At 34.6% G+C, this 57671-nt stretch carries 44 protein-coding genes, 1 tRNA gene, 1 pseudogene and 1 riboswitch (2 of these 47 running past the window's edge); of the genes and pseudogenes, 5 read left to right on the top strand and 41 right to left on the bottom strand.

The window, feature by feature from the left end:
- The 15 genes and pseudogenes from C1Y58_RS20640 to wecB form a co-directional block, all read right to left on the bottom strand.
- Positions 1 to 130: the 5' portion of an ROK family protein gene (locus tag C1Y58_RS20640; RefSeq protein ID WP_105618359.1), read on the bottom strand. It extends 824 nt beyond the left edge of the window; only the first 130 of its 954 coding nucleotides appear in the window; it begins with the start codon at positions 128 to 130; the stop codon falls past the left edge of the window.
- Between the two features lies 1 nt (position 131).
- Positions 132 to 1085: an HPr(Ser) kinase/phosphatase gene (gene hprK, locus C1Y58_RS20645; RefSeq protein ID WP_105618361.1), complete on the bottom strand. Its 954-nt coding sequence runs from the start codon at positions 1083 to 1085 to the stop codon at positions 132 to 134.
- A 155-nt stretch (positions 1086 to 1240) separates the two neighbouring features.
- Positions 1241 to 1654 carry an ATP synthase F1 subunit epsilon gene (gene atpC / locus C1Y58_RS20650; protein ID WP_157950223.1) on the bottom strand — a complete coding sequence of 138 codons (414 nt, stop codon included), beginning with the start codon at positions 1652 to 1654 and terminating at the stop codon, positions 1241 to 1243.
- A 9-nt stretch (positions 1655 to 1663) separates the two neighbouring features.
- Positions 1664 to 3061, bottom strand: coding sequence for a F0F1 ATP synthase subunit beta (gene atpD / locus C1Y58_RS20655; protein WP_105618365.1), 1398 nt, complete (start codon positions 3059 to 3061; stop codon positions 1664 to 1666).
- Positions 3062 to 3099: 38 nt separating this feature from the next.
- Entirely contained in the window at positions 3100 to 3960 is an 861-nt protein-coding gene (atpG, locus tag C1Y58_RS20660) for an ATP synthase F1 subunit gamma (RefSeq protein ID WP_105618368.1), read from the bottom strand.
- 26 nt (positions 3961 to 3986) lie between these two features.
- On the bottom strand, positions 3987 to 5492 hold the full coding sequence (gene atpA / locus C1Y58_RS20665; RefSeq protein WP_105618370.1) for a F0F1 ATP synthase subunit alpha: 1506 nt from the start codon (positions 5490 to 5492) through the stop codon (positions 3987 to 3989).
- Positions 5493 to 5540: 48 nt separating this feature from the next.
- Positions 5541 to 6086 carry an ATP synthase F1 subunit delta gene (gene atpH / locus C1Y58_RS20670; RefSeq protein ID WP_105618372.1) on the bottom strand — a complete coding sequence of 182 codons (546 nt, stop codon included), beginning with the start codon at positions 6084 to 6086 and terminating at the stop codon, positions 5541 to 5543.
- Positions 6074 to 6661, bottom strand: coding sequence for a F0F1 ATP synthase subunit B (gene atpF / locus C1Y58_RS20675; RefSeq protein WP_105618374.1), 588 nt, complete (start codon positions 6659 to 6661; stop codon positions 6074 to 6076). Before atpF ends, atpH begins: the two co-directional genes overlap by 13 nt.
- A 177-nt stretch (positions 6662 to 6838) precedes the next feature.
- Complete coding sequence (atpE, locus tag C1Y58_RS20680; protein WP_105618376.1) at positions 6839 to 7120, bottom strand: ATP synthase F0 subunit C; 282 nt, start codon at positions 7118 to 7120, stop codon at positions 6839 to 6841.
- A gap of 39 nt (positions 7121 to 7159) precedes the next feature.
- Positions 7160 to 7405: an ATP synthase F0 subunit C gene (gene atpE, locus C1Y58_RS27185; RefSeq protein ID WP_408646609.1), complete on the bottom strand. Its 246-nt coding sequence runs from the start codon at positions 7403 to 7405 to the stop codon at positions 7160 to 7162.
- Positions 7406 to 7411: 6 nt separating this feature from the next.
- Positions 7412 to 7675, bottom strand: a pseudogene (gene atpE / locus C1Y58_RS27190) (ATP synthase F0 subunit C); the annotation flags it as partial.
- A 64-nt stretch (positions 7676 to 7739) separates the two neighbouring features.
- The gene (atpB, locus tag C1Y58_RS20690; protein ID WP_105618380.1) at positions 7740 to 8474 is read right to left on the bottom strand and encodes a F0F1 ATP synthase subunit A; all 735 of its coding nucleotides are present in this window, start codon (positions 8472 to 8474) and stop codon (positions 7740 to 7742) included.
- Positions 8475 to 8653: 179 nt separating this feature from the next.
- A complete protein-coding gene (locus C1Y58_RS20695; RefSeq protein ID WP_105618382.1) occupies positions 8654 to 9097 on the bottom strand; it encodes an ATP synthase subunit I in 444 nt (147 codons plus the stop codon).
- Complete coding sequence (locus C1Y58_RS27195) at positions 9094 to 9309, bottom strand: AtpZ/AtpI family protein (protein ID WP_105618564.1); 216 nt, start codon at positions 9307 to 9309, stop codon at positions 9094 to 9096. The genes C1Y58_RS20695 and C1Y58_RS27195 overlap by 4 nt, the downstream gene beginning before the upstream one ends.
- 221 nt (positions 9310 to 9530) lie before the next feature.
- Entirely contained in the window at positions 9531 to 10679 is a 1149-nt protein-coding gene (gene wecB / locus C1Y58_RS20705) for a non-hydrolyzing UDP-N-acetylglucosamine 2-epimerase (RefSeq protein WP_105618384.1), read from the bottom strand.
- Positions 10680 to 11328: 649 nt separating this feature from the next.
- Between wecB and C1Y58_RS20710 the strand changes: the two genes are divergently transcribed.
- Positions 11329 to 11679 carry a hypothetical protein gene (locus tag C1Y58_RS20710; RefSeq protein ID WP_105618386.1) on the top strand — a complete coding sequence of 117 codons (351 nt, stop codon included), beginning with the start codon at positions 11329 to 11331 and terminating at the stop codon, positions 11677 to 11679.
- A 374-nt stretch (positions 11680 to 12053) separates the two neighbouring features.
- On the top strand, positions 12054 to 12539 hold the full coding sequence (locus C1Y58_RS20715) for an ACT domain-containing protein (protein ID WP_105618388.1): 486 nt from the start codon (positions 12054 to 12056) through the stop codon (positions 12537 to 12539).
- Between the two features lie 135 nt (positions 12540 to 12674).
- Here C1Y58_RS20715 and C1Y58_RS20720 read toward each other — a convergent pair.
- The 15 genes from C1Y58_RS20720 to C1Y58_RS20790 all read right to left on the bottom strand — a co-directional run bounded on the left by C1Y58_RS20720 (position 12675) and on the right by C1Y58_RS20790 (position 31166).
- Positions 12675 to 12758 (bottom strand) — tRNA-Leu (locus tag C1Y58_RS20720).
- Between the two features lie 158 nt (positions 12759 to 12916).
- Complete coding sequence (thiT, locus tag C1Y58_RS20725; protein ID WP_242985448.1) at positions 12917 to 13561, bottom strand: energy-coupled thiamine transporter ThiT; 645 nt, start codon at positions 13559 to 13561, stop codon at positions 12917 to 12919.
- Positions 13562 to 13653: 92 nt separating this feature from the next.
- Positions 13654 to 13751, bottom strand: a riboswitch (TPP riboswitch).
- A 319-nt stretch (positions 13752 to 14070) separates the two neighbouring features.
- A complete protein-coding gene (locus C1Y58_RS20730; RefSeq protein WP_105618390.1) occupies positions 14071 to 14835 on the bottom strand; it encodes a TSUP family transporter in 765 nt (254 codons plus the stop codon).
- A 120-nt stretch (positions 14836 to 14955) separates the two neighbouring features.
- Positions 14956 to 15765, bottom strand: a complete 810-nt coding sequence (locus C1Y58_RS20735) for a carbohydrate ABC transporter permease (RefSeq protein ID WP_334293845.1) — start codon at positions 15763 to 15765, stop codon at positions 14956 to 14958.
- 37 nt (positions 15766 to 15802) lie between these two features.
- Positions 15803 to 16714: a carbohydrate ABC transporter permease gene (locus tag C1Y58_RS20740; RefSeq protein WP_242985449.1), complete on the bottom strand. Its 912-nt coding sequence runs from the start codon at positions 16712 to 16714 to the stop codon at positions 15803 to 15805.
- Positions 16715 to 16779: 65 nt separating this feature from the next.
- On the bottom strand, positions 16780 to 18129 hold the full coding sequence (locus tag C1Y58_RS20745; RefSeq protein WP_105618393.1) for an ABC transporter substrate-binding protein: 1350 nt from the start codon (positions 18127 to 18129) through the stop codon (positions 16780 to 16782).
- A gap of 130 nt (positions 18130 to 18259) precedes the next feature.
- Complete coding sequence (locus tag C1Y58_RS20750) at positions 18260 to 19036, bottom strand: response regulator transcription factor (RefSeq protein WP_105618395.1); 777 nt, start codon at positions 19034 to 19036, stop codon at positions 18260 to 18262.
- Between the two features lie 27 nt (positions 19037 to 19063).
- The gene (locus C1Y58_RS20755) at positions 19064 to 20824 is read right to left on the bottom strand and encodes a cache domain-containing sensor histidine kinase (RefSeq protein WP_105618397.1); all 1761 of its coding nucleotides are present in this window, start codon (positions 20822 to 20824) and stop codon (positions 19064 to 19066) included.
- A gap of 129 nt (positions 20825 to 20953) precedes the next feature.
- Complete coding sequence (locus C1Y58_RS20760; protein WP_105618399.1) at positions 20954 to 21139, bottom strand: hypothetical protein; 186 nt, start codon at positions 21137 to 21139, stop codon at positions 20954 to 20956.
- Positions 21140 to 21167: 28 nt separating this feature from the next.
- Entirely contained in the window at positions 21168 to 24218 is a 3051-nt protein-coding gene (locus C1Y58_RS20765) for an efflux RND transporter permease subunit (RefSeq protein WP_105618401.1), read from the bottom strand.
- A gap of 19 nt (positions 24219 to 24237) precedes the next feature.
- Positions 24238 to 25431 carry an HlyD family secretion protein gene (locus C1Y58_RS20770; protein ID WP_105618403.1) on the bottom strand — a complete coding sequence of 398 codons (1194 nt, stop codon included), beginning with the start codon at positions 25429 to 25431 and terminating at the stop codon, positions 24238 to 24240.
- On the bottom strand, positions 25428 to 26309 hold the full coding sequence (locus tag C1Y58_RS20775) for a Rossmann-fold NAD(P)-binding domain-containing protein (RefSeq protein WP_105618405.1): 882 nt from the start codon (positions 26307 to 26309) through the stop codon (positions 25428 to 25430). The genes C1Y58_RS20770 and C1Y58_RS20775 overlap by 4 nt, the downstream gene beginning before the upstream one ends.
- 162 nt (positions 26310 to 26471) lie before the next feature.
- Complete coding sequence (locus C1Y58_RS20780) at positions 26472 to 28250, bottom strand: sensor histidine kinase (RefSeq protein WP_105618407.1); 1779 nt, start codon at positions 28248 to 28250, stop codon at positions 26472 to 26474.
- The gene (locus C1Y58_RS20785) at positions 28250 to 29650 is read right to left on the bottom strand and encodes a response regulator transcription factor (RefSeq protein WP_105618409.1); all 1401 of its coding nucleotides are present in this window, start codon (positions 29648 to 29650) and stop codon (positions 28250 to 28252) included. The genes C1Y58_RS20780 and C1Y58_RS20785 overlap by 1 nt, the downstream gene beginning before the upstream one ends.
- Positions 29651 to 30050: 400 nt before the next feature.
- On the bottom strand, positions 30051 to 31166 hold the full coding sequence (locus tag C1Y58_RS20790; RefSeq protein WP_105618411.1) for an aminopeptidase: 1116 nt from the start codon (positions 31164 to 31166) through the stop codon (positions 30051 to 30053).
- Positions 31167 to 31442: 276 nt separating this feature from the next.
- On the opposite strand from C1Y58_RS20790, the gene asnS reads away from it, so the two are divergent.
- Positions 31443 to 32837 carry an asparagine--tRNA ligase gene (asnS, locus tag C1Y58_RS20795; RefSeq protein WP_105618412.1) on the top strand — a complete coding sequence of 465 codons (1395 nt, stop codon included), beginning with the start codon at positions 31443 to 31445 and terminating at the stop codon, positions 32835 to 32837.
- A gap of 49 nt (positions 32838 to 32886) precedes the next feature.
- On the opposite strand, the gene C1Y58_RS20800 is transcribed toward asnS, so the two are convergent.
- The 3 genes from C1Y58_RS20800 to C1Y58_RS20810 all read right to left on the bottom strand — a co-directional run bounded on the left by C1Y58_RS20800 (position 32887) and on the right by C1Y58_RS20810 (position 37595).
- Positions 32887 to 34152 carry a TolC family protein gene (locus C1Y58_RS20800; protein ID WP_105618414.1) on the bottom strand — a complete coding sequence of 422 codons (1266 nt, stop codon included), beginning with the start codon at positions 34150 to 34152 and terminating at the stop codon, positions 32887 to 32889.
- A gap of 11 nt (positions 34153 to 34163) precedes the next feature.
- On the bottom strand, positions 34164 to 35351 hold the full coding sequence (locus C1Y58_RS20805) for a TolC family protein (RefSeq protein ID WP_105618416.1): 1188 nt from the start codon (positions 35349 to 35351) through the stop codon (positions 34164 to 34166).
- Positions 35352 to 35618: 267 nt separating this feature from the next.
- Entirely contained in the window at positions 35619 to 37595 is a 1977-nt protein-coding gene (locus C1Y58_RS20810) for an S-layer homology domain-containing protein (RefSeq protein ID WP_105618418.1), read from the bottom strand.
- A gap of 502 nt (positions 37596 to 38097) precedes the next feature.
- On the opposite strand from C1Y58_RS20810, the gene C1Y58_RS20815 reads away from it, so the two are divergent.
- Positions 38098 to 40950, top strand: coding sequence for an Ig-like domain-containing protein (locus C1Y58_RS20815; protein WP_105618420.1), 2853 nt, complete (start codon positions 38098 to 38100; stop codon positions 40948 to 40950).
- 388 nt (positions 40951 to 41338) lie between these two features.
- A complete protein-coding gene (locus C1Y58_RS20820; RefSeq protein ID WP_105618422.1) occupies positions 41339 to 42007 on the top strand; it encodes a metallophosphoesterase family protein in 669 nt (222 codons plus the stop codon).
- A gap of 85 nt (positions 42008 to 42092) precedes the next feature.
- On the opposite strand, the gene C1Y58_RS20825 is transcribed toward C1Y58_RS20820, so the two are convergent.
- The 8 genes from C1Y58_RS20825 to C1Y58_RS20860 all read right to left on the bottom strand — a co-directional run.
- Positions 42093 to 44057 (bottom strand): BMP family ABC transporter substrate-binding protein, encoded by a 1965-nt coding sequence (locus tag C1Y58_RS20825; RefSeq protein ID WP_105618424.1) that lies wholly within the window; start codon positions 44055 to 44057, stop codon positions 42093 to 42095.
- A 76-nt stretch (positions 44058 to 44133) separates the two neighbouring features.
- On the bottom strand, positions 44134 to 44574 hold the full coding sequence (locus tag C1Y58_RS20830) for a peptidoglycan recognition protein family protein (RefSeq protein ID WP_105618426.1): 441 nt from the start codon (positions 44572 to 44574) through the stop codon (positions 44134 to 44136).
- Positions 44575 to 44769: 195 nt separating this feature from the next.
- Positions 44770 to 49941, bottom strand: a complete 5172-nt coding sequence (locus tag C1Y58_RS20835) for a hypothetical protein (protein ID WP_105618428.1) — start codon at positions 49939 to 49941, stop codon at positions 44770 to 44772.
- Positions 49942 to 50138: 197 nt separating this feature from the next.
- Positions 50139 to 53555 carry an Ig-like domain-containing domain gene (locus tag C1Y58_RS20840; RefSeq protein WP_105618430.1) on the bottom strand — a complete coding sequence of 1139 codons (3417 nt, stop codon included), beginning with the start codon at positions 53553 to 53555 and terminating at the stop codon, positions 50139 to 50141.
- 311 nt (positions 53556 to 53866) lie between these two features.
- Positions 53867 to 54568: a peptidylprolyl isomerase gene (locus tag C1Y58_RS20845; RefSeq protein WP_105618432.1), complete on the bottom strand. Its 702-nt coding sequence runs from the start codon at positions 54566 to 54568 to the stop codon at positions 53867 to 53869.
- A 55-nt stretch (positions 54569 to 54623) separates the two neighbouring features.
- Entirely contained in the window at positions 54624 to 55220 is a 597-nt protein-coding gene (locus tag C1Y58_RS20850) for a peptidylprolyl isomerase (protein WP_105618435.1), read from the bottom strand.
- A gap of 353 nt (positions 55221 to 55573) precedes the next feature.
- Positions 55574 to 57103: an extracellular solute-binding protein gene (locus tag C1Y58_RS20855; protein ID WP_157950224.1), complete on the bottom strand. Its 1530-nt coding sequence runs from the start codon at positions 57101 to 57103 to the stop codon at positions 55574 to 55576.
- Between the two features lie 125 nt (positions 57104 to 57228).
- On the bottom strand, positions 57229 to 57671 hold the 3' portion of the coding sequence (locus C1Y58_RS20860) for a carbohydrate ABC transporter permease (protein ID WP_105618439.1). 424 nt of this gene lie beyond the right edge of the window; 443 of the gene's 867 nt are visible here — the last part of the coding sequence; its start codon lies off the right edge, out of view — the gene reads right to left on this strand; the stop codon is at positions 57229 to 57231.

Below are 57671 nucleotides of genomic sequence, written 5' to 3' on the forward strand. Positions count from 1 at the left end.
CTTTTAAGATCTCACCACTTGATCGCTCTGCATAAGTTGGTACACTATCTTTAACGAGAATTTTCCCCTCTTCTGATACAATGGCAGCTTTGATGCTTGTGCCGCCTAAATCAACACCTACATAATACATCTTATTTACCTCCACTATTTTCTTGGTTATCTTTTCTACGCTTTATATTGCCCATAACCCTCTTATTGAGTTCTTTGGCTGCATTATAACCCATGTTCTTTTGGCGATGGTTAATAGCAGCAGATTCTGCAATAATAGCTATGTTTCTACCAGGACGGATAGGAATGGAGTGACAGACTACTTTATTCCCTAATATCTCAATGTATTCTTCATTGAGACCTAAACGGTCATATTCTTTATCATCACGCCATAATTCTAATTTCACTACTAAGTCAATGGATTGCACTTCCTTAACAGATTCTACACCAAAAAGCTCTTTAACGTCAATAATTCCAATACCTCTTAATTCAATAAAGTGACGAATGACTTCTGGACTGGTACCAATTAATTCTTTATCCGATATTTTTTTAATCTCAACCACATCGTCTGCTACTAACCGGTGACCTCGTTTAACTAACTCTAATGCTGTTTCACTCTTACCAATACCACTTTCACCCATGATAAGAATTCCTTCACCATAGATATCAACCAATACTCCGTGAATAGATATTCTTGGAGCTAGCTCAAACTTTAACAAGCGTATAAGCTCTGCATTAAAATATGAGGTTGATTTCTTGGATTGCAAAAGCGGAACTTTAAAATCATTTGCATACTCGATCATTTCTGGGTAGGGCTCTTGGTCTCGTGTTATAATAATACAAGGTAAATCATAGGTAAAGAGTGTTTTTATGACTTTCTTACGCTCATTCTCTTCTAATCCTTCTAAATAAGCATGCTCCACTTTACCAATAATCTGAACTCTCTCAGCATCAAAATGCTTATAAAAGCCTGCTAACTGTAGTGCCGGTCGATTGGTTTCACCATGACTAATGAGACGGTTTGATAAATCTATATCTGGTGTTAAGTTAACTAACTCCATCTCTTGCAAAATCTTTTCTAAGGTTACATGATACATATCAAAACCTCCTATAGGGTTCATTGATTAACTATATCAATTTCACTTCACGTGTTTGATTAATATGCTACTTTTAATATTCTATCATACTTATTTTTTAGAGTTCAAGGAATAAATATACAAAACACACAGGAAAACCTGTGTGTTTTTTTAAACTATCTACCTTTATCAAACTCAGCAACTTCTATACGTGTTAAAGCTCTCTTAAGAGAAACTTCTGCACGAATAAGGTCAATATCATCTTTTAGATCCTGAGCTAATCGTTCTTCTGCACGTTTAACAGCTGCTTTAGCACGATCAACATCTAACTCGTATGGCCATTCTGCAGAATCTGTGAGAACAGTCAAGCGATCATCTCGAGATTCAAAATAACCACCATGAACAGCAATAACCTTTTCTTCGTCTCCTTGAATGATTGTAAAAGAAGATGAATCAATTAATGCTGTGATAGGAATATGATCATAAAGTATAGCCAATTCCCCTTCTGTACTTTTAAAAACAGCTTTATCTACTTGCCCATCAAAGAAGATGCGGTCAGGTGTAATTATTTTTAAGTTTAATTGATCCATAGCCATCACCTACAGTTCTTTAGCTCTTTGAATGACATCCTCAATTGAACCCATCATTAAGAAAGCCGCCTCAGGAACATTATCATGTTTACCATCAAGAATTTCTTTGAAACTACGAATAGTTTCTGATAATGGTACATATTTACCATTCAAACCAGTGAAGTTCTCTGCAACGTGGAAAGGTTGAGATAAGAATCTTTGTACCTTTCTAGCACGGGTTACGATAATCTTATCTTCTTCAGATAATTCATCCATACCTAAGATATTGATAATATCTTGAAGCTCTTTATAACGTTGTAAAATCTCTTGAACACCACGAGCTACTTGATAATGTTCATCACCAACGATACGTGGATCAAGGACACGTGAAGAAGAGTCAAGTGGATCTACTGCAGGATAAATACCTAGCTCAACGATAGCACGTGATAATACAGTCTTTGCATCTAAGTGAGCAAAAGTTGTTGCTGGAGCAGGGTCAGTTAAGTCATCGGCTGGTACATAAACCGCTTGAACAGAAGTGATTGATCCCTGTTTTGTGGATGTTATACGCTCTTGTAATGCACCCATCTCTGTTGCTAATGTTGGCTGGTAACCAACGGCTGATGGTACACGACCTAAAAGGGCTGATACCTCAGAACCCGCTTGTACAAAACGGAAAATATTATCAATGAATAATAATACGTCTTGGTTAAGTTCATCACGGAAATACTCGGCCATTGTAAGACCAGTAAGACCAATACGCATTCTCGCCCCAGGCGGCTCATTCATCTGACCAAACACTAATGTTGTTTTGTCAATAACCCCTGATTCGCACATTTCATGATAAAGGTCATTACCTTCTCTCGATCTCTCACCTACGCCTGTAAATACAGAGAATCCACCATGCTCTGTAGCAATATTACGGATTAACTCTTGGATAAGTACTGTTTTACCAACACCGGCACCACCGAATAAACCGATTTTACCACCTTTTGCATAAGGACAAAGTAAGTCAATTACTTTGATACCTGTTTCCAAAATTTCTGTTTCTGTAGCTTGTTCTTCAAATGAAGGTGCTTGACGGTGAATTGGCCACGTACTGGCACCTTCCGGTTCTGGCTTATTATCAATAGGAGCACCTGTTACGTTAAAGATACGACCTAACGTAGCTTTACCAACTGGTACTGAGATTGGACCTCCTGTATCAACAGCTTCCATTCCTCTAACAAGTCCATCTGTAGCATCCATAGAGATACATCTAACGATATCATCACCAGGATGCTGAGCAACCTCTACGATTAATGCTTTGCCATCTTTTTTCTTAATTTCAATGGCATTATATAACTCTGGTAAATGTCCTTCTTCGAACTTTATGTCCAATACAGCACCGATAATCTGTATGATTCTACCTACATTTTTTTCAGCCATTTTTTCATCACACTCCTTTACCCTAGGGGATAGCTACGCTACTTAAGTGCTTCGGCTCCACCTACGATTTCTGAAAGCTCTTGGGTAATACTACCTTGTCTAGCTCTATTTTTAGCAAGGGTTAGTTGATCAATCATATCATCTGCATTATTGGTTGCAGAGTCCATTGCCGTCATTCTTGCCCCTTGTTCACTTGCTGATGATTCTACTAAAGCACCATATAAAATACTTTCCACATATTTAGGAATGATTTGTCCTAAAACATACTCTGGACTAGGCTCATAAGTCATCTTTTCAGTGACATCTTCCTGACCATACTCCTTAAAATCATCCATATTAAGCGGGAAAAGCTTCATGGTCATAGGTACTTGATTGATAGTAGATTCAAATTTTGTATACGCTAAATGGATCTCATCAATGACCCCTTCTTCATAAAGCTTTAACATTTCATCAGCTAAAGCTTTTGCTTGGCGGAAATTAGGTCGTTCTGAATAGCCAATATAGGATTTAAGAATTTCATAATCGTTTCTTTTAAAGTAATCTCTGGCTTTCTTACCAACAGCAACGATTACAGAACTCTCTTTATCTTTAATCTCGGTTGATACTAGCTTACAGACTCCCATGTTATAACTTCCAGCCAAGCCACGGTCAGAAGTGATCACGATATAGGCTCTCTTTTTAACTTCACGGTCCGTTTGAAAAGGCATATCAATATCATCGGTTGTTGATAAAATGGCACCGATGGTTTCACGGGTCTTTTCAAAATAAGGTCTTGTTAAAGAAACCTGACTCTTTGCTTTTTGTAGCTTTACCGTAGAAACTAATTTCATTGCCTTTGTTATTTGCTTCGTACCTTCAACACTCTTTATACGAAGCTCTATATCTCTAACGGATGCCATAGCATCACTCCTAGCACATGATCATATTATTTAAATTCTTTCTTGAAACTACCGATAGCTTCTACAAGTACTTTTTCATTCTCTTCAGAAAGAACTTTTTCTGCTTTGATTGCTTTAGTTATTTCTGGATACTTTTTATCAATGAAAGCGAATAAACCGTCTTGGAATTCACCAATACGCTCCACATCAACATCCATTAAGTATTTATTCGTCACAGCGTAAAGAATAACAACTTGATATTCTACACCCATTGGTTGGTATTGTGGTTGTTTTAATATTTCCATGATACGCTTACCTTGCTCAAGACGTTCTTTTGTAGATTTATCTAAATCAGAACCAAATTGAGAGAAAGCAGCCAGCTCACGATATTGGGCTAATTCCACACGAATTGGACTTGCAATCTTCTTCATTCCTTTAATCTGTGCAGAACCACCAACCCTTGATACAGACAATCCAGGGTTAATCGCTGGACGCATACCTGCATTAAATAATTCTGTTTCAAGGAAAATCTGTCCATCTGTAATGGAAATAACATTGGTTGGTATATAAGCAGAAATGTCACCTGCTTGTGTTTCGATAATTGGTAACGCAGTTATTGAACCACCGCCGTATTCATCACTTAATTTCGCTGCCCTCTCAAGCAATCTTGAATGTAAGTAGAATACGTCCCCAGGATAAGCTTCACGTCCTGGTGGTCTTCTAAGAAGTAATGACATGGCACGGTAAGCTACCGCATGCTTGGATAAATCATCATAGATGATTAATACGTCTTTACCGTCTTCCATCCACTCTTCACCGATGGCACACCCTGCATATGGTGCGATATATTGTAATGGAGCTAATTCAGAAGCTGTAGCAGCAACGATTGTTGTGTAATCCATTGCGCCATGCTCTTCTAAAGTTGTAACGATATTAGCAACTGTTGATGCCTTTTGGCCAATTGCTACGTATATACAAAGTACGTTTTCATGCTTTTGATTAATAATCGTATCAATCGCAATAGCTGTTTTACCAGTTTCACGGTCTCCGATAATTAATTCCCTTTGACCTCGTCCGATTGGAACCATAGAGTCAATGGATTTAATACCTGTTTGTAATGGTGTATCAACGGATTGTCTTGTGATAACCCCTGGAGCTACACGTTCAACAGGTCTTGTTTTATTTGTATTAATAGGTCCTTTGCCATCAATAGCTTGACCTAAGGCATTAACAACACGGCCTAACATAGCGTCCCCAACTGGAACCTCAGCTACTCTTCCTGTAGCTTTAACTAAGTCACCCTCTTTAATCCCCTGATCAGAACCTAATAAAACGGCACCTACGTTATCTTCTTCTAAGTTAAGTACCATACCGTATACATCGCCAGGGAATTCTAATAACTCACCTGACATGGCTTCTTCCAAACCATGAATACGAGCAATACCGTCACCAACCTGGATAACCGTACCCACGTTTGTTGTTTCTAATTGTGTATCATAATTTTTGATTTGCTCTTTCAAAATCTTACTTATTTCTTCTGGTCTAAGATTCATGGTCTATTAACACCGCCTTTCTATATATCTCTAAAAGGTAAGGTCGGTTTAGCTAAGTTGAACCTGCTTTAATGATTTAGTCAGTCCGTTTAGCTTACCTTTAATACTGTTATCAATGACGTTATCACCAACACGAAGGATGAGCCCTCCAATTAACTCTGGATTAACTTCAAAAACCATGTCGATGTTATCTTTTAATTTATCTTCTAAGGTTGCTTTTAATTTGTTCTTTTGCTCATCAGATAGTTCCACAGCAGAGCTGATGGAAGCTGTTACTAACTTCTTATAGCGTTTGTATTCTTCTAAATAATACTCAAGAATAGCTATAATGTGATCTTGACGAGCTTTCTTTAATACAAGAATTAAAAGTCCTAATAAATCTTTTTGGATGTTACCTTTAAAGATCTTCTCTAATGTGTTTTGTTTCTCATCCACATTAATTTTAGGATGATCTAGGAAGTGAAGCATATCTTCATCTTGTCGAAGAACACTTAATAACTCTTCCACATCTTTTTTAATTTCTTCAACTAAATTCTTTTCTAGTGCTACCGCAAATAAGGCCTCACCGTATCTTCTAGCAACTATTCCTTCCATAGGCTATCCCCTATCTCATCAATGGATTCCTCAAGTAATTTACTTTGAAGAGCTGGGTCCATTGAAGAAGCAATAAACTTGCTGGCCATAAGTGAAGCAACTTGGATAACTTCTTGCTTAATTTCATCACGTGCTTTTTCTTCTTCACGTTTTATCTCTAATTTCGCTCGCTTAATGATACGTTCTGCTTCTTCTTTCGCCTCATTAATCATATCTTTTTGCTGATCAAGAGCTTTTTTATGAGCTTCGCCTAAAATGCGATCTGCTTCTTCTTCGATATGAGCGATTTTATGTTCATATTTTTCACGTAATTCCTTGACTTCCTGCTTACCTTCGGTAATGTCATTAAAGTCATTCTCAATGCCTTCTTGTCTCTTTTTCAGTGCTTCTCTAATCGGATTAAAGAGAATTTTCCCTAATAGATAAAAGAGGACGAGAATCATAATTAAATGCAATGCACCTCTGATTAAGAGATCAAGGTCAAAGTTAACAACTTCTCCCTCTCCAGCAGTCTTACCTGCAGATAACATCGCAATATTCATTGCTTTCGTTGTGAAGGCAGATATTATTGACACGTCTTATTCCTCCCTTCGGTCTGTACATACCCGAATATCAACTCAACACATTAACATCAGCCTCTACTATACTGGCACATCATAGTGATCATGATACGGACCATGATGCACCAGCCTGATTATATATGTTCGTTGTTTTCTTGGCTACATCTAAGTTTATTTTACTTTGCAGTATGATTATTGCATTGATGCATATGTTGAAATTAATGGGTTAGCGAATAATAAGATGATGGCGATAATAAGACCGTAGATACCTGTTGTTTCGGCTACCGCTGCACCTAATAACATTGTACGGATAATATCTGATTGAGCGTTTGGTTGACGACCAACTGCTTCAGCACCTTTACCAGCTGCGAATCCCTGACCAATACCAGGTCCAATACCTGCTATCATAGCTAAACCTGCGCCAATTGCTGAACATGCAAGAATCAGAGCGTTTCCATCAATATTGTTTTCCATAATGAATTCCTCCTTATTGAACAATAAATAATTTTAATTTTAGATACCCGCAAATACATTTACGAATAGTAATAACAATGAAATTATTAATGCATAAATACCAGTTGTCTGAGCAACTGCCTGTCCTAACAACATAGCTCTAACAATAGCACTTTGATGTTTTGGACGTTTACCGACAGCCTCAGCACTTTTACCTGCTGCATATCCTTGACCAATACCTGGTCCAATACCTGCTACCATGGATAAACCTGCACCTAAAGCACTTGCTGCTAATACGATACCCACACCATCTTGGTTAATGAGTGGATTAGCAAATAACAAGATGATAGCTATTACTAATGAGAAGATCCCCGATGTTTCTGCTACTGCTGCACCTAGTAACATGACAATGGTTGCAGGTCTTCCTCCATGCTCCGGATTTTTACCAACTGCTTCTGCTGCTTTACCAGCCGCAAAGCCTTGACCAATCCCTGGACCAATACCTGCTATCATGGCAATACCTGCACCAATAGCAGAGAAAGCAAGGACAAGGGCTAATGGATCAACATTCTCCATCCAACCGATTAGAAGCTCTATAATATCCATTTATTCACCTCACCTTCTTAGGTATAAACAATACCTAATCATCCATTGCATTCGATACAAATGTCATACTTAACATAACGAAAATAAACGCTTGCAGTACTCCTGCAAATACATCAAAATAACCATGTAGTGCTATTGGTATACCTATTAATGCTAATACAGGAAGCATTGCATAATATAAACCAATAATAATGGTTCCACCTAACACGTTACCGAACAAACGGAAACCAAGAGATATAGGTGTTGAAATCTCACCAATAAGGTTAATAGGTGTTAATAACCACATGGGCTCTGTGAAACCTTTTAACCAGTTTCCTACACCCTTCGAACGAATGGCAAAATAATGAATCATAAAGAATGTTAGCATTGCCAAACTGAAAGTTACAGCTAAATCTGCTGTTGGGGGACGCATGAATCCTATCGTAACGTCTCCATTGGAATTTACAACTGGTCCTAAGAATAGACCTGCAAGGTTACTTACGATGATGTAAATAAACATTGAGCCATAGAAGGAAGAAAAGCCAATGCATTTTTCTCCCATTGATGAAACGGTGAAATTATCCAGCATTTCAACGATAAATTCCATGACGTTTTGAACACCAGCAGGGATTTTTTTCGGCTTACCAATAAAGTATCGGATAACAAGGGCTATAAGTACTAACATCGTACATATGAAGAAAGAGACAATGAGTGATTCAGTGACCCAAAATTCATAATTACCTAACTTTACCGGAAAGACGTAATGGTTATTAAAATCAAATCCTCCCATCCATTTCTCAACTCCTTTCTATACATTCCTAACTGATGATTATTATATGTAACATAACAATATTACAGTCAAAAACATATTACTTTAAATCAAACTTTCGTGCTTCGTGCCTATACAATATATTGTATACGCGAAAAAATAATATATGTAGACATAAGATAATGAATCCATAAGAAACTCTAAAAATCAGAAGCTTCTTCCTCATCATCCTCCCATTCTACAAATTGTACGCTGCCATCTTTAGGTACAGACTTTTCAGAATATCCTTGAAGATAAGCAGCTAATTTAAGTGATAGTATACCAATAATGGCACCAAAGATACCAATGCTTGGTTCCAAAGCTGCAACCACTAAAACAAGACCTGTTAGTAAATAGCGCATGAAGTAGTGAAGACTTGCATAGGATTGCGCCTTAACAGGATCCTTTTTTACAGCTTTTTTCATTGTTGACTCCATAAGTTTAACTTTTAATATTGAAAAGAGTCCACCAAATAAAAGTCCTTTGGCGAACACCCATGGATCGTAGGGATCATTTATTAAAATAAGACCTAGGCCAAAAACTATTCCTAGTATGCCAATTATTTTTATAGATAGTTGTATAAAGATTGAAGGTTTTTTATTCATTTATTAGAATCCTTTCCTTTCTTCTTGGAATATTTCATTCCAGTGATATACATATTACGGAAAGCGGCTAATACACCTAAAATTGTAAAGATGATGAGAAATAATACTTGTGTACCCAAAAGTTTGTCTAAGAAACTACCTACTAAAATACAAATAAATATAGGTATCGCCATCAAAAGACCAAATTGGGTGACTAACGACAAACCTTTCATCACTTTAGAGTCAAATTTCAATCAAAAAACCCACTTTCTACACTAAAAGACTATTCTAATTATACTCGCAAAATGAACGTGTGTCTAGTAAAGAACAAAATTTTTAGTTATAAATTAGTACACATTGTATAACATTTTATTTTTATTTTTAGCATATTGAATAAACACTTCATAGCATTCTATAAAAACTATCTATATTTTTATAATAAAACTCTGCATTACTACCCAAACATTTTTATCGTTTCTTCTTGAATACCAAAATATTTTAAGATAGAAGATACTATTCTAGCTGAGGCTTCCCCATCGCCAAATGGATTGTTGGATGTTGCCATTTTTTCATACTCACTTCTATTTTCCAACAATTCTTTCGCTAAGTTATAGATGTTTTCTTCATTAACACCTGCTAGTTTCAATGTTCCAGCATCAACACCTTCAGGGCGTTCTGTTACATTACGTAAAACAAGAACTGGTTTATTGAAGGAAGGTACTTCTTCTTGTAATCCACCAGAATCCGTTAATACTAAGTAACTTCTACGCAATAGGTTGTGCATATCATTGATATCTAATGGATCTAATAAGTGAATGCGCTCATGTCCATCTAAGTATTTCCATGCTACTTCTCTTACAGCTGGGTTGAGATGAACTGCATAAACAATTTCTACATCACCGTATTCGTCAGCAATTCTCTTCACTGCCTTACAGATGTTTTCTAAAGGCTCTCCAAGATTTTCTCGTCGATGGGCAGTCATGGCGATAACCCTTTTACCTTCATAATCAATCTTATTCAGTGCATCAACAGTAAATTCATAGTCTTGTTTCACTGTTGTCTTAATAGCGTCAATAGCTGTATTGCCTGTTATATAAATCAGATTTTCATCAATATTTTCTTTCAAGAGATTATCTTTTGCTAGTGTAGTCGGTGAAAAATGAAGATCTGCAATGCGACCTGTTAATTGTCTATTCATTTCTTCAGGGAAAGGTTCAAGTTTATTATAAGTTCTTAAACCAGCTTCCACATGCCCAACCTTAATGCGATTGTAATAAGCGACTAAACTTCCAATGAAAGTTGTTGATGTATCGCCGTGAACCAGTACCAAATTAGGATTTTCCTTTTGCATGACCTTCTCTAAACCTTCTAAAGCTCTAACAGCAACACCTGTAAGCGTCTGTCTATCTTTCATTATATTCAAATCATAATCTGGTTTTATATCAAAAATCTCTAGGACTTGATCGAGCATTTCACGATGTTGTGCAGTAACACAGACCACGCTATGTATGTCATCACATGCTTCTAAAGCTTTTACAACTGGAGCCATCTTTGTTGCCTCTGGACGTGTACCAAAAATACTCATTACTTTGAGTTTTCCCATTTTTTCATTCTCCTCCTTAATCTAAAAACTTCCATATAAAATCTTATCATTTTTAACTTTAAAACACAACATTATATTTTCTTTCTTAATCGGCTATAATTCAATGTTCATCATTATTTGATTATAAATTCAATCTAACATCCATCTATATAAGTACAATTAAACAATTACTATAAATCTAGTAATTATTTAGAACTATTCAACTTATAACTTAAATAATAATATTGAACTAAAGAAAAGACCTTTGCAATATTTAGTTCAATATCTATTATTAACATTTTTTTCATCATTATGATGTATCATGACAAAAAGATAGTTATCGTGCTTTTACGTTTCAAAAAGAGTTAATCCGCTGTTTTTGATAAGTATTTAACAAATTTAATTTGTTACAATTATTACTATTATATAACAAATTATTAAGTTATTCTGAAATCATCTTTATTATTATGTTAAAATTAGATATTATTCGACAATTTACCCTTTGCACATTTGTATATTATAGGATAAAATAGAGATAGGGCTTATACCCTGATGGGGGATGACATGCACTCTGGAACATAACTTGAATAATCAGGTGTATAGGTTTTATTTTACTAATAGGATAAGTGGAAACATGAAGGTTAAAATAAGCGTACAGGAAGGTGCTTAGATGAAAAAAGACAGAGATATAATCGATATAAGCCTCACCACACAAAAAGCTGATGATCTTGAACAAGTATTGAGATTGTATTTTAAACCTTTAAAAGAAAATCATCTATCGGAGCATATCTATCTAACTTACGGAAATATTTTTTCTGTTAGAGAGCTCTATAAAACCGGCGGATTTTATACCGCTCTGGTTTGTTTATTGACTTCGTATTATAATGAACCATCGTTAACTCTGAAGATTGATTCTTTCATTCAGAGCATTAAACCCATTAAGTCTAAAAACTTACAAGAGATTATGGATGATATCGATGGTATCGTAGATCAAATGGAAAAACTCCTCTCTGCAGCTTAGCAGAGAGGAGTTTTTCGCTTTGTTAACAAAATAACCATAGGTAGAGTGTAAATTATAGTAAAATACTTAATGTTGTTGTAAAGCCCGCCTTATTCATGTATAATAGGAATAACAATTACCAAACTTGTCTGAATATTAAATTAGATGCATAAAAATTGACTTCATATTCCATATGTCATAACCTTTGCACAGTACTGAGAACAAGTCAGATAAGACATATAATTATAAGTAGCTGCGCTACATCTTCCATAGGAAGTTTGTAGATTAGGAAAGTCTCCTTGGTGTGAATGAAAACGCTTCAATTTCATCCACTCAATTCAGAGAACTTTCACATAAGACAAAAATAGATACATAATAATAAGAGGGGTGTCAAAATGAAAGATGTTATTACTAATCTTACCATCACACCGGATGTGACATTAATTACTTTAGCCAATGCACCTTCCGATGCTATAATTATTTCAAAAATCTTTAATGCACTAGGAGAAAAGTTAAACATAGATATGATTAGCATGACTCCACCATACAAGGAGAGTATAAGTATTTCTTTTACCATACATGATGAAGATCTAAACGAAGCCATTAAGATCATTAATGAATTAAAACAAAAATATATTGAGAATCTTCGTTTGGATGTTAATTCAACTAATAGTAAGATTTCTTTATACGGTGATGCCATGAAGCATACACCTGGTGTCTTTGCAAAAACATTAGACTTATTGTCTGAGGAAGAAATTGAGATTAAGTTAATCACCACTTCTGAAGTTGATATCAGCTATCTTATCTTTGCTTCAGATGAAACACGAGTAGTAGATACTATATTGAATTACTTTGACCATGTTGAAGTAACTGTAGAGTAAATCACTAAGAGCAAAACACGAACTTTCCTATTCCAAAATAACAGCCTTGTAAGATGATCTTACAAGGCTTATTTTATAGTCACTTTTCATTTTTTTACATAGGTAAAAAGAGCGATATTAATCGCTCTTTTTGATTGGTGCGGATGAAGGGAGTCGAACCCCCACGCCAAGGGCGCTAGATCCTAAGTCTAGTGCGTCTGCCAGTTCCGCCACATCCGCATATTTATTTTGAAGACGATATTTATCTTATCATAGCCTATTATAGTTGTCAAGCACTTCAATAAAAAAATATTTTCCAATCATCAAAAGAAGTAGCAGTTTACAAGGAAAGCCTAAGAGCTAATACTCTCAGACTTTCTATTTAAGATCTCCGTTCTCTAATTCATTGCAGCTTTACCCACCTGCTTAATAGCACTTCTTACTGGTGGAAGCATTAATAAAGCTATTGTAATAACTGCTTCAGGTACTAAATAACTTAAGTTGTAGTAAGCTGAATAGAATATTGGTCCAATGCCTTCTGGCGCATATTCACCGAAAAAGATATAGCCTGATAAGAAAGCGAAAACGAAACGTCCACTTACAGCAACTAAATAACCTATTGTTAAACTATATTTACCTTTTCTAAAGAACCCAGATAATCCGAGCATACCAAATGCTAAGATGTAATCAAAAATTAACTGAACAGGGTGGATAACATAGGGTCCAAGAATCAATTGTAGTAAGCCGTATGTCATTGCTGATAATAGGCCTTGAACAGGACCAAACCAATAACCGATTAATACAACCATCAACATACTTAATAAAGTAGCTGAACCACCGTTCACCAATGGGAATAATGTTGGAATTGGAATCTTCACAAAGGATAATGCCGTACCAAGTGCAAGTGCTACAGCTGAATAAACTAATACCTTAGTATTAAACCTTTTTCTACTGTTGCCGATACCTACGGCAAGAAATAAGATAATGACTGCTAATATACCCATTACGGATTTACCCATAATAGAATCAAAAAATGCTTGCATGTAACATGCCCTCCTCAAAAATTCATTATAAAGAACTGAGACAAAAGAGCAACGAAAAAGCCTTCCTGTTAAGGAAGGCTTGAAATATCTAATTTATAAAATATCCGCTTCCCTACGCCAGTATAACCTGGATCAGGTAATAAGGGTCAGTAATATACTTCTCAGTCCGAAGACTCCCCTAGCTCCATTATTCATGTTCTTTGCTTTCATTATAGTGTATTCACTTTTTTTAGTCAATAGACTTTGTAAAACAACTCTATTTGCATATTACTAATAGGGTCAAGAATGCAAGGAATTCTATTACGCCAGCTGGGAAGACGTCCATGTCTTTGACAGCTGGGCTCACCGTCCATGGTTCGCGGCTCCATAGAACACCTTGCATTCTTTTCGATATCAAATTATTCTTTGTTGTGTATTAAAAAATCTTCATTAAGCCATTAATCCGAACGATCTGCAATTCACTACTCCATAAACATCTTAACTACTCTTATTGTATAACAAATACGCAGTTACATAAAAATATCGTAAACAATTTTCAGCATTAAACCAACGAATACTGCTATGAAGACGGGTCTGATGACTTTTGCACCGTTCTTTATAGCTAACCCTGAACCGATCCAGTGTCCTGCCATGCTGCAGATGGCTGCTGGTATGCCGATAAAGAAAAGTACCTTACCATGGATGATAAAGGTAATTAACGCAGCTATATTAGAGGTTAGATTGACGATCTTTGCATTACCAGATGCTGTAGTCAAGTCAAATCCTATGAACCCTGTATAGAATAGGATCAACAACGTCCCTGTTCCTGGACCATAGAATCCATCATAAGCACCTATTAAGAACGCCGACAATATGGATAGAAGGATAACTTTTGCCATGGGCAAGTTCTTCTTCTCCTCCTTACCAAAACCTCTTTTAGTCATCAGATATATTCCTATAACAGGCAATGTAATAACTAAAACGATTTGTATAACTCTTTCGTCCATCTCTAATACAAGTCGTGCTCCTAAAGCTGATCCAATGAATGCACTGACTATGGATACCAATGCCGCCTGCAAGTGATATCTTTTATTTTTTATAAAGCGCAAAGTAGATAGAAATGTACCTACAGCTGCAGAGAATTTATTCGTACCTAAAGCAAAATGTGCTGGTATACCTGCAAAAAAGTAGGCTGGTACGGAAATTAACCCACCACCACCAGCTATGGAATCCACTAGTCCTGCGAAAAAGACTAAGAGGCAAATAATGCCTAATTGTACCCATGAAATATCCATTTTGTTTCCCCCTTATCCTGTATACATGTTGCCTTATCTGTTATTATAACTTAGCCATGGAAGAAAGTATACAGGATAAAGTATATCAACAAAAAGTAGAGTATTTTAGGTTTATCACGCTTATTTAATTCCTGTTGTACTGATTCCATCTACCAAATACCTCTGGAAGATGATAAATAAAGCAAATGGAGGTACTAAGGATAATACAGACATTGCGAACATGGCTCCCCAATTAGAAACTGAATTTGGGTCAGCGAACATTTTAAGTGCCAAGGATACAGGATACTTCTTCGCATTTTGTAAATAAAGTAATGGAGCTAAAAACTCTTGCCATTTCCAATAAAATGAAAAAATTGCTGATGTTATTAATGCTGGTTTTAATAGTGGAAATATAATCCTACCGAAAATTTGAATCTTTCCACATCCATCTATTTTGGCTGATTCATCTAAAGACTTTGGTATTCCATAGATGAATTGAATAATCATAAAGATAAAGAATGGTACACCAAAAAATGAGGGTAATATAAGGGGTGCATAAGTATTTAACCATCCCAATTTTGAAAATAAGATATATTGAGGTATAATCAAAACTTGGTTAGGAAGCATTAGAGTCAAAATCATGCATGCAAAGAAAATCTTTCTTCCTACAAACTTAATTCTTGAAAAGCCAAAAGCCACCACTGAAGAAGATAATACTTGCGCAATTGTCGATGTAATGACTATAAAGAATGTATTGGCAAAAAAGCGCCCAAAGGATATACCACCAAATCCTTTCCATCCCTCTATATAATTTGTGAACTCCCATTGATCAGGAATTAAAGAACTTGCATTTCCAAATATCTCAGCATTATTCTTGAAAGAACTTGCTAATAACCAGAGAATCGGGTAGAGCATAGTAAATGCCAATGCTCCTAACAACAGATGAAACATCAGTGAATTTATATTTCTTGAACTCTTTCCTTTCACTTTAATCCTCCTTTGACTCATAGAACACCCAATAGGATGATGATTTAAACACAAGAGATGTTAAAATAGCTATAATGATCAATAAAATCCATGCTAAAGCAGATCCATATCCCATGGAGAAATAGGAAAAGGCTTGCTGAAATAGATAAAGAGCATACAGTAGTGTACTATCAAATGGACCACCATCAGTAATAATATAACTTTGAGTGAAGGTCATAAATCCATTAATGGTCTGCATAATAAAATTAAAAAAGATAACGGGTGTTAAGGCAGGAATGGAAATATGAAAAAACCTTCTAAAAGAATTTGCACCATCAATAGCTGCTGCTTCATAAAGTGTTTTAGGAATTTGTTTTAATCCCGCAAGGAATATAAGCATAGGTGAACCAAACTGCCATACTGCTAAAATAATGAGTGTTCCCAATGCTGTATTAGGGCTTGCAATCCAGCTAAAAGGTTCTTCCATTAGTCCTAGACTCATAAGGATATCATTGAGAGCACCTTCTCTACCAAATAACTGCCTCCACATGACTGCTACAGCTACACTACCACCAATTATTGAAGGTATGTATAATACTGTCCTATAGAAACCTATACCTTTTCTTTTTTGTGTTAAGAGCATGGCAATAAATAAGGCAAAAGCTAATCTAGCAGGTACCGATATTAATACAAACTTAAATGTAACAGCTAATGACTTGATAAATCGAGGGTCATTAAACAGAATATTCTTATAATTATCTAACCCAATCCATACTGGGGATGAAACAATATCATATTGAGATAAGGAAAGGAAAAAGGATGCAACAAAAGGAACAAGTGTGAATACAATAAAACCAATTAACCAAGGCGCTATAAACAAATATCCCATTTTATTGTCTATATCTTTCACTTTTCCTTTATTTTTTTTAATCACATTAGGACCTCCATTCTGAAAATATAGACTCGACACAAAATGTTATCGAGTCTATGTTAATCCATTTATTTATTTAATATTTTTTCTGCTTCATTGAAGAATTGATCTGCTGCTTGTTCTGGAGTTATTTGCTTAAACATAACCTGCTGATATGTGTTCTCTAATACTTTATCAACCTCACCGTGAACAGAAGGTTCAGGTTTAGAAATAGGTGTAGAATGATTCACAGCCAATGCAAGATAATCAAACATTTCCACTTGGCTTGGCTCTAATAATGGTTTAAGTGCTTCGCTAACCTTCGTAGAAATAGGAACTCCTCTTTCTGCCATTAAAATCTTGTTTGCTTCTATTGAATTGGTAAAGAAATCAATAAAACTAACTGCCTCATCTTTATAATCTGAAGATGCTGCTACAGATAAAAATTGTCCTGGCTTAATGTAAAGACCATCCATCTTCTGGTCTTCTCCTTTAGGAAGAACAGTCATTTTAATTGTATCTTCCGCTGCTGATTGAACAGCTATAATTTGATTACTAAATAGATAACTCATAGCTGCTTCACCAGTTGCTACATGATTTTCTTCCACAGATCTTTTTTCATTTGCTGCATCGGCTGGTAAGCCTATGCCTTTTTCTTTTATCTCTAGTTCTCTACTCATAAATTCTATAAAGTCCGATTTTTCAAATCCCAATGTCTTGTTGTCTGCTGAATAAAAAGATTTACCATCTTGGCGAATATAATAACTTAACCCGTTGTAGTGTTCCCCCATTAAAGATGTTAAACCATATACACCAGTTTTATTATTGATTTCTTCAGCTGCTTTAATAAAGTCCGAATAGGTCCAATTAGGCTCTGGTTTAGCGACTCCCGCTTCATTGAATATTCTATCATTATAGATGATACTTAATGCATTGATACCAATACAAAGACCATAAAGATTACCATCTACTTCACCACCAATATAATTCCCTTCAGGAACATCTGAAAGATCTAATGTCTTATTATCTGCATAAGGATATAAATTTTCTAATAAACCCTTACTACCATATTGACTTAAATACTTATAATCTTGCTGAAAAATATCAGGTAAGGAATTAGCAGCAGTTTGAGCTGCGATTTTTTCCCAGTAACCATCCCAACCAGAAAACTCTGGTTCAATTTTAATATTAGGATTTTCTGATTCATAGAGTTCTATCACTTTTAATGTGCGATCATGACGGTTTTGTGAACCCCACCACATCATACGAAGTGTCGTTACTTTTTCATCAGATTTAACATCCTTTACATCTTTGTTATCCGCTGTTTTTTGAGTAGTTTCTTTTCCCACATCTTGCTTTTCTTCTTCACCAGCACATCCTACAAGTAAAGTGGATAAAGCTAATATGGCTGCTAAACATAATACTAATACTTTCTTCATAACCGATCCCTCCAAACATTTTCCCCCTATATATGGGATATCCTAAGTATAAAGAAATTTTCAACAACCCAATAGTTAAAATTCCGATATTTTTGTATAAAATAACGACTTCTAATCAATAATCAATTCGCTATCCGTGAATTTTTCTATACTGGTTAGGGGTACAGCCTGTCTTCTTCTTAAAAACCTGACTAAAATATCTTGGGTTATTACCAAATCCAACTTCTTCTGCTACTTGGCTAACCTTTTTATTCTTATGACTAGAAAGTAATAACGCTTTAGCTTTATTAATTCTTAATTCCATACAGTATTCGCTAAAGCTAACGTTAAGTTCCTTCTTAAAAACTTTTCCTATATAGTCTGGATTACGAAATAATACATTTTTTGCCAACCAGTTCAAAGAGAGTTTTTCATTACTCACATGTTCTTTCACTGCTTTAATGATTTCATTGACTACCCCATTGTTATGTTCATTGTCTTCAAATACTAATTTATTAACATTAATCTGATCCAATACTTTGTTTTTATTTTCCATCAACTCTTTTTCTCGAATCATACTTTTGATAACTTTAATGATCTCCTCTTCTTCAGCAGGCTTAAGCAAATAATGTTTAACACCAAAAGCCATCGCCTTCCTAGCGTATTCAAAATCACTATAACCGGATAAGATAGCAAAAATAATCTGGTCTTTAGCATGGGATACTCTTTCAATTAGTTCCAATCCATCTAATCCTGGCATTCTTATATCCGTCAAAATAAAATCTGGCATATTTTTTTCTATAACTTTTAACGCCTCTTCCCCATTGCCTGCTTGCAATACTTGAATATCATACTTATCCCAATGGATGATTTGAGATATGCCGTATCGTACAATATGTTCGTCATCCACCAATAATAATTTGTACACCTAGTACCAACTCCCCAAATATCTTACTTAACTTCTATCCCTTCTCCTAGGCACTCTTACAACAACAATTGTACCTTGTTTCTCATTACTCTGATAATTAAGTCCAAAATCATTATTATATATATTATCTAATCTTTCTCTAATATTTTTTACACCAATACCTGTTCCTGTTGGTTTGATTAACCCTTTATTCAACTGTTCTAATAATTCGGGTGACATCCCAATGCCATTATCTTCAACTGATAAACATACATAATCTTTATCTTCAAATACTTGAATGTTAATGAAACACTCCCCTGTATTTTTCTCCAATCCATAATTTATAGAATTCTCAACAAGGGGCTGCAGAGTCAACTTTGGTATTTCATCATGAAGAACTTCCTCTTCAACATTCATTTCAATCTTCAAGCGGTCTTTATGCCTTATTTTTTGAATATTAATATAGTCCTGTAAAAGACTCAATTCTTCACCTATGGAAATTATTTGAGTACTCTCATCAATGGATTTACGCATTAAATTGGCTAGAGACTTAATCATTACAGAAATATCCTTTTGTTGATTGATCTTAGCAAGCCAAAATATAGAGTCTAGAGTATTATATAAAAAATGAGGATTGATTTGAGCTTGAAGCGCTTTGATCTGAAACTTCTTTACTTGGAGTTGCTTAATATAATTTTCATCTATAAGATGGTTAATCTTATCTAACATCAAATAGAAATCATATTCCAGATGATCAATTTCGTTACCATGCTTTAAATTAACTAGAATATCATTTTCTATCTCTTGATGGAAGTCCCCATTTTCTACTTTACGCATTCGTCTTGTTAGTGACTCCACAGGCTTTAACAAGCGATTAACAATTCGATTAATAAGATAGATAAATACGATAGCACTACCTAGATAAATAAAAATATAGAGCCGGGTCGTAGCTAGGGCACTTTTGATCAACTCATCATAAGGTATGTAGTTGACATAAATCCAATTGTTATAGTTGGATTGTTTATAGGTAAAGAAGTACTTATGCCCCTTGATTGACTTAATAGAATACCCATTAAAATCTTCCTTACTAGGCTTCACATCCTCAAAAGGAAGCTCACTATCCGTTCTATAAATATAACTATCTTCACTGATTAAAAAAACATTATTATTGAGTTCATTATGAACGGCCCCTTGGACAATTCCCTCTGGCTTAATTCTAAAAATGAGAACACCTAAAGGTTCAAGACTTAAGTTCTTAATCTGTCTTATTTGCCTCGCCAAAATAATGGTGTTGCCGGTACTTTCAGACGGTGGCACCCAATAGATTTCACCTTCTAGCTGTTGAGTTCCGTGATATATAGTATCCAACAACTCTTGGTTAAGCTTGGATACAACTTTGGTCGCATGGATATTGTCACCATTATTACAAATAACTTGAATAGATGCTATATCAGGATTAAATAAATAGGCATATAATTTGTCAGTAATTTCATTGGTTATTTCATATCTAGCGTAATTTTCACTTTCATTGATCATTACTAATTGATCTTGGAATTCATTGTTTGTGATAACATCATAGGAGCTGTCAACTAAATCCTTGAGACGCTGATCTCCTGTGTTACTAGAAATATTAGTGCTTACCATGAGTGTTTCGTATAGCTGATTATTATAGACATGAACGGTATGTTGTAGAGATATTAAACTGAGCATTAGCAAAAAGATAATAGATACTAAAAAGACTAAAGTAAATTTATATTTTAATTTCATTGCTTGAAGTTTCCCTGCAATGTTGATCCTATTCTTCACCACTTTATCACCCCTCAGTTTTAAAAGCTATGAATCCTATTTAATTTCTATTGTACATAGAATTATTTCCTTAATCAAGACAAAAAACCTTATCATTGGACATAATCATCCTATGATAAGGTTGCTTTAGCATTATAAAATCACATCATCAATTAACACTTCATTAGCCTCCAATGTACTGGTATCAATGGTTCTATCTAATGTTTCCGTATACGTATGAAGGGCTTGTTGATAGGTAAGTATTTCTTGATGGTAGGCAACTGTTACTTCCTCATATTCTCTATCAATTAATAAACCTATTTCATGTTTTTCAGCCAAGTAAGAATATTCTTTATAACCTCATTAACTAATATTTATATGCTTGAGTATTTTCCTCATTTAAATCCTTATCCTGCTTGTGATAAGCCACATAATAGATGACAGGGAAAAATACAAGGGTTAATAGTGTAGATACCAGTATCCCTGAAATTAATGAAACGGACATAGGCACAAATAGGATCTCTCCAGATAGAACTAGGGGTATTAGCCCCATTACTGTTGTAAAGCTGCTAAGCATAATAGGTCTAAAGCGTTGATCCACGGCATCAATACATGCATCCTTCACTGTCTTTCCTTTATCCCGTTCCTCATTAATAAAGTCAAGTAATACAATCGCGTTATTAACCACAATACCAATCAAGCTAACCATACCAATAAGGGCTGTAAAGGATAATTCTTGCCCTGTTATGAACAACCCAGCCAAAGAACCAACACAGGCTAAAGGTAATGTAACTAATATTAACAGAGGTTGCAAATAGGATTTAAACTGAATTAATAGCACCCCAAACACTAGGATAATGGCTACTATTGCGACTATACCTACATCTCCAAATAAATCAATGATACTTGCTTTTTCACCATCACCTGTTATCGTCATGTTTCCCAGATGGAGTGTAGCAAACTCACCTTCCACTTGGTTAGCTAATTCTGTTGCATTATAACCCGAAGCAATATCAGCCATTACCGTCACTGATGTATCTCCATTATAGGTTCTAATATTGGTAACCTGCTTTTGTGGTCCTACATCTGCCACCTGTTTAAGAAGGGTCTTCTCATCGGTAATAGAGGATTTGATGGCGTAATTACTGAGTTCATCTACTGACTCCATATCTCCCCTAACCATAATAGGGTATTCTTGACCTTGATACACAAAGGTTGAGATATCCCTCCCAGCCACAGCATAACTTATTTCTCGTTGAACGTCATATTTACTAATACCATAGTACATAGCAATTGCTGGATTCACATCTACATAAAACTGATATTCTTCTGGCGAATAATTAGTGCGTACATTTTTAGTACCCTCTGTATTGCGAATAATTGACTCAATTTCGGTACTCACATCACGTAACTCATCCATATCATCTCCAGTGATAATATATTTCAATGCAGGTACAGGTTCTGCCTGCCTATGTAATTTGGCTTCTATATTACCACCTACCACCTTTTCATCGATGGCTTTTTGCACATGTTCCACATAGACCTGTTGAGATTTAAAATCACTTCCCTCAATATCAAATCGTACCATCATCTGAGCAAAATCAGAGGATAAGGAATAAACAGGCATGGAATAATAAAACTTAGGTAATGGTCCACCAACGGAGGATGTATAAGTAGTTACCAACTCCTGATCATTAAGTACTTCCTCAATCTGTGAAACAATCTCTTCAGTACGTTCTATATTATCTACACCATCCGAGTAAATATCTACATAAATGATGCCATTATCTGCAATTGGAAATAATGAAAAATTGATACCTAGCAAAAAGAAACCCGAGGATATCATGGCTAAAATTCCAATTGCAATGGTTTTTTTGGGGTGTTTTAAACCTACCTCTAATAAATGATCAAACATACCCCGTACTCTCTTGAATGAGTCCTTTTTCTTCTTCGATGGTCTAAAGAATATATAAGCTAATGTGGGAGTGACAAATAAGGCGATCAAATAAGATGCCGTAAGCGCAATTATCAATATCTTTGGTAAACTAGTAATAAATTCACCAGCAAGACCACTTAACATTAGAAGAGCTGTGAAGGCTCCAATGGTGGTTAAAGTGGATGTTAAAACAGGTATTGCGACCATCTTAACACCTTTTACACAGGCTCTAAATCGCTCTTCTCCTTGGTCAATCAATACTTGTATGGAGTCGCTGACAACAATAGCATTATCCACCAACATGCCCAGTACGATAATTAAAGAAACGATAGATATTTGATGGATCTTGATATCCAATACAGACATCATAAGAAATGTCATCGTCATCGATAAAGGAATAGCTACCGATACAATAACTGCATTTCTAAGACCTAAACCTAATAGAACGACGATAATAACAATAATAATACCTTGTATCAGGTTACTCATAAAATTATTAATGGATTCACTCACATCATCTGGCTGGTAAAGAACATACTCAATATTTAAATCTTCTGGTAGAGAATCACTAACTTCATTGATAATATTTTTAGTTTCGTCACCAATGAGAAGAATATTTTGGTCATCTTTAAAGTATGCCGTCAATAATATACCATTTTCACCATTTTGTTTGATTTTAAAATTATCATCACTGTATTGATAGTAAACCTCAGCAATATCTTTTAAACGTAGGGCTGAACCATCCTCTTCTGATATTAGGATAACAAGATTTTCTATCTCTTGAATAGAGGTATAGGTACCTGTCGTATTCACAGATACTTTCCCATTCTTACTATCCAATTGACCAGCAGGGATCTTAACATTTTGGCTTGCTATGAGATTAGCAATATCATCCATGGATAATGGATAGGCATTTAATTTGTCTATATCCACTTCTATAGCTATTTGCTTTTGTTGTTCACCAACAATCTCGAAAGAAGATATACCATCAATCTTAGATAATTTGTTGATGTAACTATCAGCAAAATCTTCTAGCTCTTCGTAATTGTATTTTTCTGATGAGAGACTGATCATCATACCCGCTGTCTTATATAGATCCGTATTAACTTCTATAGGGAAACATTCATCAGGTATTTGATTTTGAACTTCATCTATCGCTCGATAAAGTTCATCCCAGGCTTCATCTACATCAGTATCATTATCTAATTCAATCAAAACAACAGACACACTGTTTCTGGATTCAGTTGTAGTGCTTCGAACCCCAGTTATTTCTCTTACTTCTTCCTCTATCTCATCTGTTACAAGTTCTTTAACATCGTCAGGCGATGCTCCTGGATAAACAGTAACGACCATTGCAAAAGGAGCATTCATATCTGGATTTTCTTGTTTAGGTAATAAATAATAACTATACATCCCTGCAATGACTATAAGAACAACAAATAGTAACGTAATCTTTCTATACTTAATAGCAATATCAATCATTATATTCCGCTCACCTTTCCTACTCCACTATGATTACATGGTCGTCTTCTTCCACGTTCTTATCACCCTTAACGATGATTAAATCCCCTTCATCAATACCTGTTACAAGGGCATAGTCATTGATATTGTTTTCAATGGTTATCGATTTACGCTTTACTTGTTCCTCTTCTACAATATACACATATTCTTCTGAATCAATCTTGATATATTGTATGGGAATCCACACCCCTTCACTGGTTTCAATAGGTATGGTTACCTCTACAATGCTACCTACTTTAAAAGGTTGCCCTTCCAGTTCTATTTCTACCTTGTATAGCTTCGTTGTTTCATCAGGTACATCAGCTATTTTTCCAATAGTGCCTTTAACAGTCTGTTGATTAGCTACGACATTAATCTCTTTACCCAAAAAGAGTTCATTAATATCTTTTTGAGAAGCACCGATCTGTACAATAATTTCCTCATCTCTTACCACCACTACAGGATATCCTGCATCGATTATTTCATTTTCATCAAATAATACTTCTACAACATAACCTTCAAAAGGACTGTAGACAATTGAGTCATCGATCATCTTCTGATAGCGTTCAACGTCAACAGTAGCGGCCTCCACTTGTGCTTGTAAAGCCATAATGTCCTCCTGCCTAGCTCCATCATTGGCTTGCTGTAAGACAGATAAAGCCTGCTCATAAGTTGCTTGATCTACTTCCATTTGAGTCTTTACTTGATCTAAATCATATTTAGAAACTGCTCCTTTTTCATAGAGAGCAGCTACTTGATTATAGGTCTGTTCTGTTAGTTCAAAGGCTTCTTTTGCCTTATCTACGTTAAGTGAAGCTTGTTGTATTTCTTCACCTGTTGTACCATTAACAGCTTTGTTGTATTGTGCCATTGCAGCCTTTAAAGTGGCTTCTGCAGCTCTTAAGCCAAATTCTATATCACTGGTATCCAAGACCGCTAATTTTTGTTCAAAGATAACCTTGTCACCTACTTCAACGGGTATTTCTTCGATGATTCCTCCCGTTTTAAATGCTAACTTTTGAACTTGCCCTACATTTACTACACCTGTATAATAGAGTTCTTTAGACATGCTACTGACCTTAGCTTCTTCAATTTCTACAGGATTAGGCATATCTTCATTAACGACTGAATTGACTTCTGTACAGCCGGTTATTATTAAAGTCAAAAGTAGCATAGAAACTAATAACTTTTTCATTTTTTCTGCACCTCCAAATATTTATGTTGCTGTAAATACCTGACCATAGTCTCATCATCTTCTATTCTTTTCATATAGATTTTACGAAGGATAAAGTATGGAAAAAATCGTAATAGTTCCAGGCGCCTAGGTAGAGATTTTACTATTTTTTCTCCTAACTCATCTACTACGCTTTTTCGATAATTAAAATACTGATCTAATTTATTTTTCTCCAGATGAACTCGCCTTTTATGTTTTAGAATTTTAGTCATGTCTTTACCATATCGGTTAAAAAAGTCCTCGATTAATTCGTCTTGTAGTGCTCTAATAATTTTATTAATATGTATAAAATAAGTATCACCCCATAAATCACTAATAGTCTCTTGAGATAACTCGCTGGCTAAATTAGCTAATACTTTAACGACTAAAGCCTTTTTAATGATTCGAAATTTATAAGACCTTTCTAATTCATACTCCACTTTAATAGTCACCCAAGGCGTTTTAGTCAGTTTCCTAATCATTTCTTCAGCTATTTCTTTTCCTGGATGGGGTGAACTAAAAAAAATCAGCTTCACTTGATTTTCTTGTTCCCTAATAGCCTTCAATAGGCAGCTTGTGCCCTCCATATAAACAGCTTTACTCAACTTATTATTCAAACAGCTGAGGTTGCTCGGTAAGGCTTCAATATAAATAATGGTTTCAATGCCTTCAAGGGCTTTACTAACATCCTCATAGCTTCTTAAATCACCATTAATAATATCTATTCCTAACTGTTTGTATATTTTATTATTATTTGCTACAGAAGGATTAGCAAAACCAATAACATGATGCTGTTTCTTAAGAGTTGTAACTATCTCGAGGCTTAAACTATTTTGTAGACCAATGACTAAGATCTTCATACCTTCACTCCCTGGTAATAAAACATTATGATTTCCATATTTATCTTTATGACTTGATCCATACTATAAGGATATGATAAATTTGGTAATTACAATATGATTATCTTTAGGTGTCATAGTAATATTTTTAGATCCATAAAAAAATCCCCATAAACCAATGGTTTACGGGGACACGTTTCTTTTTATCTTCAATATAACCTTTGTATAATAACCTTCCCTACTCTTGACTTGAACGCCATAACCTTCACCATACTGTATCCGTAAGCGATTATTGACGTTATCCAAACCAATTTTCTTCATGCTTTCCATATCTGTCTTATAATCTTCTTTAATCAAACGGTCATTAATCTCGTGAATTCTATCTTGGCTAATACCTATACCTGTATCAATAATCTCTAAACAATAACAATCCTCATAGGCAAAAATTCTGATTAATAGATATCCTTTATTACGCCTTTTAACAAAACCGTGTTTAAAAGCATTCTCTACTACGGGTTGTAAAATCATCTTAGGTAATTGTATACTCTGAGCTTCACCTTCAATGCGTATAAGCATTTTATATTTATTTGGAAACCTCAAGTCCATAATAGAAAAATAGTTTCTGATACAATCTAATTCCTCTTCTAAGGAAACAATATTATTACCTTTAATGGAATAGCGAAAGATCTGTGACATGGCTACAGATATCTTTTCTACTTCCGGGATATTATATATAGCCCCAAGACTTCTAATAAACTCTAGATTATTGTATAAAAAATGAGGATTAATTTGACTTTGATAATAGGATAATTCAGCTTCAGCCCGACCAAGTTCCATCTCATAGAGTCTTGATTGGGTACTGATAATCTCCTTATTAGATCCGTGAATCTTTCCTAACATAATATTCATGTGGTTGACGATACTACTGATTTCATTATTCACATCAACTTCAATTCTTTGATGTTCAGTATAGTCATCTATGTTCTCTAACTGATAGATAATATGGTCGATTGGTTTGGAAATGCTTCTTTTTATACCAATAAAAAAACCCATAGCAACACTAACTAATATGATTGATATCCCTAAAAATGCTAATAGCATGATAATAATATCTGAAAAAATCTTAATCCTTGGTATATAAATCACATATTTCCAATCTGTATTATCGATAAAGCTAATTTGTACAAAATAATGGTCACCACTTATAGTCTCAAAGAAACTAACCGTTTCACCATTTTTAATCCCTTCATCTACATTTTGTGATGCAAGAATCTCATTATGAGAATTATAAACTAATTGATCTTTTTCATAAATACTAAAGATAACGCCATCGTCATTTAAGATACGTGTAACGGTATCCTTAATAATTTTAAAATCATGTATCATTACATAATAACTTTCAATATGATTGCTTTCTTTATTACTAACAGGATAGATATACGCATAATAGTCTGTCTTCGATTTTTCATCATAATAAATCTTTGTATAAAAGGGGTCTTTATATCGTGTATCATTTAAAGAGTAATCCTTTACTATATGTAAATATCTTTCTTTTTCATCATATGTAATATAGATTTTCTCTTCTGATGAGATATTATAAATATAGCTATAGAGGAAATCAGGCACTACATCCCTTGATATATTATAGATAATACTAATCATTTCTGCATTGGTTTCTTCTTTTAAATAAATCTTAACAAAATCTGTATCTTCAAAGTATCTAACAGTCTGTTCTGCTAATTCTTGATTCATCTTAACACTCTGCTCAATGCTACTTTTAATAGCCATATTAACATCTTTCACAGAGTTAATTACATTACTATAGATATTCCCGTTTAGCCAAAACAACAATATTAAAACGATAATAGCGGAATTAGCCATCAAAGTAATAAAGAGTAAAAGTACTTGATTACCTATCTTTAAATCACCAATCTTATTTTTTTTCTTAATACCAATAACCATCACCGACCTTTACGATATTGTAAGGGTGTTATTCCATAACTCTTTTTAAAGATTTTAGAGAAATAACAATAATCACTGTAGCCCACTTGATTAGCTATATCCGTTATACTGTGTTCTGTTTCCAATAATAAGCCACAAGCCTTTGTCATTCGAAAATCCTTCAAATATTCTGTAAAGGTTTTATCCAAATGTTTTTTGAATAAACTAGAAATATAACTCTGATTATAAAAGAATTCATTAGCCAAATCACTGAGATAGATATTTTCATGATAATGTTCATGAATGTAATCCAGTATTTCTTGAATATTCTCATCTTTATCAATACCATCTTTAATCCCTTGAACCTCTTTAATCCCTTGAACCATATCTTTTAAAAATTCAATGAGCTCTCTAACATCTTTAAAGTTTTTATAGATTTCATCGTAAGAAGTATAGTTGTGTAATACGTGGTCCACATAATAATAATTACACCACGCAGCTGTTGAATTATAAAGCAGGGTGAACTCCTCTATGGTGTAGTTTTCCTTATTAAGTGCCAATGTTTCAATGATTTCATAATACCGGGCTGCATTACCAGTTATTAAGTTCTGTATAATAGCTTCCCCCTTACTTACATTTTTTTCAAAGACATAAGCTTTGGGTCCAGCTATAAAATTATTATAGAAAGAACAATCCGCTTCATAATAAAGTCTTACAATACCCTCTTTCTCTCTAGTGTAACTACTGACTCCAACTTTCAAATTAAATGTATCTTCACATAGCTGTTTGCTTAAATCATTATCGCTATTCATAAACACCAAAAATTTCTGCTGACCTAATGGAAGAGTTATATAAAGAACCTGCTCACTCTTAAAATGCTTATTCATGTACTGTTGACTAAGCTCACCCTCTATAATAACGACTTGAAACCCTGAATACTTTGGTTCCAATCCCCGTTCACTAAATGCATCTGAAAAATTCCGTATATCCTTATTGAGGATTTTTTCGATAGTCAACCACAAGGACTCACCATGGGTATCTTCCTTTAATTGAATAGACTTCACAAGGTTTTGTATGGTGTCATTTAAGATAGTTCTATCTACAGGCTTCAAAATATAATCAAAGACACCATACTGCAAAGCACTTCTTGCATACTCAAACTCACCATATCCGCTAATAATAACAAACTCAGACTTAACACCCTTCATCCTAGCTTCCTTGATCAAATCTAAACCATTCATCTCATCCATGTTGATATCCACTAAAACAATATCAACCTCATGATTCGCCATATAATTAAGAGCCTCCATAGGACTAGTCGTATCAAAGACCACCTTACAACCTAGCTCCCCCCACTGACAACTAGCAATAATCCCTTTGACCGTCCATATCTCATCGTCAACAACCATGACTTTATACATATAACCACACCTTCATCTTTGCTTCGTTCCTATCTAAACTTTCGTTCTTTTCACTTCACTTATTATTTATTAATCTTGTCATCGATTTTAGGAAGTTTACGTATACTAGTAAACCTACTTCTTAACTCTAGCCTTTTAAATTTACCTATTATGTATTCACTCATCGAATCAATACCGAAAGCGTCTCATGGGTTCTATGGAGCAGCGAACCATGGACGGTGAGCCTGGCTGTCTAAGACATGGATGTCTTTCCAGCCAGCGCAATAGATCCCATGAGATGCTTGATCCTAATGCGATCAACTAAGATTTTCACTTAAATTTATTCTATTATACCACTGACCGTAAGCAACCACAAAAAAATCCGCCTGGAAGGCGGATTTTAAAAGTATATTTTTACACTTTATTTTAAGTTTTCAGGATTCAAGCACTCTAATTCAGGAACAACAAACTGTCCATCTTTTCTAATGAGTACATCATCAAAATAAATTTCTCCACCACCATATTGAGGAGTTTGGATACAAACAAGATCCCAGTGAATATTAGAATAGTTACCATTATCACATTCACCGTAAGCACGACCTGGTGTGAAGTGGAATGAACCCATGATCTTTTCATCGAATAACGTATCTCTCATTGGATCAAGGATATAAGGGTTAACACCAATAGCAAATTCACCGATATAACGTGCACCTTCATCAGTATTAAGTACATCATTAATTTTCTCAGTTTCATTAGCTGTTGCTTTAACAATCTTACCGTTTTCAAATTCAAAACGAATATTTTCATAAGTAGTACCTTGATAAAGAGCTGGAGCTGTATAAGATAATACACCATTAATAGAATCTCTAACAGGTGCTGTAAATACTTCACCATCAGGAATATTAACTTCACCATCACACTTAATAGCTGGTAACCCTTTGATAGAGAATGATAAGTCAGTCCCTTCACCAACGATTCTTACTTTATCCGTTTTTTCCATAAGCTCTACTAAGTTATCCATAGCTTTTGACATCTTAGCATAATCTAAGTTACATACATTGTAGTAGAATTCTTCAAATGCATCTAAACTCATATTAGCCATTTGGGCCATAGAGTTATTAGGATATCTTAAGATAACCCATTTAGTATCAGGTACACGAATCTTACCATGTACTTCTGTTACAAGATGTTTCATATAGAGTTCCATCTTATCAGCTGGTACATCACCCATTTCAGCTGAGTTATGAGAACCTCTTACACCTATATAACAATCCATTTCTTTCATTCTCATGGCTTCAAAACTTGCTTGAAGCTTCATTTGCTCTTCTGAACAATCTAATAAAAGTTCTCTTAAAAGACGGTTATTTGTATGAGAAATAAATGGAACTCCGCCTGCTTCATAAACTTCTTTAATTAATTGCTTGGCTAAAAGATGTGTATCATTACCAATATAATGAATGAGTACTTTTTCGCCTTTCTTTACTTTACATGAATAGTTCACTAAATTTTTAGCTAACGTAACTATACGTGGATCCATATCTTCACCTCTTTAATCATTAACCTGTTTCCGTTTTATATAACGAAGTCAGGTATTAAGTTAGTCGTAAATGGGATAACTACCCAATTATTAAGAGTATATCATAGAAAGACAATAAAAATCCAACATTTAAGAAGAAAAAATAATTTTTACTGCCTTTTCAACTTGCCTTATAAGGTGTATAATGACTCTAGAAAGTAAAACTTATGCATTGAAGGCCTACACGCTAGCGCTTTACAGTGCTGAAGTTCAGTATTATACGAAAGGGGATTAACCATGAAATACACAACTGTAAAAGAGTTGTTTAGAAATCCTGAACAGTTTGCAGACAAAGAAATTACCGTTGCCGCTTGGGTAAGAAGTATCCGTGCCTCAAATGCATTTGGCTTTATCGTAGTCAATGACGGTACATTCTTTAAGACTCTTCAAATCGTGTTTGAAGCAGATCAGCTTGATAACTATAAAGATATCTCAAAAGTTCCTGTTGGTTCAGCTGTTATCGCTACAGGCCAACTTGTTCTAACACCTGGTGCGAAACAACCTTTTGAGCTTAAAGCTACTAAAATTGAAATTGAAGGATTATCTACTTCAGATTATCCACTTCAAAAGAAACGTCACTCTTTTGAATACTTAAGAACTATTGCACACTTAAGACCTCGTACCAATACATTCGCTGCTGTCTTCCGTGTACGTTCTGTAACTGCTTATGCTATCCATAAATTTTTCCAAGATAGAGGATTTGTTTACGTGCATACGCCAATTATTACAGGTAGTGACTGTGAAGGTGCAGGAGAAATGTTCCGTGTAACAACCATGGATTTAGAGAATTTACCCACAACTGATGAAGGAAATGTGGATAACTCACAAGATTTCTTTGGCAAAGAATCTAACCTAACAGTAAGTGGTCAATTAAATGTAGAAACATATGCTATGGCATTCAGAAATGTTTATACATTTGGACCGACTTTTAGAGCTGAAAATTCCAATACACCTCGTCATGCAGCTGAGTTCTGGATGATCGAGCCAGAAATTGCTTTTGCTAATCTTGAAGATGATATGGAATTAGCAGAAGATATGTTAAAATACATCATTACTTATGTCATGGAGCATTGCCCAGAGGAAATGGCATTCTTCAATCAATTTATCGATAAAGGCTTAGTAGATCGCCTTGAAAACATCGTTAATGCTGATTTTGCTCGTGTTACTTATACAGAAGCAATTGATTTATTAAAAAACAGTGGTAATAAATTCGAATACAAAGTTGAATGGGGTGCTGATTTACAGACAGAACATGAGCGCTATTTAACTGAAGAAGTATTCAAAAAGCCAGTATTCGTAACAGACTATCCAAAAGATATCAAAGCCTTCTATATGCGCATGAACGATGACAACAAGACTGTTGCAGCTATGGACTTACTTGTACCAGGTGTTGGTGAGATCATCGGCGGTAGCCAAAGAGAAGAGCGTTTAGACGTTATTGAAGCTCGAATGAAAGAGCTTGGTCTTCATAAAGATGACTACTGGTGGTATTTAGACCTTCGTAAATACGGTGGTACAAAACATGCTGGTTTTGGCTTAGGATTTGAAAGAGCTATCATGTATATGACGGGTATGTCCAATATCCGTGATGTCGTATCCTTCCCAAGAACAGTTCACAACTCAGAATTCTAGTATCAAAAAAGCAACCCTATTTTATCATTTAGGGTTGCTTTTTACTTAATTAACTATTAGGCATCTCCATCTTCCCATAAATAGCTTCAATAAAACTATTATGAGCTTCAATAAAATTAGCAATAGATTGATCATAACTGAATTTAGATAACTCATGGTCATACTGAGCTTCTAACCATTCATAATCACTAATCATACCTTGGTCATATTTCTGCTTAGCAGTTTCATAGTCCTTGACAGCTATATCATAGGTCTTCTGATTAATTTCAAATTGCTTTTTAGCTATTTCATAACCATTATATTCATATCTAAACATAAGGTCTATTTGTTGGATATTATAAGCTGTATTTTTCTTATTGATTTCATTTTCTAACATGAGCATTTCATACTCTTCTTCATTTTCATCATATGCAGTTTTGATTAAATCTTCGATTTCATTATAAACTTCTAACTGTCTATCAAGTGTAGCCAGCATTAGATTATTGTTTTTAGCAACTGTTTCAAAACTGACATACTCAATAACTCCATCTAAATCATACTTCATGTCCTCTTCATTAATATCAAAAACTGGTTGATCCTCTAATGAAAGACCAAGTACCTGAATAAGTTCCATATATTTTTTCTCGAGTTCATTGTTAATACGATTTTCTTTTTCTTTTAGTTGTAAGCCTTCATTCTCTTTTTGATGAACTTCTGTCATTGTGACAGTACCTAATGAAAACTGTTGTTTTAAATTTTCTAGTTCTTCATCTAGAAGTTCTTTCTCGCTTACTACTAAAGTCTGTTCTTGTTGTAGTAAGTAATAGTCGTAACATAATTGATCAAAATCATTCTCAGCTACAATCTTATTTTGATGAAGTTGCTTATCCATACTGTCTAACTGTACCTTCAATAACTCCATTTGACTATAAAGATTAATTTGCTGTCTAACAAGATTTTCATAAATGGTTAAGACTGTACCATAACCATTTGTTAAACCATTCATCTGTAGATCCAAAATATATTCTTCAAATGGATCTTCATCTTCTTCATCAAGCTGCTCTTCTATATTCTGATCAAGCTGTTGTTTCAAGATTATTTTTTGATCATCTAACTCTTGAACACCCTCTTCAAGATCTGCATAGTCATCTAAACCATCTTCATATTGGCTCTTTGTTAGTTCATGTTCTAACTTAATTTCCTCTTCAACCTTGCTCTGTTCTTCGTAAATCTTTTTAAGATCTTCATAACTATATACATTATTTTCATCTGCTAAGGCTGTCAGAGGTAATATAATCATAAAAGTAATCAGAATAATACTTAATATTCTTTTCATATGTCACCTTCTTATTTTATAGATATTCCATCCATCAACAATGCTATCTCATCTGTGGCCTTAGCACAACTTATAAGTGATTGATCATAAGTTAATTCAGCATTAAGTAATTGAAGCTTTGCTCCATCCATATCTAAAGCACTAATTTGACCAACCTCAAAAGCTGTTTCAGCTTCATTATATTGTCTCTGAGCCAGTTCAACAGTATCCTTAGCATAATTATAATCATCTATAGTTTTTTGATAGTTATAATATACATCTAGCACCATTTGATCTAACTCTTTCTCATAATTGTAGAAATCTAATTGAACTTTTTTATAATTATTGAGATTCTCTTGATAATCATCACTGTTTTCTAAAAATACACCTGCTAATATATCAAAGTAAACTTTCTCCGCTTCTAAAGAATAACTTTGTTTTTCATAATCTAAACTATTACTCTTATGGCTACTAAGTAAATCATTATAGGTTATGTTTACAGGACTTATACTCTGAGGTGGTACTATATCAAACTGTGGTTCACCTTCAGGCTCTATGCCTAAATTAATATATACATTACCTTTAAGCATGTCTAAATTATTAATCAATGTATCACTATTTAAGACCATTTGCTCATAGTCGATTAAAGCTTGGTTTAGGTCTGATTCTGTCATATTTTCTAAGGAATAAGATAACTGAGCTACTTCATATTTACTCTTATATAAATCTGATGTAGCGTTTAATACTTCTAATTGCTTATCTAGTTCATATAGTTGCCATAAATCATTCTTAAAGCTATTCTTCTTCTTTGCTGTATCGTTAGCAACATATTTATCTTGATTCTTGATTTCAAACTCTTGTATCATTAGATCCTTTGTACTGGCTGCATATGCCTTTGCAGATGCATAATACTCATCTCTCTTTTCATCAATATTTTTTTGAGACGAGCTATTGTCCTTGGTATCATAAAAGTCATCTTTGTCTCTGGTCATTTGACGTTCTTTATTATCAAGATCATCAGATTCTATTTGATACTTAAGTTCTGTTAATTCATACTCTAGTTCCATTATTTCAATATCATGACTATTTTCTATGTACATATCTAGTAGTTTTTCCATAGAATAGATTTCAACATTTTCAGCGGACATAGGTACAATACTAAGTATAAACATACTTAATAAAAATACCGTGAATAAGCTTTTACGTTTTATTTTCATCATCTCCTTTTACTCCTCTTATCATTAAGCAAAATATCGTTACTTTATGTGCAGTTTAAACTTTTTTATAAGTCTTTCAGTTGATTAGTCTTTAGATTCCTATATATTCAGATAAACTATACATAACTTTACCTATTTTGCCTTACTTTAGATTATATTCTGTTTATTTATTGAATACAATAGCATGCTATGAAACTTCACAAATTATTAATATTTGAACCTAAAAACAAAATCCTATTAACTGATTAGCCAATAGGATTTCTAGTGAATTTAATTTAATACATGGATGACATCAGCTTCATTCTCATCTTTATCATCTAATGTGATAATGACTCTCATACCTTCTTCTAATTCTGTTTTAGACATATAGCTGCCATTTTCATAAATCTTTGTACTACCATTAACTTCTAAAGTCTTTAAATAATACTGACTACTGATATCATCAATCTTTACTTGAACGATTAACTCTTCACCATCTTCGTTCACTTCTTTAATGATTCCTTCAATTGTATCTTGTACGACTTTATCTTTAAGTTCTAGAGCATAGATTTCTTTAGCATCAGAATCTATTTCTACTTCGTAACCTAGCTTTAAATCATAGATATTGATACCTTTGTCGTCATATTCCATGATAGCGTCAAAACTGAAGACAAAATCATGTATTAATCCATCCTCATCCTTGATTTTTATTTTTGGTGATGTAGCAATGACTATTTCTACAACATGTCCTTCATAATTGTCAATATCGGATGTACACTCAATTTCCACAACTCTATCATACTCTGCTTCAATGACAACGTCATTTCCAATGGCGATATCGTTAAAAGTTGGCTTCTTCACATCTTCTTTATCGATATCCGTATCTTGATCTAAGTTATAAGTTCTAATCTCACCATCAATGTCTACTATTTCGATAACGAATTTATCTTCATATAATTCTTTGCTGAGAATCGTACCTTCAACAGTATGTTTTTTATTTAAAGTATCCAATTCATAAACAACACCATTATGGACTTTTGCAGTAGCTATAGCTCCCAAATCCACATCATAAAGATCGATTGTTGCTCCGTTCTCACGGATTTCTGCAGTACCAGATATAATGTATTCTTTCTTCACTTCTTTAATCTCTGTCAAAGTAACATATTGCACTTTTAACGTTACTCTATATCCTTCAGAAGTGTTGATAACATTTTCGATAATACCTGTGACTTCTTCATAGTTAAGGGAAGTATTATTATCTACAGGATTATCAATGACAGGTGGCGTTGTTGTCGTCTGAGTACCAACATATATTTTTTGAATAACGTTGTCTGCTATAAAAATTGTAGCTGTGTCATATTGTTTAACGTATTCACTGAGGGCTCCATTAACTTTTATATTATCCTTATATATTTCTACTGAATCAGCAACCTTATATAGCGTATTATTCGTATCTGCGCCAATGCGGACAGCTTTCATAGTAGCAAAATCATATACTTCTACTACTTTACCGGAAATCTCTTTCAAATTTTCATACTCATTCGTTGGTACTTCAACAGAAGATGCATTCTGATAAGTAAGTACATTATCAATAACAACAGCTAATATTACCCGGGTTACTTCTTCTTCAGGGTTAAAATTATTGCCTGTATCTCCTGATATAATATTTAAGGATTTTAACATTGCTACATATGGCTTGTACATACTATTAATCTTGCCATCATCCGCGAATCCCGTAGTGCTAGTTGACATAAATGCTTGGTTCTCCAAATCAAGTACTCTAACTAAGTATTTAGATAATGCTTCTTTTGTTACATAACCTTTAGCATTGTCAGATTTGATAAAAAGACTTAAGTCCGCTTGGTCCAATATACCTCCTTGTAGTAGATAGGCTATCTTCTCGTCTTGGATATGTTCCCAGTTACCTTTTCCATTGGAATAGGAATCAATTACCCATTTGTTTGCATTGTAAGCATTGTCTATGTAATTCTTTTGCTCCTCTGGTATGGAATAATCAATATCTGGGTTCTTATATCCCACCATAGTCGCTAAAACATCAACTAAATCAAAATATGTTACTTTTTCATAAGGGCTGAAATTCCCACTTGTACTTCCTACGAGTAACCCCTCTTCAGATACACGATCAACAGAATCTTCTGCCCATGTTGGCACGTCAGTATACAACGCTGCATTAGATACTATCTTAACGTTACTAAAGAGAAGTAAAAAAGCTATAAAAAAAGCTATTTGTTTCTTCCATTTCATCATATCGCTTCCTCCTCTTGTTGTTTACACTATTATTATGACAAGGCTCTATAATCATTTTAGTAAAATTTAGGTGATTTTGCAACGTTTTTTGCTCTGAAATATTTCTTTAATATAATTATTATCGTATATTAATGTCATTGTAACCCTAAATAAACAATAATTCGATATAATACAACACATAATAGAAAAATCATATAGTAAATTATTATGTCAATATTGCTAACAAGACTTATCCCATAATTTTCTATATGGAGTAATTGGAACTACAAAGGGGGTACCGCCGTCTAATGTATGGATTGTATACACTAGATATAATCTACCAATTATTCACTATTTACTTTTAGGGGTAGGAAGTAGTAACATAGCAATTGAGGTACGAAATGTTACCGTTCTTCCCCGAACAGGCGCTACATAAATGAGCGTTGGTGACATTGGGTACATTAACTTCGACAAACTAACACTTTAATTGACCCAAACTATGACCAAACAAGGAGGACTACACATGTTTAAAACAAAAAGAGCGTTAGCTCTTGCTTTAGCAGGTACAATGGCTGTTTCTAACTTTGCTGTTGCTTCTGCTAGCGAGTTAACAACTGAAGACAAACTTGATGTATTAATGGATTTAGGCATTATCTTAGGAGATAGTTCTAATGATGATAGTTTAGATCTTAATACAAACATGGAACGTTATCGTTCTGTAGTATTAATGTTAAGACTTACAGAGGAAGATGAAAACGGCTTTAACCAAGCAGAATTAATGGAGCAATATGATTCTGAAGGCGAAGCATCATTTGCAGATGCTGGTCAATTCTCATCTTATGTTGAAACATTAATGGCTTACACTTATAACAATGACTTAGGTATCGATGGTTATGAAGATGGCACATTCAGACCAGTAGATACAATGACTGACAAAGCTTATGCTAAAATCATGTTAGAATCTTTAGGTTATGATTACAATGAAGATTTCACATGGGCTGAAGTTGGCGAAAAAGCTGAAGAAGTTGGTCTTATCGAAGACGCGGATTCAATTGACAACTCAACTGCAGAGTTTGGTGAAATCGTAGATATGACTTATGACACTTTAGCTTCTGAAGTAAAAGGTGAGTCTATCACATTAGGTGAAAAAATTGGTAAAGCTGTTGTTGAAACTGAATTAGAAGTTGCTTCAGTTGATGCATTAAACTTAAAGCAAATCCAAGTTACATTCAATACTGCAGTTGATGAAGATTCAGCAACTGATATTGAAAACTATTCTTTAGATGCTGATGATGCTGACTTAGATGATTCAGATCTTGAATTAGTAGGCGACAACACTGTTGTTATTACTTTAGGTACTGAAGCTAAACAACAAGAGACAGTTACATTAACTGTTGAAAATGTTGTAGCTGAAAATGGTAAGGTTTTAGATGAAACTGAAATCGAATTATCATTCTTAGATCAAACTATTCCAACAGTTGATACTGTTGAAGTTGTTGGTAATGAAACTTTAAAAGTTACATTCTCTGAGCCAATGATGACAGTTCTAGAAGATAACTTTGAAGTTAGAGAAGGTTCTAAGAAGTTATACATCGATGATGTAGTAGCTGTAGATGATACAAACGTTGAATGGTATGTTAACTTATACAATGACTTAAATGAAGGCGAGATTGACGTAACTGTTGATGATGCTGAAGATTTCGCTGGTTTCAATGTTATTAAAGAAACAGTAACTGTTGATGTAACTGTTGACGAAGATGCTCCTGAAGTTGTTGAGTACAAAGATGCTACAACTACAGAAGTTACATTAGTATTTGATGAAGATGTACAAATTAAAGATAGTGATTTAGATAACTTCTACCATACAAACAGCAATAATACTGCTGATAACGTAGCTGTAGAAGGTAATGAAATTACTTTAACTTTCACATCTAACGAGTTACCAGAAGGTACAGCATATGTTTATATCAATGAAGAAGCTATTGCTGACTTATGGGATAATGAAAATGACCAAATCATGATTAAAGTTGATGTTGACGTTGATTATGATGCTCCTGTTATCGAAGAAGTTACAGTTGAGTCTGAAACTCAAATTGTAATTGAATTAGATGAAGCTCTTGACGAAGATTCAGCTGAAGATGAAGACAACTTCATGTTAGTAGATGCTGATGGTGAAGAAGTAGATGAAATTAAAAAAGTCGTTTATGATGATTCTGATGAGTTTACTTTAACTGTAGACTTCAAAGAAGAATTATCTGGTGAATATACTTTATTCATTGAAGATGTAGAAGACTTACACGGTAATGATTTAAATGCAGAAATCGGATTTGAAGTAGAAGATTTAACTGCTCCTAGCTTTGCAGATTTCTCAGCTACATTATATGATGCTGGTGAAGAAGTTCAAATCATTAAAATTAGCTTTGGTGAAGAAATGAATACTGAAGATAAGTACTCTGTTGCAGATGAAGATAACTATGTTATTGATGGTACAGAGTTAACAGAAATTGATGAAGCTCATATCGAAGTTGTAGATAATGGCGAATCTATTGAAATTTTTGTACCAAACGCTGATGAAGATGGTATTGATTTAACTGATGGTATGATCGTTGAACTTGCTCGTGTTGCTGATGCTGCTGGTAACTACACAGCACCATTAGCTGATACACTTACTTTAAGCGCTGCTGGTACAGTAGAAATTGAATCAGCTGATGCAATTGATGCTGAAACTATCGTTATTACATTTGATGATGAGTTAGTTGAAGTAGAACCAGAAGATTTAGAAATCGTAACAACTGATGAAGCAGTTACATTTGAAATGTCTTCAGTAGATGCTGATGAAAATTCAGATGGTAATACAGAGTTAACTATCACTTTAGCAGAAGAATTAGATGATGATGCTACATTTGGTGGATTAGGTCTTAAAGTAAAAGTTATCGGTAATGTATCTGAGAACAAGTATGGTGAAAACATTGATTCTGCTGAAATAGCAATCGTAGATGAAATTACTCCAGAAGTAGCTGTAGATGCTGACGATAATGAAATCGTAACATTTACTCATGCTGATGGATTAACAGTTCTTAAAGATACAGTAACTATCGAGTTCACTGAAGATTTATCAACTGCTAATGCTGATCTTATTGCTACTGATTTAGACATTAGAGTATCTGGTGATGCTATTGACTCCTCTGATGAAGAATTAGTTGGTGGTATTGACTACACTACTTCAGTAAGTGGTAATGTATTAACAATCGAATTTGCACAAGACTTCGTTGCAGAAGACGAAATTGAAATCAACTTAGATTCTACTGTAAACTACTTAGCAGATGTTGCAGGAGCTGAAGTTGAAGCATTAAGTATCGCTATCGAAGTTGAATAATTATTAAATTAATAACCTAATGAATTTAAATAAAGCGTTTTTTTCCTAAAGTTAACCCCAATATAAATAAAGGCAGTCAATAGACTGCCTTTATTTTTTAATTCTTGTTTCTAATTAATGTAATTGCTGGCTTAAGCACTTTGTATAATAAATGACCTTGAATTTATACATTGTGTTCAAAAAAGCAAATATCAGTGAAATTCTCTTATCATTCTACATAAAAATATGCATTAAAGGGTATATAAATCCTTAAAACATGGATATTGTATAAGTATACTGGAATTGTTATAATATCCTTATCTTAAATTAACAATAATCTATACTTACAAATATTATCGTAAACATATAATAATTTCTTTATAAATCTTAAAACTAAGTGAGGATCACTATGAAAATATTAACTGTATCTGATCACGAGTCAAAATACATTTGGGATTACTTTGATAGAGAACGCTTTAAAGATATAGACTTAGTCATTTCATGTGGCGATTTAAAACCTAAATATTTATCCTTCTTGGTGACCATGATTCATGTGCCATTGATTTACGTCCATGGTAATCATGATGACCGATATGAACGTACTCCTCCCGAAGGTTGTATGAGTATTGAAGACCAGTTATATATTCATAATGGTGTTCGTATACTTGGATTAGGTGGATCATATCGTTATAACGATGGTAAAAATCAATATACAGAAGATGCTATGCTAAGACGTGTTAAAAAGCTTCGTAAGCAACTTCGAAAACACAACGGTTTTGATATTTTAGTTACCCACTCCCCTGCCTACGGTTTAGGTGATGGAGAAGATTTGCCACATCGTGGTTTTAATTGCTTTAACGACTTATTAGATCAATACAAACCCAGTTATTATATCCATGGTCATCAACATCTCAATTATAATCGTCAACAAAAGCGTATCACTCAACATAACGAAACAACTATTGTTAATGCCTACGAGTATTATATCTTTAACTATATGCATAATAGGTATGCCTACGATGCCAAAAAAAATCGAAAAGGTTATCTTGCTTCATTAAGAGGAAATGATTTTTATTAAAAAGACATGAAAAGTAATGTTTACTTTTCATGTCTTTCTTATATGGTCATTAGTTTCATTCCTCTAATAATAATTCTATAAAGATCTATGGTCTATTGACTCCTAACATATCAACAATAGGTATATCTAACTCCTCTTCCCCACTAGTTGGGATAAACCCCTCAACATTATCGACTAACCAATTCATACTCAGTATAGCTTCATTATTCAGAATATCATCTTTATTCACTCTCACATGACCCTTTTGGTCTTTGATTGGTCCAGTAAACGGATGGTATTCACCTACGCTGATCATTCGTTTCATAAAGTCAATGAGCTTTTTAGTCTCATCTGGCACCAGAGATTTAGAATACAGGATATCAACCACATCTGCGTTTAAGCCCCACCAGTAATTAATAGCTTTTGTACCACTTCCTAAGGTATTATTTACTGCATTAAAGGTACCATCTAAAATATTTTTCACTATTTTTTCATAGAATTTACCCCAGTGCCAAAGTGGTGTTGCAATATAATTCCTTGTATTACACCCTTCATCTTCGGAATCACAATCATTAATGGAGTAAATACCAAAGGCTTTATCAGCCCCAGATGCCATAACAGATTCTTGTGAAGACACGATATCTACATCAGCATCTATTAATATTTCATCAATGGTTTTTTGAGGGTTATCTGACTCTACCATTTTTGACCAAACTAATTTAACCTTAACTTTAGGATTAACCAATTTTGCACCTAATGCAAATGCATTTATACCACTTATTACCCCGGAAATAGGATAATTAGCTACATAACCGATTACATCAGACTTTGTCATTGAACCGGCAATAATACCTGTTAAAAATCTAGCTTCATAGATACGCCCATAGTAGGTTCTTAAGTGCTTATAAGACACATTCTCTGAGCAATTTAGAAATTTGACATGTGGGTATTCTAGCGCAGCTTTTAATGTAGGGTTAATCATAGTAGGTGTTGTGGTAAATACCACATCATACCCTTCTTTAGCAAGCTTAGCTATCTGGTTATAGGCCTCGTTTCCTTCTGGTACGTTTTCTACATAGGTCGTTTCAATCTGTTCTTGAAAAACCTCTTCTATATGATTCCGCCCTAATTCATGACCAAATGTCCAACCTGATTCTGTTATCGTTTTGGCATATACAAAGGCTACCCTAACCTTTTTCGTTCGTCGATTACCTATATTGGTCAGACTGGATAAAAGGCCTTTTCTTTGTACCACTTCAATAGGTTGAGTCAAAACATCAATTTGCTTCTTATTTGCTAATAAAAGAAGCTCTGGCATCATATTTTTTATACGTCTGCCAATCTCTTCATCTAGAGCACTGTTAGCCTTTTTGTAACCATATATCATTAAGTACTCTAAAAATGCATCACCTGTAGTTATTCTTAAGCCTTCCCCACCATTTTGCTTATATAATCGCCTAAAACGGTTATAGAGTTGCTTAAATTCCATCCTAAGATCGTCATCCCATCGATCGTCCGTACCTACTAATTTAATTAACTCTGTGAAATTACCTTCTTGAGTGAACCAAATAAAATTAATTTTTGTTAGGTCATAGAATTTAAGAAATTCATAATATAAACGATTTTGAATAGACTCGTCATCTCTTTTAGGAATTAATCGTGTAACAACAGCGGGTATAGATACTGCTTCATGAAATTTTAATACAGAAGCTCTTTTATTACCTTCTAATACATAAAATCTATTTAAATACTCATACACTTTGATAGGATCACGGATACCTTCCGTCTCATGTATCTTACATAAGGCATCCCACTTCATAGCAAACTCTGTTTCTTCACCCAATAAAGGCATAAAGTTTTTAGCAAAGGCTGTACTTCTAGAATGTGTTTTGGTCCCAACTATTTTTTTTAATGGTACTTCTGTTAACCCTAAATAAACTTCAGACACAATCTCATCTCTATTAACCATATCATCAAGTGCTGCTAAATAAGGATTTTCTCCATTATACAGACTACTTTGATATGCCTTTTTTGCTGACTTTAGAGCCTTTTTATAATTTTCGCTTGTCATTGGTACACCTCCTATTGTTACCTTCACTTTTATATTAGCACATTGAGGACTACAAGAAAAGTAGTCTTCAACATATTCACGAAATAGCTTCTTTCAGAACCTCACGAAAATCTTCACCTACCCAATGGTTATATTGTACTACTTTTTCTATAGGAATGTTATATTTTTTAACTAAATAAATGACTAACTCAATTGCATTTTCCTCCGCTTTATGACGGTCACCATCCTCATTCATACAAATAGCTATACCTATGGACTTATCATTATTTTCATCATCCCCTTGACTAACCTGGTAGCTCACTTCAGATAATGGCAAATGCTGAAGAATAACCATATCATCAACTGTATAATGCCAGGAAATCAATTGATTGATAGTTTTCATATGTCTAGCTAGCATTCTTGCATGGGTACCCTCCTCTACCATACCAGTATCATAAATACATATATAAAGGGGATTCATGGCAATACCTGGTCTATTTGAATGTCCTTTAGGTATAAAATCCTCAATAATTTTCATCTTATACTCCCTTCTGTAATGATTACAAGCCTTGATTGCAATTTCATATCATCTTATTCCACTAGGCTTGTACTATATGACATAACCCACCCTAATATCATATGATTGTAATATAATAGATGTGCTATTAGGATCAAATGGCTGTTTGTTAATGCAAAAGATCGATCAAAAATGACCGATCTTTTGACTGGCTACTTAATTAACTACAGCTTGTGTTATACCATAGTTAACAACTAGATTATTGATGTCTACTTCGACTACCATGACGTAGTCTCCATTTATAGCTTCTATGATTCTATCCTCTGGTAATTCAACCCATTCTACGGGAGCTTCCATTCCCCAATAGGGATATTCTACGATAACCGTACTACTTACAGTGTATAGATACTTATTACCTTCAACTAAAGCTTCTACAACTGTAATAACTGTATGCGTATTATTACTCTCGTCATCAGTTGCACTTACTGTCAAGGCTCCTGCTGGCTCTACTTCTACAATAGCATTTGTCATACCATACTTAACTACTTTATTACTTCCATCTATTTCTATAATCATTACATAGTCTCCATTGGTAGCTTCTATGCTTCCTTCAGTGGGTAAGTCTTCCCATAGTCCTGATGCCTCCATGCCCCAATAGGGCAATTCATCAAAGGCAGTTTCACTAACCGCATATACTAACTTATTTTCAGCACCTAATACTTCAGTAACTGTAATTACCGTATGGGTATTGTTGCTATCATCATCTGTAGCTGTTACTGTCAGACTCCCTACTTCTTCGTCCTCAACAATAGCATTGGCTATGCCATACTTGACTACTTTATTATATCCATCTATTTCTACGACCAAAACATATTCTCCATTGGCAGCTTCTATACTTCCATCAGTGGGTAAGTCTTCCCATAGTACTGATGCTTCCATCCCTAGATATGGATACTCTGTAAAGCTATCCTGGCTTACATCATATACCAGCTTATGACCATCACCTAATACTCCTTCAACTGTTATTATGGTATGTGTGTTATTGGTATTATCATCTGAAGCTGTCACTGTTAGACTTCCTGCTTCTTCTACTTCTACAACGGCTATGGTTCTTCCATAAGCTACTACTTTATTACTTGAATCTACTACAATAACCAATACAAAGTCACCATTGTTTGCTTCTATACTTCCACTGGATGGTAAATCACTCCATTCAGTTAAGGCTTCCATACCCCAATAGGGATATTCATCGAAAGGTGACTGACTGACAATATATACTAACTTATTACCATCAGCTAACTCTTCCTCCACAGTTATGACTGTATGGGTACTATTAGATTCATCGTCTAAAGCTGTCACCGTTAAACTTCCTGCTACTTCAGCTTCCACAATGGCATTAGCTATACCGTATCTTACTACTTTATTATTTGAATCTACCTCAACGACTAATACATAATCTCCATTGTCAGCTTCTATACTACCATTAGCTGGTAGGTCATCCCACTCATTTAAAGCTTCCATTCCCCAGTATGGTAATTCTGAATAAACATTACTACTTACAGTGTAGACTAGATTATTACCGTTTCCTAGTTCTTCGGAGACATTGATAATAGTATGTGTATTATTATCGTCATCATCTGATGCCGTTACAGTTAGACTTCCTGCAGCTTCTACCTCTACAACTGCATTGGTTATTCCATATCGGACTACTTCGTTACTTGAATCTACTTCAACCACTAATACATAGTCCCCATTTGTAGCCTCTATACTACCATCAGACGGTAAGTTACTCCAAGTATCTAAGGCTTCCATTCCCAAGTAAGGTAATTCTGTGAAACTCTCATCACTCACTAAGTATACAAACTTATTACCAGCCCCCAGTGTCTCTTGGACACTAAGGACTGTATGGGTATTATTATCATTATCATCTGATGCAGTCACGTTTAAAGTTCCTGCATCTTCAATTTCTACAACGGCAATGGTTTTTCCATACCTTATGACTTTATCATTTTGATCAACCTCAAAGACTAATACATACTGGCCACTCTCGGCTTCAATGATACCATCAGAGGGTAATGCTTTTGCACCAACCACAACCATTCCCTCGTATGGAATAAGATCCACATCCATTTCACTTAAAAGGTATTTAAGATCGTTATAGTAACCTATTTGTTCTTCAACAGAAATTACAGTATGATCAGAACTTTGATCATCATCTGCTGCTGTCACCGTTAAACTTCCTGCAATATCTGTTGTTTCAATTGAAATATCGAAATCCCATGTAAAGTCTTCAACGTAATTCGTTGCAGATTCATTATCATCTCTATCACCTAAGTATTGAGCATCTTCTACGGTGATATAATATCTACCATCATAATCATCTGCATCATTACCATCAAGGTAAATATGGATTTCAACCATGTTACTATCATTAAAGGTTACCACATCGTATTCGCTGCCTGCTTTAAGGTTATCATTATCAAATTCAATTTCAAAATCAGTTTTTCCTATGGATTGATTATTAAATTCCACATTTTCATTAAATACAAGGGTGTAGACAACATATGCTTGATTACCATCAACCCTGACTTGAGTATCAAAATTATCTGACGTAGGTTGAATATAACCATTATATTCTATAACACTAACTTCAACCTCCGTTCCTTGTGATACAGCGTTGCTGCCAGAACCATCAACAACGAAATCTTCTGTTGCATCATCATCAAATTCTGGCTCTATGAAATCATATACTTCTAGATTAGGATACGGTGCTAATGGTGTGTCTAAATCATTGACGGTTTCAGCAGGTATATAGTCGCCATTATTTTCTTTTTCTGCAGCGATACATAAGATTAATTCCTCAGGACCATCATCCTCATCAACGGTAACCGTTCCATCGGCATTGATTTCATAATCATCAATCTCAATTTCAACGATTGTATCACCATCATCATAATCTTCATTGATATTAATATCAAGCTCTCTATTATCATTGACATAATCATAATAAAGCTTGAAATCATCATCTTCTACAGAAACATAATCGTCAATTCTTACTTCAATGATTTCCGAAGAAATGGCACGTACCCAAGGCCCATTGTAATCATCATCGTCAACAAGTTTAACCGTATCGTCTCCACCTTCTATATCAAATGCATAGGTTAATTCTTTGGTCAGATTGCCTGATACATCTGCTACTCTAGCAATGACTAATTCCCAATCTTCGTGAAGAATACCCCAGAAAACATCATTCTCATCATCTTCTGGAATGGTTATTGTAACCACATCGCCTTCATCACTTAATTCTAAGTCAACATCTTCAATATCATCATCAACGTCGTATAACTTATTACCATCTACTAATTGATAATTGGAAGGTTCTAAGACAGAATATTCACCATCATCTGACATTTCTTTCTCATATTCTACTCGTATCACAAGATCATCATCAACTTCATGGAAAGTAACTTTTGTATTCTTTAATTTTGGTCTTATTTCATCATTCATGTCAAAGGTGAACTTGGATTTATTCATATCGTTCCCCTCTGTATCCTCAAGACCGTCTATATAAAGTGTTATTTCACCAGATACTTCATCTTTCAATTCGATAGTAACTTTATCACCATCATCATCAAGGGTTACTCTTCTAATATCAACTTCATCGTCATCCTCATCATAGACTATATACGTATCTTTATCCGTTGCTGAATCTTCATCTAAATCACTATCGACAAATGTAATTTCAAAGTATTTATTTTCATCATCATCACCATCTACCTGCTCAATATCACTGACTATAGGTGGTGTCTTATCTTCTTCTCTCTCAATAACGACTTTGATAGTATCCACCGCATTACCGTATAGGTCTTCGATTGCATCTTCTTCAATATAAATATATCCGATGCCTTCTGGCAGCTTATCACTATCATAAAAAGTTAATGTTAACTCCTTACCATCGACTTGTGGTAATTCTTTAACTTTATTGCTTGTATTGGTATGATAGAAATCATCTTTAGAACCTTCTAGCTGTATATCTCTATTAAATATTAATGTAATTTCTGTAGCTGATTCAACATCGTAGTCAACAACTTCTGGTTCATCAGTTAATAACTCTACATCCACTTCAATTTCTTCATAGATGCCGTAACCTGCAAAATCAACACAGTCAGCATCGATCTTAATGGTATATGTTTCATCATCATTTAAATCCGATGACATGGTAATATCTACAGCATTGTAATTATTAGGATTTCTATGGATTGCCTTAATCCCTGCTTTTTTGCCATTCTCTTTGTATACAGTAAAGCCGTCTTCATCAAACTCAGATGACTCTACATTAAACTGATGATCTGTACCATCAAATTCATCAGCTAGATCTGTTTTAAAAGACTGCATCATTTCACTGAATTCAACTCTAATTTCTCTTTCTCCAAATACTTCAGCGTCAACAACCTCTGGAAATTCCTTATCCAAATAGTGAACACTTTCATCTTCTACAGCATCTGCTTCTTCTCCATCCATCCCCTTAACATTATCAACTTCAACACTCACTTTTGATCCATTGGAGACTTTCTCATGAGTGACTAAAACTGTTCGATCATCTTCTAGTTCAACATCCAATGCATCATCACCATCAATTTCAAAGTCATCTGTATCTAAACTATCATCATCAACATCAGAGGTGAATTCTACTAAAGTTTGGACTAAGCTTATAGGTTCTATATCTAATACTTCAAACTCTTCAGGCTCGGGCTCTTCTATCAGACCAGCATCAACTGCTATATCTTCATCTACAACCCCTTCTTCAATCAATATTTCGATAACAGTTAGTTTTTCACCTTGAGGTACAGCCATTAATGCTTGATAACAAACCCCTACTAAATCATCTCTTATTGCTTCATCTTCTGCATCAAGAATACCTTCAAATGTTAACAAGTCTTCTTTTAAAGCTAATTCTAAAGCATTTTCCCAGGCATAGTTGCTCTTATAGCCTAATTCTCTTAAAACTAATGTTACCAACTGCTTCACAGTCATTTCTTGTATGAGTGATTTATTCCCATCTCCTAGAGTAATACCATTGACATAGGCATATGTAACAGCATCCACTTGCCAAGGTTCCACATCAGTAAAAGGTATTTTCTTTCCTTTAGTAGATTCTAGATCCCAATTAAATATTCGTGACATCATGATTAAAGCATCACCTTTTGTCAAGTCACCTTCAAGATCAGGATCAAATTTGTCTGGATTAACACCTTGAAATAAACCTAGTAAATTGAGTACTTTGGCTTCACTTGTATGTTCAACACTACCAGAAGCATAAACTGCTAATGAAGGGCAAAGCATTGAAATCACCAAGAGCAAAGCCAGAACTTTCTTAAATCTCTTCATAATAAGATTGTTCCTCCTTCTAAGTTATTGTTCTGTATCTACATGGTTTAATTTACCATTTAAATCAATTATAACAAGGTAATGATTACCAGTCAATTTATGTAGTGTTACAATGATGTTAATAGTTGATTACAGAAAAAGAGCCACAAAAAAAGTCGACCCTAAAGGATCGACTTTTTATTATTCATATTATGGAATTACTGTATTTCAAGAACACCAGCTTTTACAACTTCTTCTATACCAGTATTTGAATCAACTTGAGCTTCAACAACTATTACATAGTCACCAGCATTAGCTGTTGCACCAGTTAATGAATTCCAAGTAGATACATCTTCTCCTACAGTTGGTACATCACTAGCGCTACCAATCATGTATAAGAATACATTTCCTTGAGTAAGTGTTTCATCAACACTTAAATCATAGACAGCACCATTAGCTGTTGCAGTTACTGTTAAACCAGTTGCTTCTGTAGGATCAACAACTTCAATATCAAAATCGAAAGTGAAATCTTCTACATAGTTAACTGTTTCTTCAGAACCATCTCTATCACCTAAGAAATCAGCATCTTCTACAGTAATATAATATCTACCAGCAGAATCATTTACATCAGTAGCTAAGTAAATATATAACTCAACACTATTTACTGAAGAACTAACAACGTCATAGTCTACATCTGCTTTTAATTCATCACCATCAAATTCAACTTTGATATCTGTTAAACCTAAAGCATTTTCAAACTCAACTTCTTCATCAAATACAAGTGTGTATTTAACAGCAGTATTGCTGTTATGAGTTACTACTTGCTTGTTTTGTGTATCACCTACAGTTACAGAAGTACCAGTTGTAACTAAAGCAACTTCCGTTCCTTGAGTAACTGTTACAGTATTATCAAAAGTAGCGATAACTAAATCTTTAGTTGCATCTTCATCAAATTCAGGATCGATGAAATCATATACAGTTAATTTATCATATGTTTCTACTGGTACATCATACTCATTTACTGTATCAATAGTATTACCATGGTCTGCTATATCTAATACTAAAGCATAATCAGTATTGTTAATAGTTACAGTACCATCAGCATTTAGATCATAATCATCAAGTTCTAATGTAACAACAGTATCGCCATCATCATAAGTATCATTTACATTGATATCAAGCTTTTGAGAAGCAACATCTGAACCATAGTATAATTCGAAATCATCAGCATCTACATCAACTTTTCCATCGATTTTAATTTCGATTTCTGTTGATGAAATTGCACGAACCCAGTTTTCAGTTGTTGATTCATATTTATCATCATCAACAAGTTTCACTGAAGTTGCACCACCTGCAATAGCTAATTCTTCTGTCAATGATTTTGTTTCATTACCTGAAGCATCTGCTACTCTAGCAATGATTAATTTCCAGTTACCACTATTTGCAGCAAGACCTGTTGTTGCATTAAAGAAGTCATCATTATCTTTGTTAGGAATAGTGATTGTTACTACATCACCTTCATCACTTAATTCAATGTCAACATCTTCAATATCACTATCAGCATCATATAAAGTTGCATTTGATGTACCTTTTTTGAATTGGTATTTAGATTCATCAGTTACTGAGAACTCACCATCTTCAGCCATTTCTTTTTCATATGCAACATTAACAACTAAATCGCCATCTACAGTATAATAAGTTACTTCTGTTGCAGCAAGATCTGGGCTAATTTCATCAGACATTTCTAAAGTGAATTCTGATTTTTCCATGTCATTACCTTCGTTATCTTCAAGACCATCGATAACAACTGTAATTTCCCCAGTTACTTCATCTCTTAATTCAACTGTGATTTCATCACCATCAGAATTTAAAGTTGCTCTACGTACATCTACTTCATCACCATCTTCATCAGTTACAGTGTAGATATCTTCATCTTCAGCTGAATCTGATGTATCGCCTTCATCAAGAGTGATTTTGAAATATTTATTTTCAGCATCATCACCATCAACTTGCTCAACATCTACAACGATTGGTGCAGTAGTATCTTCTTCTCTTTCAATTGTTACTTTAATAGTACCAATTGCATTTCCATATAAATCTTCAATAGAATCTTCTTCTAAATAGATGTATGCAGTACCTTCTGGTAATTCATCATCTTCATCAAATGTTAATGTTAAATCCGTACCATCAGCAGTAGGTGCAACATCAACATCATTTTTAGAGTTTGTATGATAGAAATTAGCTACAGCATTATCAGCTACAGTAATATCTCTATCGAAAGTTAAAGTTACTTCTGTTGATGAATCAACATCATAACTTACAACTTCTGGTGCAACAGTAATTAACTCTACATCAACTGTTACTTCATCATACATTCCGTAACCAGCAAAATCAACTACGTCTGCATCAATTTTAATTGTGTAAGTTTCACCATCATTTAAATCAGCAGATAAAGTAATATCTACAGCATTGTAATCGTTAGGATTACGTCTTACTTCTTTGATACCAGCTTTTTTACCGCTCTCTTTGTAAACAGTAAAACCATCTTCTTCGATTTCAGCTAAGTCAGTATCGAAATTACCATCTGAATCAAACTCATCAGATAAGTCTTTATTAGCTGTTGATGAAATAATAGATTCCATCATTTCGCTGAATACGATTCTGATTTCTCTATCACCGAATACTTCAACATCAACTACTTCTGGGAATTCTTTGTCTAAGTAGTATACATCTTCTAATTCTGTATCTTCAACGCTTGTACCTTCAGCATCATCGATGTTAGCGATCTCAACGTCAACCTTTGCACCGTTTTCAATCTCTGTATGAGTTACAACGATAGATTTGTTGTCGTCTTTAACTTCAAAATCTAAAGCTTCGTCACCATCAAATTCGAAGTCATCAGCATCTACAGTATCGTCATCAACGTCAGCAGTAAATACTACTAATGTTTGAACTAAACTAAGAGGCTCAACTGAAGCTACTTCAAATACTTCTGGAGCTGGCTCTTCCATTAAACCACTAGCTACTGCTGCATCTTCTTCAACAGCACCTTCTTCAACTAATGCTTCAAGAACAGTTGCTTCTGCGTCTTGAGGAACAGCTGTTAATGAGTTATAGCAAACGCCTACTAAGTTATCTCTAATAGCTACTTCATCAGCTGCAAGAACTTCTGTAGCAGTTAATAAATCTTCAGCTAAAGCTAACTCAATAGCATGATCCCAAGCATAAGCACTTTCGTAACCTAATTCTCTTAATACTAAAGTAACTAATTGCTTAGATGTCATTTCTTGAACAAGTAATTCGCCACCGTCTCCAACAGTAATGCCATTTACATATGCATATGTAACAGCGTCTACTTGCCAAGACTCAACATCAGTAAATGGGATTTCTTCACCTTTAGTAGATTCAACATCCCAATTAAAAATACGTGACATCATGATAAGAGCGTCACCTTTTGTAACGTCACCCTCAAGATTTGGATCAAATTCGTCTGGATTAACACCATCAAATAAACCTAATGAATTTAGTACTTCCGCTTCAGTAGTGTTATCAACTTCTGCAGCAAATGCTGTCATTGAAGATAAGACCATTGAAAGTGCTAAAACTAAAGCAAGTACTTTTTTGAAATTTTTCATAATAGCGTTTTTCCTCCTCTAAATTATATTTTATTTATCCCATGTGGTTATTTTTACCACATAGTTTACAATAATTATAGCAAAGCATATTTTTCCAGTCAATAAAACTTAGCCTTATGTAATATTATTGTAACAGATATATTTTGCCAACCTTGGCATAATGTATTATAAAATAAATTGGTTAAATTTTCAATAGACAGCTCGTAATGTAATACAAATGTAATATACCCTTTACACTGTCATCACAAGATGATTGCACCACGAAAAAAATCCCTGTCTAAATGCATTAAACAGGAATATTTCTTATAGTTTTACTCTTTCCATTCCACAATCTCAATACTCTCGATGATAATATCGTCAACGGGTTTATCATTGTCTCCAACTTCTACTGCTGCAATTTCGTCTACGATGTTCATACCCTTAAATACTTGACCGAATACAGAATGTCTGAAGTCTAACCATGGTGTACCACCGATTTCTCTATAAATATTAAGAGCATCTTCTGGGTAACCACTGGCTTTCATGGACTCTAAGGTTTGCTCATCTAAAGGTGGTGCTTGAACAATAAAAAATTGACTACCATTGGTACCTGGTCCAGCATTCGCCATGGATAATGCACCTCTGAAATTCAATAAATCCTTACTGAACTCATCTTCGAAGGGCTCACCCCAGATACTTTCACCACCGGCACCTGTTCCTGTTGGATCACCACCTTGAATCATGAAATCTTTGATTACTCTGTGAAATGTAATGCCATTATAGTATTCATTTGTAGCATGAGTTTTAAAGTTCTCTACTGATTTTGGTGCTTTTTCTTCAAAGAGCTTAATATAAATATCACCATGATTGGTATGCATGATAGCAATTTCTTCTCCATCCTCTGGTAGTGACATTTGCTTGGTGTAATCTCCAGCATCAATATTTAATTCTTCTACTGTACCGTTATCACTAGCGCAACCTGTTGTAGAGAATGTTAGAACGATACAAAGCATAAATGCTATGATGTTTTGCATAGGTTTCATCCTCTCCTTTAACCTAAATTCGTATTTATATCATGATTCAGGTTATTTATCCTTCGTAAGCTACTATTTCAAGTTTTTTTATGACAACGTCTTCAACTGGTTTATCTTGTACACCAGTTTTAACGTTAGCAATTGCATCGACGATGTCCATACCTTCAAATACTTGACCAAATACAGAATGTCTGAAGTCTAACCATGGTGTACCACCATGCTCTTTGTAGGCTTCGACTGCTTCATCTGGGAAACTAGCACCTTTTAATTGTCCTAGCATTTGTTCTTCTACGCTATCTTTTTGAACGATGAAGAATTGACTGCCATTTGTGTTAGGACCACTATTTGCCATGGATAATGCTCCTCTGAAGTTGAGTACTTCTTCGCTGAACTCATCTGGGAATGCTTTACCCCAAATACTTTCGCCACCCATACCTGTTCCTGTTGGGTCTCCACCTTGAAGCATGAAGTCTTTGATAATACGGTGGAAGATTAAACCGTTATAGTAACCGTTTTTTACATGTGTTTTGAAGTTTTCTACTGTCTTTGGTGCTTGCTCTTCAAAGAGACGAATTTTTAATGTACCATGATTAGTTGTCATGATTGCGATTTCTTCACCTTGTGCAGGTTTTTCAAATTGTATAAAACCCATTCTTTTACCTCCTAAATTTCACTTCATATGATCGCGTTATTTATATCATATGATTCACCTTATTTATTATACATGTTTATGAAAGATAAGGAAATGACTAAATTGTAAAATAACCTTTAAATAAATTGCACACGGTCAAGCATGTAAGGCATTCTATTCGCCAGCTAGGAAGACGTCCATGTCTTTATAGCTGGGCTCGCCATCCTTGGCTCGCTGCTCTATAGAATACCTTACATGCTTTCGGTGTTGGGTGATTGAGTTAAATATTCTATTTTAAAATTTAGTTGGGAAAAGAGAAGAGGATGATAAGTATTTTATACCTATCATCCCCATAACTATATTTGTATTAGCTATTATTTTAAACTATCGTAGATCTTTTGTACTTCTGCTAGGACTTGGTCGCCGCCTTGGTCTCTCCATTCTTCGCTAAGGCTTGTGATGCCTTCGTCGATGGTTACTTCTCCTGTTAGCATCATGATGAATTTTTCGTTGTAGATTTCGTCCAATAGACCTTTGAATTCGATTTCGGATTCTGTTTTGAGTGGTACAAGGTTGCCCATTTGGTATTGGGATGCGAAGTCTACGGAGTCTAAGGCTCTTTCTCTGTTAGGTTCGATTTGTGGTAGATAATTGGAAGCTAGTGGCCATGTCACTGTACCCCATGCTAGGAAATGGGACCAACCGTTTGAGGCAAAGTTATCTTTTTCACGTTCTTCTAGGTTATAGTTAATGGTGTCACCATCTTTTGTATAGTGAACGCCTTCTATACCTAATGTTAATAGATCTCTGCCTTCTGGTGATACAAGTAATTCAATAAAAGCTGCTGCTTTTTCTGGTTGTTCACAAGCTGCTGTAATAGCTGTCAGCATACCACTCTTTCCTTCTCCTGCAAAACCACGATTACCTTCTGGACCCGCTGGTGGTGCGATGTACGTTAACTTACCATTAGGATCAACTTTTTGTAAGTTACCTTCATGACGAGATACATGACGGTATAATGGTAAATCAACAACTGCTACCTTACCTTGGTACCATTTTTCTTCTTTCATCTTGTTATCATTTAACATGAACTCTTTATCAATAAGATCTTCATCCCATAAAGTCTTTAAGTACTCCATACCAAGTTTGAAAGATGGGTCTTCAAATTTAGGGATAACATTACTATCAACATCTAATGACCAATCTGCATATTCTAATCCGTAAGCATGGAATACCCAGGCAAAGTTACCGATTGGTTTTGCTCCACTAATACCGTATGTATCTTTATCCGCTCTAAACTTAAGTAACATATCATGGAATTCATCTAATGTCTGTGGTTCCTCAATACCTAGCTCTTCCATCCAATCCCCTCTGACAACGATGTTTGAATTGGTAATGCCTTTTTGAGCGATGAAGGGATAGCCATAGTATTGACCATCAACAGCTGTCCATGATTCGCGTTCACATTGTTCTTTAACAGTTGGCATGATATCAAAGTAGTCATTGATAGGAAGGATAACACCATCTCTGATCCACTGACTCACTGCAGCATTGGGATAACTGCTGTTAACGACGTCTGGAAGGTCACCAGATGCAATGGCAATATTAATCTTTTCGTAACCGCCCTCTGGTACACTTCTAAATTGGAAAGTAACGCCTAAACGCTCGCTCATTTCTTTAACAACTCTATCGTTGTCTGCATTGACACTCTTAGCCGCATCATCCCCTAAGAATAAAAAGGATAATTCATAAGGCTTTTCTTCACCCTTACTTTCACTCTTTGTATCGGATTTCTTCTCACTATTACTAGATGATGGTTGTTCATCATCACTAGCACATCCCCCGAAAATTCCCACGGTCAATACAAATACACATAAGATTGCTATTAGCTTTCTCATTGACATATGTAACTCCCCTTTCATTAATACCTTATTATGAACTTCATATCTATATCAAAACCACCTGTCCTTCTTTTACATTATTATAGCATCATTAGCTATTTAAAGGACATGGTTTTGTTTTCTACAACTTAACCTTTAACCGACCCTATCATAACCCCTTTAACGAAATACTTTTGGAAGAATGGATAAGTACTGATAATCGGGATAAGTGCTACCATAACAGCTGCCATTTTGATGGGCGTTCCTAAGAGGTAAGGGTCATCCCCTCCACTCATGCTACTGGCTTCATTTTCAAAAAGCATGGAGCGAAGAAAGAGTTGTAGAGGCCACTTCTCTCTATTAGTGATGTATAAAACTGCTTGAAAATAATCATTCCAATGGTATACCGCATAAAAGAGACTGATCGTTGCTATGGCTGGCATGGATAATGGAATAACGATCTTGAAAAGTACGCCTATATCCGTACAGCCATCAATAATAGCTGATTCTTCTATGCTCTTTGGTATTGACATGAAGAAATTCTTCATAATGATCAAGTTATAAGTAGATATAGCTGTTGGCATGATTAATG

Source organism: Vallitalea okinawensis, from assembly GCF_002964605.1.
Lineage (GTDB): Bacteria > Bacillota > Clostridia > Lachnospirales > PQDH01 > Vallitalea_A > Vallitalea_A okinawensis.

Excerpts from the sequence above, each read along its gene's own strand:
- C1Y58_RS20770 (WP_105618403.1), bottom strand. The coding sequence starts at position 25,431 with ATGAAAAAGTTATTAGTTTCTATGCTACTTTTGACTTTAATAATAACC.
- atpG (WP_105618368.1), bottom strand. The coding sequence starts at position 3,960 with ATGGCATCCGTTAGAGATATAGAGCTTCGTATAAAGAGTGTTGAAGGT.
- C1Y58_RS20845 (WP_105618432.1), bottom strand. The coding sequence starts at position 54,568 with ATGCAAAACATCATAGCATTTATGCTTTGTATCGTTCTAACATTCTCT.
- atpH (WP_105618372.1), bottom strand. The coding sequence starts at position 6,086 with ATGGAAGGAATAGTTGCTAGAAGATACGGTGAGGCCTTATTTGCGGTA.
- C1Y58_RS20780 (WP_105618407.1), bottom strand. The coding sequence starts at position 28,250 with ATGGTTATTGGTATTAAGAAAAAAAATAAGATTGGTGATTTAAAGATA.
- C1Y58_RS20810 (WP_105618418.1), bottom strand. The coding sequence starts at position 37,595 with ATGATGAAATGGAAGAAACAAATAGCTTTTTTTATAGCTTTTTTACTT.
- atpE (WP_105618376.1), bottom strand. The coding sequence starts at position 7,120 with ATGGAAAACAATATTGATGGAAACGCTCTGATTCTTGCATGTTCAGCA.
- C1Y58_RS20805 (WP_105618416.1), bottom strand. The coding sequence starts at position 35,351 with ATGATGAAAATAAAACGTAAAAGCTTATTCACGGTATTTTTATTAAGT.
- wecB (WP_105618384.1), bottom strand. The coding sequence starts at position 10,679 with ATGGGAAAACTCAAAGTAATGAGTATTTTTGGTACACGTCCAGAGGCA.
- C1Y58_RS20695 (WP_105618382.1), bottom strand. The coding sequence starts at position 9,097 with ATGAATAAAAAACCTTCAATCTTTATACAACTATCTATAAAAATAATT.
- C1Y58_RS20835 (WP_105618428.1), bottom strand. The coding sequence starts at position 49,941 with ATGAAGAGATTTAAGAAAGTTCTGGCTTTGCTCTTGGTGATTTCAATG.
- C1Y58_RS20840 (WP_105618430.1), bottom strand. The coding sequence starts at position 53,555 with ATGAAAAATTTCAAAAAAGTACTTGCTTTAGTTTTAGCACTTTCAATG.
- C1Y58_RS20715 (WP_105618388.1), top strand. The coding sequence starts at position 12,054 with ATGAAAGATGTTATTACTAATCTTACCATCACACCGGATGTGACATTA.
- C1Y58_RS20730 (WP_105618390.1), bottom strand. The coding sequence starts at position 14,835 with ATGGATATTTCATGGGTACAATTAGGCATTATTTGCCTCTTAGTCTTT.
- C1Y58_RS20820 (WP_105618422.1), top strand. The coding sequence starts at position 41,339 with ATGAAAATATTAACTGTATCTGATCACGAGTCAAAATACATTTGGGAT.
- C1Y58_RS20790 (WP_105618411.1), bottom strand. The coding sequence starts at position 31,166 with ATGGATCCACGTATAGTTACGTTAGCTAAAAATTTAGTGAACTATTCA.
- hprK (WP_105618361.1), bottom strand. The coding sequence starts at position 1,085 with ATGTATCATGTAACCTTAGAAAAGATTTTGCAAGAGATGGAGTTAGTT.
- atpC (WP_157950223.1), bottom strand. The coding sequence starts at position 1,654 with ATGGATCAATTAAACTTAAAAATAATTACACCTGACCGCATCTTCTTT.
- C1Y58_RS20800 (WP_105618414.1), bottom strand. The coding sequence starts at position 34,152 with ATGAAAAGAATATTAAGTATTATTCTGATTACTTTTATGATTATATTA.
- C1Y58_RS20745 (WP_105618393.1), bottom strand. The coding sequence starts at position 18,129 with ATGAAGAAAGTATTAGTATTATGTTTAGCAGCCATATTAGCTTTATCC.
- atpA (WP_105618370.1), bottom strand. The coding sequence starts at position 5,492 with ATGAATCTTAGACCAGAAGAAATAAGTAAGATTTTGAAAGAGCAAATC.
- C1Y58_RS20775 (WP_105618405.1), bottom strand. The coding sequence starts at position 26,309 with ATGAAGATCTTAGTCATTGGTCTACAAAATAGTTTAAGCCTCGAGATA.
- C1Y58_RS27195 (WP_105618564.1), bottom strand. The coding sequence starts at position 9,309 with ATGAAAGGTTTGTCGTTAGTCACCCAATTTGGTCTTTTGATGGCGATA.
- C1Y58_RS20825 (WP_105618424.1), bottom strand. The coding sequence starts at position 44,057 with ATGACAAGCGAAAATTATAAAAAGGCTCTAAAGTCAGCAAAAAAGGCA.
- C1Y58_RS20735 (WP_334293845.1), bottom strand. The coding sequence starts at position 15,765 with ATGTTTCATCTGTTGTTAGGAGCATTGGCATTTACTATGCTCTACCCG.
- C1Y58_RS20710 (WP_105618386.1), top strand. The coding sequence starts at position 11,329 with ATGAAAAAAGACAGAGATATAATCGATATAAGCCTCACCACACAAAAA.
- C1Y58_RS20850 (WP_105618435.1), bottom strand. The coding sequence starts at position 55,220 with ATGGGTTTTATACAATTTGAAAAACCTGCACAAGGTGAAGAAATCGCA.
- C1Y58_RS20785 (WP_105618409.1), bottom strand. The coding sequence starts at position 29,650 with ATGTATAAAGTCATGGTTGTTGACGATGAGATATGGACGGTCAAAGGG.
- C1Y58_RS20815 (WP_105618420.1), top strand. The coding sequence starts at position 38,098 with ATGTTTAAAACAAAAAGAGCGTTAGCTCTTGCTTTAGCAGGTACAATG.
- C1Y58_RS20765 (WP_105618401.1), bottom strand. The coding sequence starts at position 24,218 with ATGATTGATATTGCTATTAAGTATAGAAAGATTACGTTACTATTTGTT.
- asnS (WP_105618412.1), top strand. The coding sequence starts at position 31,443 with ATGAAATACACAACTGTAAAAGAGTTGTTTAGAAATCCTGAACAGTTT.
- C1Y58_RS20855 (WP_157950224.1), bottom strand. The coding sequence starts at position 57,103 with ATGTCAATGAGAAAGCTAATAGCAATCTTATGTGTATTTGTATTGACC.
- thiT (WP_242985448.1), bottom strand. The coding sequence starts at position 13,561 with ATGCAAGCATTTTTTGATTCTATTATGGGTAAATCCGTAATGGGTATA.
- atpB (WP_105618380.1), bottom strand. The coding sequence starts at position 8,474 with ATGGGAGGATTTGATTTTAATAACCATTACGTCTTTCCGGTAAAGTTA.
- C1Y58_RS20830 (WP_105618426.1), bottom strand. The coding sequence starts at position 44,574 with ATGAAAATTATTGAGGATTTTATACCTAAAGGACATTCAAATAGACCA.
- atpD (WP_105618365.1), bottom strand. The coding sequence starts at position 3,061 with ATGGCTGAAAAAAATGTAGGTAGAATCATACAGATTATCGGTGCTGTA.